The organism is Falsiroseomonas sp. E2-1-a20, from assembly GCF_051433195.1.
Taxonomy (GTDB): Bacteria; Pseudomonadota; Alphaproteobacteria; order Acetobacterales; family Acetobacteraceae; genus Falsiroseomonas.
Genome location: NZ_JBHMFT010000009.1, coordinates 109,331 through 165,989, shown reverse-complemented (window position 1 = coordinate 165,989; position 56,659 = coordinate 109,331). Strand labels below are relative to the sequence as shown.

General features: G+C 71.2%; 51 protein-coding genes and 1 tRNA gene (2 of these 52 cut by a window edge). 29 read left to right on the top strand and 23 right to left on the bottom strand.

Annotation, left to right across the window (positions count from 1 at the left end; genetic code table 11):
- The 7 genes from glgA to ACFHPP_RS13480 form a co-directional block, all read right to left on the bottom strand.
- Positions 1 to 812, bottom strand: the 5' portion of a protein-coding gene (gene glgA, locus ACFHPP_RS13510) for a glycogen synthase GlgA (protein WP_437163773.1). Its footprint begins 643 nt before the window's first position; 812 of the gene's 1,455 nt are visible here — the first part of the coding sequence; its start codon is at positions 810 to 812; the stop codon falls past the left edge of the window.
- Between the two features lie 241 nt (positions 813 to 1,053).
- The gene (gene glgC, locus ACFHPP_RS13505) at positions 1,054 to 2,325 is read right to left on the bottom strand and encodes a glucose-1-phosphate adenylyltransferase (RefSeq protein ID WP_437163772.1); all 1,272 of its coding nucleotides are present in this window, start codon (positions 2,323 to 2,325) and stop codon (positions 1,054 to 1,056) included.
- Complete coding sequence (gene glgB / locus ACFHPP_RS13500; RefSeq protein WP_437163771.1) at positions 2,309 to 4,546, bottom strand: 1,4-alpha-glucan branching protein GlgB; 2,238 nt, start codon at positions 4,544 to 4,546, stop codon at positions 2,309 to 2,311. Before glgB ends, glgC begins: the two co-directional genes overlap by 17 nt.
- Before the next feature lie 33 nt (positions 4,547 to 4,579).
- Positions 4,580 to 7,060 carry a glycogen/starch/alpha-glucan phosphorylase gene (locus ACFHPP_RS13495; protein ID WP_437163770.1) on the bottom strand — a complete coding sequence of 827 codons (2,481 nt, stop codon included), beginning with the start codon at positions 7,058 to 7,060 and terminating at the stop codon, positions 4,580 to 4,582.
- 150 nt (positions 7,061 to 7,210) lie between these two features.
- Positions 7,211 to 8,146, bottom strand: coding sequence for a glucokinase (locus ACFHPP_RS13490; protein ID WP_437163769.1), 936 nt, complete (start codon positions 8,144 to 8,146; stop codon positions 7,211 to 7,213).
- Entirely contained in the window at positions 8,143 to 8,895 is a 753-nt protein-coding gene (locus ACFHPP_RS13485; RefSeq protein WP_437163768.1) for an SDR family NAD(P)-dependent oxidoreductase, read from the bottom strand. Before ACFHPP_RS13485 ends, ACFHPP_RS13490 begins: the two co-directional genes overlap by 4 nt.
- 12 nt (positions 8,896 to 8,907) lie before the next feature.
- Positions 8,908 to 9,651, bottom strand: coding sequence for an SDR family oxidoreductase (locus tag ACFHPP_RS13480; RefSeq protein ID WP_437163767.1), 744 nt, complete (start codon positions 9,649 to 9,651; stop codon positions 8,908 to 8,910).
- Positions 9,652 to 9,798: 147 nt separating this feature from the next.
- Between ACFHPP_RS13480 and ACFHPP_RS13475 the strand changes: the two genes are divergently transcribed.
- From ACFHPP_RS13475 to ACFHPP_RS13455, 5 genes are read left to right on the top strand one after another with little or no spacing between them, the layout of a single operon-like run.
- A complete protein-coding gene (locus tag ACFHPP_RS13475; protein ID WP_437163766.1) occupies positions 9,799 to 13,077 on the top strand; it encodes a DUF2126 domain-containing protein in 3,279 nt (1,092 codons plus the stop codon).
- Positions 13,078 to 13,124: 47 nt separating this feature from the next.
- Complete coding sequence (locus tag ACFHPP_RS13470) at positions 13,125 to 15,557, top strand: circularly permuted type 2 ATP-grasp protein (protein WP_437163765.1); 2,433 nt, start codon at positions 13,125 to 13,127, stop codon at positions 15,555 to 15,557.
- Positions 15,554 to 16,435, top strand: coding sequence for a transglutaminase family protein (locus tag ACFHPP_RS13465; protein ID WP_437163764.1), 882 nt, complete (start codon positions 15,554 to 15,556; stop codon positions 16,433 to 16,435). The genes ACFHPP_RS13470 and ACFHPP_RS13465 overlap by 4 nt, the downstream gene beginning before the upstream one ends.
- Before the next feature lie 55 nt (positions 16,436 to 16,490).
- Positions 16,491 to 16,955: a DoxX family protein gene (locus tag ACFHPP_RS13460; RefSeq protein ID WP_437163763.1), complete on the top strand. Its 465-nt coding sequence runs from the start codon at positions 16,491 to 16,493 to the stop codon at positions 16,953 to 16,955.
- Positions 16,956 to 16,960: 5 nt separating this feature from the next.
- The gene (locus tag ACFHPP_RS13455; RefSeq protein WP_437163762.1) at positions 16,961 to 18,103 is read left to right on the top strand and encodes an OpgC family protein; all 1,143 of its coding nucleotides are present in this window, start codon (positions 16,961 to 16,963) and stop codon (positions 18,101 to 18,103) included.
- On the opposite strand, the gene ACFHPP_RS13450 is transcribed toward ACFHPP_RS13455, so the two are convergent.
- From ACFHPP_RS13450 to ACFHPP_RS13440, 3 genes are read right to left on the bottom strand one after another with little or no spacing between them, the layout of a single operon-like run.
- Complete coding sequence (locus ACFHPP_RS13450) at positions 18,073 to 19,842, bottom strand: adenine deaminase (RefSeq protein ID WP_437163761.1); 1,770 nt, start codon at positions 19,840 to 19,842, stop codon at positions 18,073 to 18,075. The two genes, ACFHPP_RS13455 and ACFHPP_RS13450, sit on opposite strands and share 31 nt — an antisense overlap.
- Before the next feature lie 21 nt (positions 19,843 to 19,863).
- Positions 19,864 to 20,865 carry a Bug family tripartite tricarboxylate transporter substrate binding protein gene (locus ACFHPP_RS13445; RefSeq protein WP_437163760.1) on the bottom strand — a complete coding sequence of 334 codons (1,002 nt, stop codon included), beginning with the start codon at positions 20,863 to 20,865 and terminating at the stop codon, positions 19,864 to 19,866.
- Positions 20,862 to 21,794: a LysR family transcriptional regulator gene (locus tag ACFHPP_RS13440; RefSeq protein WP_437163759.1), complete on the bottom strand. Its 933-nt coding sequence runs from the start codon at positions 21,792 to 21,794 to the stop codon at positions 20,862 to 20,864. The genes ACFHPP_RS13445 and ACFHPP_RS13440 overlap by 4 nt, the downstream gene beginning before the upstream one ends.
- 111 nt (positions 21,795 to 21,905) lie before the next feature.
- On the opposite strand from ACFHPP_RS13440, the gene ACFHPP_RS13435 reads away from it, so the two are divergent.
- Positions 21,906 to 22,859, top strand: coding sequence for a TAXI family TRAP transporter solute-binding subunit (locus ACFHPP_RS13435; protein WP_437163758.1), 954 nt, complete (start codon positions 21,906 to 21,908; stop codon positions 22,857 to 22,859).
- Here the strand turns inward: ACFHPP_RS13435 and ACFHPP_RS13430 are convergent, their stop codons facing one another.
- Complete coding sequence (locus tag ACFHPP_RS13430) at positions 22,860 to 23,630, bottom strand: DUF3891 family protein (RefSeq protein ID WP_437163757.1); 771 nt, start codon at positions 23,628 to 23,630, stop codon at positions 22,860 to 22,862.
- A 137-nt stretch (positions 23,631 to 23,767) separates the two neighbouring features.
- Here ACFHPP_RS13430 and ACFHPP_RS13425 point away from each other — a divergent pair, with 137 nt between their 5' ends.
- From ACFHPP_RS13425 to ACFHPP_RS13410, 4 genes are all read left to right on the top strand, one after another.
- Positions 23,768 to 24,916 carry a Re/Si-specific NAD(P)(+) transhydrogenase subunit alpha gene (locus ACFHPP_RS13425; protein WP_437163756.1) on the top strand — a complete coding sequence of 383 codons (1,149 nt, stop codon included), beginning with the start codon at positions 23,768 to 23,770 and terminating at the stop codon, positions 24,914 to 24,916.
- A 12-nt stretch (positions 24,917 to 24,928) separates the two neighbouring features.
- Positions 24,929 to 25,324: an NAD(P) transhydrogenase subunit alpha gene (locus ACFHPP_RS13420; RefSeq protein WP_430667542.1), complete on the top strand. Its 396-nt coding sequence runs from the start codon at positions 24,929 to 24,931 to the stop codon at positions 25,322 to 25,324.
- 3 nt (positions 25,325 to 25,327) lie between these two features.
- Positions 25,328 to 26,737: an NAD(P)(+) transhydrogenase (Re/Si-specific) subunit beta gene (locus tag ACFHPP_RS13415; RefSeq protein ID WP_437163755.1), complete on the top strand. Its 1,410-nt coding sequence runs from the start codon at positions 25,328 to 25,330 to the stop codon at positions 26,735 to 26,737.
- 86 nt (positions 26,738 to 26,823) lie between these two features.
- The gene (locus ACFHPP_RS13410; RefSeq protein WP_437163754.1) at positions 26,824 to 27,411 is read left to right on the top strand and encodes a hypothetical protein; all 588 of its coding nucleotides are present in this window, start codon (positions 26,824 to 26,826) and stop codon (positions 27,409 to 27,411) included.
- A gap of 8 nt (positions 27,412 to 27,419) precedes the next feature.
- Here ACFHPP_RS13410 and ACFHPP_RS13405 read toward each other — a convergent pair whose 3' ends face one another.
- Positions 27,420 to 28,709 (bottom strand): aspartate aminotransferase family protein, encoded by a 1,290-nt coding sequence (locus ACFHPP_RS13405; RefSeq protein ID WP_437163753.1) that lies wholly within the window; start codon positions 28,707 to 28,709, stop codon positions 27,420 to 27,422.
- 144 nt (positions 28,710 to 28,853) lie between these two features.
- Positions 28,854 to 29,057: a 30S ribosomal protein S21 gene (rpsU, locus tag ACFHPP_RS13400; RefSeq protein WP_007006360.1), complete on the bottom strand. Its 204-nt coding sequence runs from the start codon at positions 29,055 to 29,057 to the stop codon at positions 28,854 to 28,856.
- A 194-nt stretch (positions 29,058 to 29,251) separates the two neighbouring features.
- On the opposite strand from rpsU, the gene def reads away from it, so the two are divergent.
- The 8 genes from def (at position 29,252) to ACFHPP_RS13360 (ending at position 34,874) form a co-directional block, all read left to right on the top strand.
- A complete protein-coding gene (gene def / locus ACFHPP_RS13395; protein ID WP_437163752.1) occupies positions 29,252 to 29,803 on the top strand; it encodes a peptide deformylase in 552 nt (183 codons plus the stop codon).
- Positions 29,800 to 30,378, top strand: a complete 579-nt coding sequence (locus ACFHPP_RS13390) for a COQ9 family protein (protein WP_437163751.1) — start codon at positions 29,800 to 29,802, stop codon at positions 30,376 to 30,378. The genes def and ACFHPP_RS13390 overlap by 4 nt, the downstream gene beginning before the upstream one ends.
- A gap of 292 nt (positions 30,379 to 30,670) precedes the next feature.
- Positions 30,671 to 31,207, top strand: a complete 537-nt coding sequence (locus ACFHPP_RS13385) for a hypothetical protein (RefSeq protein WP_437163750.1) — start codon at positions 30,671 to 30,673, stop codon at positions 31,205 to 31,207.
- A gap of 10 nt (positions 31,208 to 31,217) precedes the next feature.
- Positions 31,218 to 31,922 carry an ATP12 family chaperone protein gene (locus ACFHPP_RS13380; protein WP_437163749.1) on the top strand — a complete coding sequence of 235 codons (705 nt, stop codon included), beginning with the start codon at positions 31,218 to 31,220 and terminating at the stop codon, positions 31,920 to 31,922.
- Positions 31,919 to 32,194, top strand: coding sequence for an acylphosphatase (locus ACFHPP_RS13375; RefSeq protein ID WP_437163748.1), 276 nt, complete (start codon positions 31,919 to 31,921; stop codon positions 32,192 to 32,194). Before ACFHPP_RS13380 ends, ACFHPP_RS13375 begins: the two co-directional genes overlap by 4 nt.
- A gap of 264 nt (positions 32,195 to 32,458) precedes the next feature.
- Entirely contained in the window at positions 32,459 to 33,910 is a 1,452-nt protein-coding gene (locus tag ACFHPP_RS13370; RefSeq protein ID WP_437163747.1) for a DEAD/DEAH box helicase, read from the top strand.
- A 17-nt stretch (positions 33,911 to 33,927) separates the two neighbouring features.
- Entirely contained in the window at positions 33,928 to 34,110 is a 183-nt protein-coding gene (locus ACFHPP_RS13365) for a hypothetical protein (RefSeq protein WP_437163746.1), read from the top strand.
- Positions 34,107 to 34,874 (top strand): hypothetical protein, encoded by a 768-nt coding sequence (locus ACFHPP_RS13360; RefSeq protein ID WP_437163745.1) that lies wholly within the window; start codon positions 34,107 to 34,109, stop codon positions 34,872 to 34,874. The genes ACFHPP_RS13365 and ACFHPP_RS13360 overlap by 4 nt, the downstream gene beginning before the upstream one ends.
- A gap of 58 nt (positions 34,875 to 34,932) precedes the next feature.
- Here ACFHPP_RS13360 and lipB read toward each other — a convergent pair whose 3' ends face one another.
- Entirely contained in the window at positions 34,933 to 35,604 is a 672-nt protein-coding gene (gene lipB / locus ACFHPP_RS13355) for a lipoyl(octanoyl) transferase LipB (RefSeq protein ID WP_437163744.1), read from the bottom strand.
- Positions 35,605 to 35,631: 27 nt separating this feature from the next.
- Here lipB and ACFHPP_RS13350 point away from each other — a divergent pair.
- The 10 genes from ACFHPP_RS13350 (at position 35,632) to ACFHPP_RS13305 (ending at position 44,165) form a co-directional block, all read left to right on the top strand.
- A tRNA-Leu gene (locus tag ACFHPP_RS13350) sits at positions 35,632 to 35,717 on the top strand.
- 93 nt (positions 35,718 to 35,810) lie between these two features.
- The gene (locus tag ACFHPP_RS13345) at positions 35,811 to 38,090 is read left to right on the top strand and encodes an NADP-dependent malic enzyme (protein ID WP_437163743.1); all 2,280 of its coding nucleotides are present in this window, start codon (positions 35,811 to 35,813) and stop codon (positions 38,088 to 38,090) included.
- A 57-nt stretch (positions 38,091 to 38,147) separates the two neighbouring features.
- Positions 38,148 to 38,744: a hypothetical protein gene (locus tag ACFHPP_RS13340; RefSeq protein ID WP_437163742.1), complete on the top strand. Its 597-nt coding sequence runs from the start codon at positions 38,148 to 38,150 to the stop codon at positions 38,742 to 38,744.
- Between the two features lie 8 nt (positions 38,745 to 38,752).
- On the top strand, positions 38,753 to 39,445 hold the full coding sequence (locus ACFHPP_RS13335) for an endonuclease/exonuclease/phosphatase family protein (protein WP_437163741.1): 693 nt from the start codon (positions 38,753 to 38,755) through the stop codon (positions 39,443 to 39,445).
- A 32-nt stretch (positions 39,446 to 39,477) separates the two neighbouring features.
- On the top strand, positions 39,478 to 40,182 hold the full coding sequence (locus ACFHPP_RS13330) for a VWA domain-containing protein (protein WP_437163740.1): 705 nt from the start codon (positions 39,478 to 39,480) through the stop codon (positions 40,180 to 40,182).
- A 3-nt stretch (positions 40,183 to 40,185) separates the two neighbouring features.
- The gene (locus ACFHPP_RS13325; RefSeq protein ID WP_437163739.1) at positions 40,186 to 40,884 is read left to right on the top strand and encodes a hypothetical protein; all 699 of its coding nucleotides are present in this window, start codon (positions 40,186 to 40,188) and stop codon (positions 40,882 to 40,884) included.
- Positions 40,885 to 40,948: 64 nt separating this feature from the next.
- Complete coding sequence (locus ACFHPP_RS13320; RefSeq protein ID WP_437163738.1) at positions 40,949 to 41,821, top strand: UTP--glucose-1-phosphate uridylyltransferase; 873 nt, start codon at positions 40,949 to 40,951, stop codon at positions 41,819 to 41,821.
- Positions 41,822 to 41,914: 93 nt separating this feature from the next.
- Entirely contained in the window at positions 41,915 to 43,327 is a 1,413-nt protein-coding gene (gene pgmG, locus ACFHPP_RS13315; protein WP_437163737.1) for a phosphoglucomutase/phosphomannomutase PgmG, read from the top strand.
- Positions 43,308 to 43,694, top strand: a complete 387-nt coding sequence (locus ACFHPP_RS13310; RefSeq protein WP_437163736.1) for a gamma-glutamylcyclotransferase family protein — start codon at positions 43,308 to 43,310, stop codon at positions 43,692 to 43,694. Before pgmG ends, ACFHPP_RS13310 begins: the two co-directional genes overlap by 20 nt.
- A gap of 111 nt (positions 43,695 to 43,805) precedes the next feature.
- On the top strand, positions 43,806 to 44,165 hold the full coding sequence (locus ACFHPP_RS13305) for a response regulator (RefSeq protein ID WP_437163735.1): 360 nt from the start codon (positions 43,806 to 43,808) through the stop codon (positions 44,163 to 44,165).
- On the opposite strand, the gene ACFHPP_RS13300 is transcribed toward ACFHPP_RS13305, so the two are convergent.
- The 4 genes from ACFHPP_RS13300 to ugpE form a co-directional block, all read right to left on the bottom strand.
- A complete protein-coding gene (locus ACFHPP_RS13300) occupies positions 44,166 to 46,187 on the bottom strand; it encodes an ATP-binding protein (protein ID WP_437163734.1) in 2,022 nt (673 codons plus the stop codon).
- Positions 46,188 to 46,401: 214 nt separating this feature from the next.
- Entirely contained in the window at positions 46,402 to 48,588 is a 2,187-nt protein-coding gene (locus tag ACFHPP_RS13295; RefSeq protein WP_437163733.1) for a glycosyltransferase, read from the bottom strand.
- Positions 48,589 to 48,595: 7 nt separating this feature from the next.
- The gene (ugpC, locus tag ACFHPP_RS13290; protein WP_437163732.1) at positions 48,596 to 49,666 is read right to left on the bottom strand and encodes a sn-glycerol-3-phosphate ABC transporter ATP-binding protein UgpC; all 1,071 of its coding nucleotides are present in this window, start codon (positions 49,664 to 49,666) and stop codon (positions 48,596 to 48,598) included.
- Positions 49,666 to 50,550: a sn-glycerol-3-phosphate ABC transporter permease UgpE gene (gene ugpE, locus ACFHPP_RS13285; protein ID WP_437163731.1), complete on the bottom strand. Its 885-nt coding sequence runs from the start codon at positions 50,548 to 50,550 to the stop codon at positions 49,666 to 49,668. The genes ugpC and ugpE overlap by 1 nt, the downstream gene beginning before the upstream one ends.
- 89 nt (positions 50,551 to 50,639) lie before the next feature.
- Here ugpE and ACFHPP_RS13280 point away from each other — a divergent pair, with 89 nt between their 5' ends.
- Positions 50,640 to 51,065, top strand: a complete 426-nt coding sequence (locus ACFHPP_RS13280) for an endonuclease domain-containing protein (protein WP_437163730.1) — start codon at positions 50,640 to 50,642, stop codon at positions 51,063 to 51,065.
- Here ACFHPP_RS13280 and ugpA read toward each other — a convergent pair.
- The 5 genes from ugpA to ACFHPP_RS13255 all read right to left on the bottom strand — a co-directional run.
- Positions 51,059 to 51,940, bottom strand: a complete 882-nt coding sequence (ugpA, locus tag ACFHPP_RS13275; protein WP_437163729.1) for a sn-glycerol-3-phosphate ABC transporter permease UgpA — start codon at positions 51,938 to 51,940, stop codon at positions 51,059 to 51,061. The genes ACFHPP_RS13280 and ugpA overlap by 7 nt on opposite strands.
- 58 nt (positions 51,941 to 51,998) lie before the next feature.
- The gene (ugpB, locus tag ACFHPP_RS13270; protein WP_437163728.1) at positions 51,999 to 53,339 is read right to left on the bottom strand and encodes a sn-glycerol-3-phosphate ABC transporter substrate-binding protein UgpB; all 1,341 of its coding nucleotides are present in this window, start codon (positions 53,337 to 53,339) and stop codon (positions 51,999 to 52,001) included.
- A gap of 97 nt (positions 53,340 to 53,436) precedes the next feature.
- Positions 53,437 to 54,645 carry an FAD-dependent oxidoreductase gene (locus ACFHPP_RS13265; protein ID WP_437163727.1) on the bottom strand — a complete coding sequence of 403 codons (1,209 nt, stop codon included), beginning with the start codon at positions 54,643 to 54,645 and terminating at the stop codon, positions 53,437 to 53,439.
- A 20-nt stretch (positions 54,646 to 54,665) separates the two neighbouring features.
- On the bottom strand, positions 54,666 to 56,045 hold the full coding sequence (locus ACFHPP_RS13260; RefSeq protein WP_437163726.1) for an HlyD family type I secretion periplasmic adaptor subunit: 1,380 nt from the start codon (positions 56,043 to 56,045) through the stop codon (positions 54,666 to 54,668).
- Positions 56,042 to 56,659: the end of an ATP-binding cassette domain-containing protein gene (locus tag ACFHPP_RS13255; protein WP_437163725.1), read on the bottom strand. It continues 993 nt past the right edge of the window; only the last 618 of its 1,611 coding nucleotides appear in the window; its start codon lies beyond the right edge, outside the window — the gene reads right to left on this strand; it ends in the stop codon at positions 56,042 to 56,044. The genes ACFHPP_RS13260 and ACFHPP_RS13255 overlap by 4 nt, the downstream gene beginning before the upstream one ends.

Below are 56,659 nucleotides of genomic sequence, written 5' to 3'. Positions count from 1 at the left end.
CCAGCGCTGAAGGCGGCCGGCAGCAGCGCGTCGCTCGCCGGGTCCCAGCTTGCGGTGTCGATGCCGTTCAGGATGCCGGATACGGCGCCGGCGCGGCCGCGCAGCAGGCCATCGAGGCCCATGCCCATCTCCGGCGTGCGGATTTCCGCGGCATAGGTGGGCGAGACGGTGGTCAGGCGATCCGCATACCAGAGCCCGGCCTTGAGGAAGCCGAGCGTGCCGAAATACTCCAGCCCCTCCACCGATAGCGCCTGCGGCGGCAGGCCGAGGCGCGGGAACAGGGAGAGCGGGAACTGCCCCTGGAAGGCCAGGTTGTGGACCGTGAAGATGCTGGGGATGCGCCGGGCGCCCGGGGCGAAGCGGAGGTAGGCGGGGGCGAGTCCGGCCTGCCAGTCATGCGCATGCATCAGGTCGAAGCCGAGGTTGCGCAGCCCGCCGGTCGCGACCAGTGCCGCCATGGCGCCCAGCGCCGCGAAGCGCAGGCCGTTGTCCGGCCATTCGGTGCCGGCGGGGGAGAGGTACGGGTTGCCCGGACGGTCGAACAGATGCGGCGCGTCGATCGCGATCAGGTCGAGGCCCGCGACCTCCCCGCGTTGCAGCCGGGCCGGGCCGCCGAACAGGTCGTCGATCCGCCGCAGCGCGCGGCCGCCGCCGAGCGCCGCCAGGACGGCGGGATAGCCCGGCAGCAGCGTGGTGACCTTGCAGCCCTGCGCCACCAGCGCCGCCGGCAGCGCGCCGACCACGTCGGCGAGGCCGCCTGTCTTGACCAGGGGCACGCATTCGGAGGCGACGGAGAGGATGCGGAGGGTCATGCGTCCTGCGCCGGAACCGAGTTCATAGGCCGGACCTGAAGCCCTCTCCCCCGATTTGGGGGAGAGGGTTGGGTGAGGGGGCTTCGTGAGCGGGCCTCCTGAGCGGAAGGTCCGCTGGCCACCGCGAAGGCGACCGTTGCATCAGGGCGGCGACGGCAATCTGCGGACGCGCCCCCCTGACCCAACCTTCGACGCAGCGCGTCGAACCCCCCAGGGGGGAGAGGGCTTTTCGCGGCGGCCGTCATTCCCCGAGCTTGTCGAGCATCGCCTGGGTCACCAGGCAGATGCCCTTTTCGGTGCGTCGGAAGCGGCGTGCGTCCTCCTCCGGGTCCTCGCCGATCACCAGCCCGTCCGGGATGCGGACGCCGCGGTCGATGACGACGTTGGTCAGGCGGGCGCCGCGGCCGACATCGACATAGGGCAGGATCACCGCCCCCTCGATCCGCGCGAAGGAATGCAGGTGGACGCCGGTGCAGAGCAGCGACCGGCGGGCGCTGGCGCCGGAGACGATGCAGCCGCCGGAGACGAGGGAGGAAATCGCCTCGCCGCGCCGCCCGTCCTCGTCGTGCACGAACTTCGCCGGCGGCACGATCTCGGCATAGGTCCAGATCGGCCAGTCGCGGTCGAACAGGTCGAGCTCCGGCACCACGTCGGTGAGGTCGATGTTCGCTTCCCAATAGGCGTCGATGGTGCCGGCGTCGCGCCAATAGGGCTTGGCCTCGGCGCCGGAGCGGACGCAGCTGCGCTCGAAGCGATGCGCAACGGCTTTCCCGTGCTTGACCAGGTAGGGGATGATGTCGTGGCCGAAGTCGCGCTGGCTGCCCGGCTCGGCGGCGTCGCGGCGGAGCTGGTCGAACAGGAACTTCGTCTCGAAGACGTAGATGCCCATGGAGGCCAGCGCCAGGTCCTCCCGCCCCGGGATGCCGGGCGGGTCGGCGGGCTTTTCCAGGAACTGCACGATCTGGCTTTCGGTGTTCACATGCATGACGCCGAAGGCGCGGGCTTCCATCCGCGGCACGGCGATGCAGCCCACCGTCACGTCGGCGCCACTGTCCACATGCTGTTGCAGCATGTGCTCGTAGTCCTGCTTGTACACATGGTCGCCGGCCAGGATGACCATGTGGCGCGGCGCCATGTCCTCGATGATGTCGATGTTCTGGTACACGGCATCCGCGGTGCCGAGGTACCAGTTGGCGCCATCGCCGCGCTGGCTGGCGGGCAGGATGTCGAAGGTCTCGTTGCGCTCCGGCCGCAGGAAGTTCCAGCCGCGTTGCAGGTGGCGGATCAGGCTGTGCGCCTTGTACTGGGTGGCCACGCCGATGCGGCGGATGCCGGAATTGATGGCGTTGGACAGGGCGAAATCGATGATGCGGGACTTGCCGCCGAAAAAAACCGCCGGCTTGGCGCGGCGGTCCGTCAGTTCCATCAGCCGGCTGCCCCGCCCGCCCGCCAGCACGAAGGCCATGGCGGTGCGGGCCAAGGGCGCGGAGGCCTGGCTACGGCTCTGTGGCATCGGCTAGGCCCCCCGTTTCGTTCGCGATCTCGTCCGCAATCAGATAGATGGTGGCGAGGGGCGGCAAGACCACCACGGCGGAAGCCGGCAGGCCATGCGCGGGCTGGTCCTCCGCCGCCACCCGCCCCAGATTGCCCATGCCGGAGCCGCCGAAACCAGTGGCATCGGTGTTCAACACCTCGCGCCATATGCCGGCATGGGGCAGGCCGAAGCGGAGCGTGGTGCGCGGCACCGGGGTCATGTTGCAGAGCACGGCGACGGGCGTGCCGCCGGCAGGGTCCAGGCGCAGCCAGCTGAACACCGACATCTCGGCATTGTCGGCATCGATCCAGCGGAAGCCGGCCGGGTCGGCGTCGCCGGCATGGAGCGCGGGCAGGGTGCTGTGAAGATGGTTGAGCTCCCGCACCAGGCCCTGCACGCCCTGGTGCGGCGGGAATTGCAGCAGCCACCAATCCAGCTCCCGCGCCTCCGACCATTCGCGCCACTGGCCGAATTCGCCGCCCATGAACAGCAGCTTCTTGCCGGGATGGCCCCACATCATCGCGTAGTAGGCGCGGAGCGTCGCGAATCGCTGCCAGTCATCGCCCGGCATGCGGCCCAGCAGCGAGCCCTTGCCGTGCACCACCTCGTCATGGCTCAGCGGCAGCACGAAGCGTTCGGAGAAGGCGTACGTCAGGCCGAAGGTGACCAGGTTGTGGTGCCAGCGGCGGTGCAGCGGGTCCATCGCCACGTAGCGCAGCGTGTCGTTCATCCAGCCCATGTTCCACTTGAACCGGAAGCCGAGCCCGCCCTCGGCGATGGGGTGGGTGATGCCGGGGAAGCTGGTCGATTCCTCGGCGAAGACGGCGGCGCCGGGGGCTTCCTCGGCCAGCAGGGCGTTGAACTGGCGCAGGAAGCCGATGGCCTCGGCATGTTCGGTGCCGCCCTCGGCGTTGGGCGCCCAGTCGCCCGGGCCGCGGCCATGGTCGAGATAGACCATGGAGGACACGGCATCGACGCGCAGCCCGTCCGCATGGAAGTCCCGCACCCAGTACAACGCGTTGGAGGCGAGGTAGCCCGCCACCTCCCGCCGGCCGAAATCATAGGTGGCGGTGCCCCAGCCGCGGTGGAAGCCGCGCTTCGGGTCGGGATGCTCGTACAGGGTTCCGCCATCGAACCGCGCCAGCCCGTGCGCGTCCTGGGGAAAATGCGCCGGCACCCAGTCCAGGATCACGCCGATGCCCTGGGCATGGCAGGCCGCGACGAAGCGCTTCAGCCCCTCCCCATCGCCGAGCCGGGCGGTGGGTGCGTGCAGGCCGATGGGCTGGTAGCCCCAGCTTTCATCGAGAGGGTGTTCCATCACCGGCATCAGCTCGATGTGGGTGAAGCCGAGCCAGGCGACGTAGGGGACCAGGGCGACGACAAGGTCGTCCCAGTCATAGAAGCGGCCATCGGGATGCCGGCGCCAGGAGGAGGCGTGGACTTCGTAGATCGAGATCGGCGCGCGCGCCGAGTTCCGCGCGGTACGGCTGGCGACGAAGCCCTGGTCGGTCCAGGCGAAGGGCGGCGCCGCCTGGACCAGGGAGGCATTTTCCGGGCGCAGTTGCGCGGCGCGGCCGAAGGGGTCGGCCTTCAGCGGCTGCACTTGCCCATCGGCGCCCACGACCTCGAACTTGTAGGCGGCGCCGGCCTCGAGGCCGGGGAGGAAGATTTCCCACAGACCGCTGTCGTGCCGCTTCCGCATGGGATGGCGGCGGCCGTCCCAGGTGTTGAAATCGCCAACGACGGACACGCGGCGGGCGTTGGGCGCCCAGACCGCGAAGCGGGTGCCCGGCGTTCCTTCATGCGTGACGAGGTGCGCGCCGAGGCGTTCATGCAGCCGGCGATGCGTGCCCTCCACCAGCAGGTGGTCGTCGAGCGGGCCGAGGGTGGGGCCGAAGCGGTAGGGATCCTCGACCGGCCAGGTTCCGCCGGCGTTCTCGGCACGCAGGCTGTAGGCGAAGGGCAGGGCGCGGCCGGGCAGCAGGCCCTCGAACAGCCCGCAGGGATCGCGGCGTTCCAGTGCCAGGGCGCCACCGCCATCCGCCGGCAGGACGAACAGCCGCGCGGCGCCGGGAACCAGCGCCCGCACCACCAGGCCCGGTTCCACCTGGTGCGGGCCGAGCCAGGCGAAGGGGTCGCCGTGGCGGGCGTTCCGCAGGGCTTCGACCTCGCCCTGCGGCATGCGCCAGCCGTCGGACATCAGCGCTTGACCGTCTTCAACGCTTGACCGTCTTCAACGCTTGACCGGCACGTTCCAGATTTCCTGGGCGTATTCGGCGATGGTGCGGTCGGAGGAGAACCAGCCGACATTCGCCGTGTTCAGCACGGCGGAGCGCCACCAGCCCTTCGGGTCGCGCCAGCGTTCGTCCACCTGGCGCTGCGCGTCGTAGTAGCTGTCGAAATCCGCGGTCACCAGGAAGTAGTCGGTGGCGCGCAAATCCGCGACGAGCGAGCGGTAGCGGGTGGGATCGTCCGGGGAGAACACGCCGGCCTCGACCTGCTCCAGCGCTTCCTTCAGGCGGCGCGACTTCTCGATGGAGGCGGCGCCCTGGATTCCCTGCGCGCGGTGCTGTGCCACCTGTTCGGTGGTCAGGCCGAAGATGAAGATGTTGTCGTCGCCGACATGCTCCTTGATCTCGACATTGGCGCCGTCCAGCGTGCCGATGGTCAGCGCGCCGTTCAGCGCCAGCTTCATGTTGCCGGTGCCGGACGCCTCCATGCCCGCGGTGGAAATCTGCTCCGACAGGTCGGCGGCGGGAACGATGATCTCGGCCAGGGACACGTTGTAGTTCGGCAGGAAGGCGATCTTCAGCAGGTTGCGCACGGTGGGGTCGCTGTTGACCACGCGGGCCACGTCATGCGCCAGCTTGATGATGAGCTTGGCGCGGTGGTAGCTGCTGGCCGCCTTGCCGGCGAAGATTTTTACGCGCGGGACCCAGCTTCTGGTCGGCTGGCTGCGGATCTCGTCGTACAGCGCGACGGCTTCCAGCACGTTCAGAAGCTGGCGCTTGTATTCGTGGATTCGCTTGATCTGCACGTCGAAGATCGCATCGGGGTCGATGCGGAGCTGGTGCTGGTCGCGCACCAGGGCGGCCAGCGCCTGCTTGTTGGCGCGCTTCACCGCGGCGAATTTCTGCTGGAAGGCGGCGTCGCCCGCCAGCGGCCGCAGCTTCTCCAGCGCCATCGCATCGTCGAGCACCTGCGGGCCGCAGGCCTCGACCAGCAGGGAGGTCAGTGCCGGGTTGCACTGCTGCAGCCAGCGGCGGAAGGTGATGCCGTTGGTCTTGTTGGTCAGCTTGCCCGGGAACAGCGTGTGGAAATCGCTGAACACCGTCGTCTTCAACAGGTCCGAATGCAGCGCGGAGACGCCGTTGACCTTGTGCGAGCCGACGACGGCGAGATGGCCCATGCGGACGCGGCGGCCGTGGCCTTCCTCGATGACGGAGACGGAGGACAGCATGCGGCCGTCATCCGGGTGCTTGATGCGGACCTCGTCCAGGTGGAAGGCGTTGATCAGGTAGATCAGCTGCATGTGGCGCGGCAGCAGCCGCTCCATCAGTGGCACCGGCCAGGATTCCAGCGCCTCCGGCAGCAGGGTGTGGTTGGTGTAGCTGATGGTGCGGCGCGTGATGTCCCACGCCTCGTCCCACGGGATGTCGTGCAGATCGACGCAGATGCGCAGCAGCTCCGCCACCACGATCGCCGGGTGCGTGTCGTTGAGCTGGATCGCGACGCGGTCAGGCAGGGAGCGCAGGTCGCCGTAGACGCGGATGTGCCGGCGCACCAGGTCCTGCAGCGCGGCGGAGGAGAAGAAGTATTCCTGCCGCAGCCGCAGTTCCTGGCCGGCCGGGCTTTCATCGGAGGGGTAGAGCAGCTTCGAGATGCTCTCCGCCCGCACCTTTTCCGACAGCGCGCCGATGTGGTCGCCGGAGTTGAAGGCATCGAGGCGCAGCGGGTCCGTCGCGCGGGCCGACCACAGCCGCAGCGTGTTCACATGCACGCCGCGCCAGCCGACGATCGGCGTGTCATAGGCCACTGCCTGCACCGTCTCGCCGGGCTTCCAGACATGCTTCACCTGGGCCTCGGAGAGGTTCACCGCCTCCACCGTGCCGCCGAAGCCGATGGTGTGGGAGATTTCCGGGCGGGCAAATTCCCAGGGGTTGCCGAAGTTCAGCCAATCCTCGGGGAATTCATGCTGCCAGCCGTCGCGGATGATCTGGCGGAACAGGCCATGGTCGTAGCGGATGCCGTAGCCGAAGGCGGGGATGGACAGCGAGGCCATGCTTTCCATGAAGCAGGCCGCAAGCCGGCCGAGGCCGCCATTGCCGAGCGCGGCGTCGGGCTCCGCGATCCGCAGCTTCTCGACATCGACGCCGAGCGGCTCCAGCGCCTCCCGGATCGCGCCGACCAGGCCGAGGTTGCAGACATTGTCGCGCAGCAGCCGGCCGATCAGGAACTCCAGGCTGAGGTAGTACACCTGCTTGGCGCCGGACTGGTAGGTGGCGCGGGTCAGGTCGATCCAGCGGTCGACGATGCGCTCGCGCACGGCCAGGGCGGTCGCGATGAACCAGTCGCGGTCGCGCGCGCCGAGGCGGCTTTTGCCGAGGTCGTAGGTCAGCTTGTGCAGGATGCTCTCGCGCAGCGACGCGGCATCGCCGGCGCGGGCCGTGGGGGCGAGGATGGCGGCGGCGCCGGGCGGTGTCGGGCTATCCATGCGTGTCGGTTCCTTCGGCAAGCGGCAGCGCGACGGTTCGGCAAACCATCGGCAGCCCGCGACTGTGCTTTGCAGCAATTTGCATTCAGCGCCACATGAAAAACAAGCGGCGGCCCGGCGACGCCTCTCGGATCCGTGAGGTGTGGCTCGTTAGGCCGCCGAAATGGCCGCGAGACCGGCGAAGGCCGGGGCCGGATGCACCACCAGGGCGAGCGGCACGTCGGCCATCCAATGCTGCATCGGGGCCTTGGCCTCGAAGCGGGACCGGAAGCGGGCGGTATCCAGCAGGTGCAGCAGGCGCGGCGGCACGCCGCCCGCGATGAAGACCCCGCCGCGGGCGCCCCAGGCCAGGGCCATGTCACCGGCGTAGGCGGCCAGGAAATCCAGGAACAGGGCAACCGCCTCCGCCGCCACCGGGCAGGTGCCGGCGGCATCGACGATGCCGCCGGCATCACGCTCCGGCACCGCGACGCCCTGCAAGCCCGCGCAGATCGCGTGCAGGTTCACCAGGCCGCGGCCGGAAAGCGCTTCCTCCGCCCCGGCGCGGCCGCAGCGGGCGCGCAGCGCGCCGACCACCGCATCCTCCCGCGCCGTCTCCGGCGCCAGGCCGATATGGCCGCCCTCGGTCGGCACCGCGATCGGCCCGGCCGGGCCCGGCACCAACCCGGCGGCGCCGAGGCCGGTGCCGGGGCCGACCACGATCATCGGCGCATCGGCCACCGCACGGCCGCCCCCGATGCGCACCAGGTCGGCCTCGGTGAGGTGCGGCAGCGCGTGGGCCAGGGCCAGGAAGTCGTTCACCAGCCGCACCCGCGCCATGCCGAAGCGGGATGCGATGGCGCCGCTGCGCAGCGCCCATGGCGCGTTGGTCAGGTGGACGGGTTCCTCCAGCACCGGCCCGGCGACGGCCAGCACGGCGCGGTCCACCGGCGTCCGCGGCCGCAGCAAGACGAGGGCGGCGGCGATGGCATCTTCCGGCGTCGGATACGCGGCGACCGGCAGGATGGCCGGGTCCCCGACCTGGCCATCCTCCAGCAGCGCAAAGCGGGCGTTGGTGCCGCCGATATCCGCCAGAAGCGCGCTCAATAGGTGGCGCGCCCGCCGGAGATGTCGAACACCGCGCCGGTGGAGAAGGAACAGTCGGGGCTGGCGAGCCAGCAGATCAGGGCGGCGATCTCCTCCACCTCGACGAAGCGGCCCATCGGGATCTTGGACAGCATGAAGGCGATGTGGGCCTCCGTCATCTGGTTGAAGATGTCGGTCTTGGCGGCGGCGGGCGTGACGCAGTTCACCAGGACGCCCTTGGTCGCGAGTTCCTTCGCCAGCGACTTGGTCAGGCCGATCAGCCCGGCCTTGCTGGCGCTGTAATGCGCGGCGTTGGGGTTGCCTTCCTTGCCGGCGACGGAGGCGACGTTCACCACCCGGCCCCAGCCATTGGCGACCAGATGCGGCACCAGCGCCTGGGAGACCAGGAAGGGCGCCGTCAGGTTCACCTCCACCACCCGGCGCCATTGCGCGGGGGGGATCTCCGCCACCGGCATGTTGCCGCCGGTGATGCCGGCGTTGTTGACCAGGATGTCGATCCTGCCATGCGCCTTCAGCGTCTTGGCTGCGGCCTCCGCCACCGCCAGATCGTCCGCGAGGTCCAGCACCTGGGCGGTGACGGTGCCATCGGCGGCCAGCGCCGCGCGGCTTTCCTCGGCCTTGGCAGGGTCGGCGTCCCAGATCGAGACGCTGGCGCCGGAGGCCACCATGCGCCGCGCCACCGCGAGCCCGATGCCGCGCGCGCCGCCGGTGACGACGGCGACGCGGCCTTGCAGATCCAGTTTATTCATCGAGGGACTCCTTCAACCACGTCCGACGAAGGGCATCTTGCTGGCCATGATGGTCATGGTCAGCACGTTGGTCTCCAGCGGCCAGGCGGCCATCTGGGCGACGGCGCGGCCGACATGGTCCACCTTCATCAGCGGCTCCGCCTTGATCGACCAATCCGCCTGCGGCACGCCGCGGGCCATGCGCTCCGCCATCGGGGTTGCGGCGTTGCCGATATCGATCTGGCCCACGGCGATGTCGAACCGCCGCCCGTCCAGGTTCATGGATTTCGTCAGGCCGGTCACGGCGTGCTTGGTCGCCGTGTAGGGCGCGCTTCCGGGCCTCGGAGCATGCGCGCTGATCGAGCCGTTGTTGATGATGCGCCCGCCCATCGGCTGCTGCTTCGCCATCATGCGGAAGGCCGCATGCGCGCACAGGAACACGCCGTTGAGGTTGACCGCCACCACCTTGAACCACTGCTCCGCCGTCAGCTCCTCGAACGGCGTGCCGGGCACGTTGTTCCCGGCGTTGTTGAACAACAGGTCCAGGCGGCCGAATTTCTGCTCGATGGTTGCGAAGGCGGCGTCGATCTGCGCGGGTTCGGTCACGTCCGCCGGCACCACCAGCGTCTCGCCCTGGCACAGGCCGGCGGTCTCCTCCAGCGCATCCTGCCGGCGGCCGAGCAGGGCCACGGTCCAGCCCTCCTCGGCCAGGGCGAGGGAGGCGGCGCGGCCGACGCCGGAACCCGCGCCGGTCACCAATGCATAGTTTTGTGCCATCCACGTTCCCCCAAAAGCCGATCCCGAGGCAGCAGGGTGCCGCGCCAGCCCATCCCCTGTCCACCCGGGTGCCGGTGCGGCCTTGCGGCGGCTACCGTTCCGATGGGATAGCGGAGAGCGAAAATCCCGGCCGGACACCCCCTCCCCATGAGCATCCACGCTGCGCTCACCCATCGCACCAGCTACAGCTACGACCGGCTGGTGGGCATGTCGCCGCAGTTGATCCGGCTGCGCCCGGCGCCGCATTGCCGCACGCCGATCCTGTCCTACTCCCTCGACATCTCGCCGAAGCCGCATTTCCTGAACTGGGTGCAGGACCCGCAGGGGAATTTCATTGCCCGCGTCGTGTTCCCGGACCGGGTGCGGGAATTCTCCGTCACCGTCGACCTGCTGGCCGACATGGCCACGATCAACCCCTTCGACTTCTTCGTGGAGCCCGAGGCCGAGGCGTTTCCCTTCGAATACGACCCGGTGCTGGCGCAGGAACTGGCGCCGTTCCGGCGGATCCCAGCCCCCGGGCCGCTGCTGGAGGCCTATCTGAAGGGCGTGCCGCGGCAGGCGCCGAACACCGTCAACTACCTGGTCGATCTGAACCAGAAGCTGTCCACCGAGATCGGCTACATCGTCCGGCTGGAGCCCGGCGTCTGGACGCCTGAGGAGGTGCTGTCCAACCGGAAGGGCTCCTGCCGCGACTCCGGCTGGCTGCTGGTGCAGATCCTGCGGCATCTGGGCTTCGCCGCCCGCTTCGTCTCCGGCTACCTCATCCAGCTTGTCCCCGACATCAAGTCGGTGACCGGCCCGCAGGGCACCACGACGGACTTCACCGACCTGCACGCCTGGTGCGAGGTGTATGTGCCCGGCGCCGGCTGGATCGGCCTCGACCCGACCAGCGGCCTGCTGGCGGGGGAGGGCCATATCCCGCTGGCCGCGACTCCGGAGCCGGCCTCCGCCGCGGCGATCACCGGCGGCGTGGACGAGGCGGAGACCGAATTCGGGTTCCACATGGAAGTCCGCCGCGTGGCGCAGTCGCCGCGCGTCACCAAACCCTACACGGAAGACGACTGGGCGCGGATCATGGCGCTCGGCACCAAGGTCGATGCGGCCCTGGTCGCCGGCGACGTGCGCCTGACGGTGGGCGGCGAGCCGACCTTCGTGGCGGAGGGCGACCGCGACGCGGCGGAGTGGAACACGGATGCGCTCGGCCCGACCAAGCGCAAGTTGGCGGGGCGGCTGCTGCGGCGGTTGCAGGGGCTGTGGGCGCCGGGCTCGGCGCTCGGCTACGCGCAGGGCAAGTGGTATCCGGGCGAGCCGCTGCCGCGCTGGGGGCTGCATTGCCACTGGCGGGCGGATGGCGAGCCGGTCTGGACCGACCCGGCGCTGCTGGCCAGCGACGACGACACGGATGATGCGACCGCCCAGGACGCGGCGGAATTCGCCGTGATGCTGGCCGGCCGCCTCGGCCTTGATCCCGCTTTGCGGATGCCGGCGCGGGAGGATGTCCACTACTACCTGTGGAAGGAGAAGCTGCTGCCCGCCAACGTCGTGGCGGAGGACAGCAAGCTGAAGGATCCGCTGGAACGCGCGCGCCTGGCGCGGCTGTTCGCCGGTGGGCTGGCGGCGGAGGTCGGCTCCGTCCTGCCGCTGCGCCGGGCCGGGGAGGGCGCGGATCGCGCCTGGGAATCCGGCAAATGGTCGTTCCGCGACGGCGAGTTGCTGCTGATCCCCGGCGACAGCCCGATGGGTTTTCGCCTACCCTTGGACAGCCTGCCCTGGGCCTCCGAGGACGCCATTGAGGCACAGCCGGAGCCCGATCCATTTGCGCGGCGCGAGCCGCTGCGGCCGCGACGCGATGGGACCGGGGAGCGCGCGCGCATCATCGAGCAGCCTGTCCCGGAACCGGGGAAGGAGGAACCCGGCGTGGTGCGGACGGCGCTGTGCGTCGAAAGCCGCGGCGGGCTGATCCACATCTTCCTGCCGCCGTTGGCCCTGGCGCAGGACTGGATCGACCTGGTGGCGGCGATCGAGGACGTGGCGCGCGACGCCGGCCGCCGCGTGTTCCTGGAAGGCTACCAGCCGCCGGGCGATCCGCGCCTGCTGAACTTCTCCGTCACGCCCGATCCGGGGGTGATCGAGGTGAACGTGCATCCCTCGGCCAGCTGGCCCGACCTCAGCGCGCGGACGGAGGTGCTGTACGAGGAAGCGCGCCAGATCGGGCTGGCGGCGGAGAAGTTCATGCTGGACGGCCGCCATGTCGGCACCGGCGGCGGCAACCACATGGTGATGGGCGCGGCGGAGCCGGCGGACAGCCCGTTCCTGCGGCGGCCGGACCTGCTGAAGTCGCTGGTCGGCTTCTGGCACAACCATCCCTCGCTCTCGTATCTGTTCAGCGGCCTGTTCATCGGCCCGACCAGCCAGCATCCACGCGTGGACGAGGCACGCGGCGATGCGGTGCATGAGCTGGAGACGGCGCTGGCGCAGGTGCCGCGCATGGGCGAGGCCTCGCCGCCCTGGCTGACCGACCGGATCTTCCGGAACCTGCTGGTGGACATGACCGGCAACACGCACCGCACGGAGTTCTGCATCGACAAGATGTATGACCCGAACAATGCCGGTGGCCGGCGCGGGCTGGTGGAGTTCCGTGGCTTCGAGATGCAGCCGCATTGGCGGATGTCGCTGGCGCAGCAACTGCTTTTGCGGTCGCTGGTCGCCGGCTTCTGGCAGCGCCCGTATGAACGGCGCCTGATCAAGTGGGGCACGCGGCTGCATGACGAATTCATGCTGCACCACCACGCGCGGCAGGATTTCGCCGAGGTGATCGAGGAAGTGCAGGCGCTCGGCTTCCCCGTCGATGCCGCCTGGTTCGAACCGCATTTCGAATTCCGCTTTCCCAAGGTCGGCCACATCGCGCTGCGCGGCATGGAGCTGGAACTGCGCAACGCGCTGGAGCCCTGGCATGTGCTGGGCGAGGAAGCCTCCGCCGGCGGCACCACGCGCTATGTCGACAGCAGCGTGGAGCGCCTGCAGGCGCGGGTGACGGGCTGGGTCGATGAGCGCTTCGTGCTCGCCTGCAACGGCGCCGCGGTGCCGCTGGCGCCGACGGGGACGGAGGGCGAGTACGTCGCTGGCATCCGCTTCAAGGCGTGGGACCCGCCGAGCGCGCTGCACCCGACGGTGCGCGCCCAGGCGCCGCTGACCTTCGACGTGTGGGACAGCTGGACGGGGCGCAGCCTCGGCGGCTGCCAGCACCACGTGGCGCATCCGGGCGGGCGCAACTACCAGACCTTCCCGGTCAATGCGAACGAGGCGGAGGCGCGGCGGCGTGCCCTGTTCATGCCGATGGGGCACACGCCCGGTGCGATGGAGGCACCGCGCGTCGTTGCCTCTCGCGCCACGCCGCGCACGCTCGATTTGAGGCGTGCCCGCTGACCGACGCGCCGGCCCCAGCGGAGAACGCCCCGCACCAACTGGACGAGATGGTGGACGGCAACGGCCAGGTCCGTCCGCAATGGCGCGGCCTGCTCGGCGCCTTCTCCTCGCTGGGCTACCCGGCGGTGGCGGAACGCGCGCGGCGGCTGGATCGCGCCTTCGAGGAGGAGGGCGTCGCCACCGTCCTTGCCACGGAGACCAGCCGCACCAGCCGGCCCTGGCGCTGCGACCCGGTGCCGCTGATCCTGCCGGCCGGTGAGTTCGCGCGGCTCGAAGCCGGGCTGGCGCAGCGGGCGCGGCTGCTGGCGGCGATGCTGGACGACCTGTACGGCCCGCAGCTTCTGCTGTCGGAGGGCGTGCTGCCCGCAGCCCTGGTCTTCGGCAACCCGCATTTCCTGCGGCCCTGCCGGGTGCCGGCGCCCAATCCCTTTCCGCGGCTGACCTTCTATGGCGCCGACCTGCTGCGCGGGCCGGACGGCGCCTGGCGGGTGCTGGCGGATCGCTGTGGCGGCGCGAATGGCGTGGGCTTCGCGGCGGAAAACCGCGCCCTGCTGGCGCGCGTGCTGCCGGAGGCGTTCCGCGCCGTGCATGTCCGCAGCCTGCGCCCCTTCTTCGACACCTGGCTGGATGCCTTGCAGGCGCTGGCGCCGGAGGGTGTGGACAACCCGCGCCTCGCCTTGCTGTCTCCGGGCGCGAAGCAGGAGACCTGGCTGGAGCACCTGTTCCTGTCGCGCGAGTTGGGGTTGGAGCTGGTCGAATCCGGCGACCTCACGGTGCGCGACGGGCATGTGTTCCTGAAGACCCTGCGCGGCCTGCGGCGCGTCGATGTCATCCTGCGGCGCATCAAGGGGGAGGTTTCGGACCCGCTGGAATTCTCCACCGGCTCCGGCGTGCCCGGGCTGATGCAGGCGATGCGGTCAGGCGCGGTACGGCTGGTGAATGCGCCCGGTTCGATGCTGGCGGAAGCACCCGGCGCCGCGCCCTACCTGCCGGCGGCCGCGCGCTTCCTGCTGGAGGAGGATCTGGCGCTGGAGTGGCTGGAGACGCTGTGGATGGGCGACGCGGACGCCCGCGCCCGTGTGCAGGCGGCGCCCGAGGCCTGGCGCCTGCGCTCGGCCTTCGATCCCGGGCAGGCGACGCCGCTCGGCGCGCTGGAGGTCTTCTCCGAGAAGGGCAACGCCGCCGCCTGGATGTATGCGGCGACGCGCCCGATGGCGCCCTCCGCCACGCCGCGCCTCGCCGGGGCGGCGCTGGAGCCGGCGCCGGTCACCCTGCGGATGTTCCTGGCACGCGATGCGGCGGGTGCGTGGCGCGCCATGCCGGGCGGCCTCGCCCATGTGCTGGACGGCAGCGGCGCCATCGCCGGCCCGCCGGCGCGGCGCGGCGCGGCCAAGGATGTCTGGGTGATCGCGGAGGATGCGCAGGACATCGTGGGCCCCGCCGCGCCACGCGCCGCGCCGCTGGCGATCCGCCGGTCCTCCGGCGAACTGCCGAGCCGCGTCGCGGACGATCTGTACTGGCTCGGCCGTACCATCGAGCGTCTGGACGCGGCCGCGCGGCTGCTGCGCGCCCTGCTCGCCCGGCTGCTGCGTGGTGCGGCGATGCCGCGCGAGATCGCCGAGATCCGCGCCCTGGCGCGCTGCCTCCAGGCGGCGGGGCTGATCTCGGCGGAGGCGGCGGCCAGCCCGGCCGATGGCAAGGCGCTGCCGCGCGCGCTGCGGGAAGCGGCGGCGCCGGGCGGTGCGCTGCTCGGCCTGCTGGAAGCGGTGGAACGGCCGCAGGTGGCGGTGCGGGACCGGCTGACGCATGACATGTGGGCGGCCTTCGCGCATCTGATCCAGGAGGGCCGCGCCCGGCTGCTGTCGGGGGCCGGCGGCGACGATGCGCTGGCCGCCGCCGCCACCGCCATCATCCGCTTCTGCAACGCGGTGTCCGGCATCGCGGCGGAGAACATGGTGCGCGGCGGCGCCTGGATGTTCCTCGACCTCGGCCGGCGGATCGAGCGGGCGACGGCGACGGCGCGCAACCTGGCGCATGCGCTGGACCAGCCGGCACCGCGCATCGAGGCCGGGCTGCGCCTGGCGCTGGAGATCTGCGACAGCGCGCTGACCTATCGCGCGCGCTACCTGGCCGCCGTGCAGGCGGCGCCGGTGCTGGACCTGGTGCTGGCGGACCCCGGTAATCCGCGCGCGCTGGCGTTCCAGTTGGCGGCGGTATCCGACCGGCTGGCGGAGATCGCGGGCGCCGGCGATACGCTGGCGGCAACCGCGGCGGGCCTCGCCGCGCGGCCGCAGGCGCTGGTCGATGCGGTGCTGGTCTCCACCGACCGCGATGCCGCGGTGGCGGCGCTGCCGGCTGCGCTGCATGCGCTGGAAGCCGAGACCGCGGCGTTGTCCGATGCCGTGGCACGGCGCTATGTCAGCCATGTCCGCACCCGCGTGCTGGGGCAGGACGAGCCGGAAGTGGGCGCCGAGGCATGACGCGCTACACGCTGTGCCACCGCACCGCCTACGCCTATGGCCGCGCCGTGGACCTGGCGACGCACCTGATGCACCTGACGCCGCGCGTGGTGCCGGGGCAGGTGGTGCGCTCCGCCGTCATCACCGTGACGCCGCCGGGTGGCCAGCGCAGCGACGGCACCGACCATTTCGGCAACGGCGTCACCTGGCTGTCGCTCGAGACCACGCACGACGCCTTCGAGGTGGTGCTGGACGCCGTCGTCGATGTCGACTTCGCGCCGCCGCCGCCGGCCGCCGGGACGCCGCCCTGGGAAGCGGTGCGCGCCGCGGCACGTGCGGCGGAGGGGTGGGATGCCGCCGAATTCGCCATGCCGAGCGCCCTGGCACCGGCCGAGCGCGGGGCAGGGGTCTATGCCGCGAAATCCTTCACGCCCGGCCGGCCGATCCTGGAAGGGGTGCGGGAGTTGTGCGCGCGCATCCGGCGGGACTTCGCCTTCAAGGCCGGCGTCACCACCATCTCCACCCCGGTCAGCCAGGTGCTGGCCCAGCGCGCCGGGGTCTGCCAGGACTTTGCGCATCTGATGATCGCGGGGCTGCGCGCGCTCGGCCTGCCGGCGCGCTACGTCTCCGGCTATGTGCGCACCCGGCCGCCGCCGGGGCAGAAGCGGCGGCAGGGGGCGGACCAGAGCCATGCCTGGGTCGGCTGCTGGCTCGGGCCTGCGCATGGCTGGGTGGACCTCGACCCGACCAACGACCTGGTGGTCTCCGACGAGCACCTGCTGCTGGGCTGGGGGCGTGACTTCGCCGATGTCAGCCCGGTGACGGGCATCCTGCTGGGCGGTGGGCGGCAGAAGCTGTCGGTCAGCGTCGACCTTCTGGCGGAGGACGAAGCGGCGTAACCGGTGGCGGAACCCCGGCGAAGCACGGTGCATCGATCCACCGGAGCTTCACGCCATGATGACCCTCTCGCCGGGCACAGACCGCATCCTGAAGCTCCTGGCCTGGCCGGCGGCGATCTGGATTGCCTATGAGCTGACCTGGTACCAGCAGTTCAAGCTGACCGGGAACGAGGGCTCGGTCTACCTCTTCACCATCCTGTCCGACTGGCTCGGCACGCCGGGTGGCGAGAAGCCGTTCCGGCTGTTCGTCGCCATCCTGGAGATCTTCTGCGCGGTGCTGGTGCTGATCCCGCGCACGCGGATGTGGGGTGCGGCGCTGTCGCTCGGCACCATGTCCGGCGCGATCTTCTTCCACGTCGTGAGCCCCTTGGGCATCGACCCCTACGGCGATGGCGGCGGCCTGTTCAAGGAGGCGGTGTTCACCTGGTTCATGGCGCTGTTCGTGCTGTTCGCCCACCGGGCGGAGGCCCTGGCCGTGATCGCGGCGCTGCGGGCCCGCTTCCTGCCGCAGGCGGCCTGACGCCGATGGCGGCGGAGCAGGCCGTGCCGGTGGCGCTCAAGCGCCCGCCGCGCGATGTGCGGATGGATGTGCTGCGCGGCTGGATGCAGGTCTCCATCTTCATCAGCCATGCCTACACCGTGCTGTTCTTCTGGGGCATCCACGCGGCCTGGGGCATCTCGGACAGTTCGGAGCAGTTCGTGCTGCTGTCCGGCCTGGCGCTGGGCTCCGTCTTCACGCTGAAGCGGGCGCGGGACGGGTTTGCCTCCGCGGCCGGCGACCTGCTGGGGCGCGTCCGGCGGCTGTACCTGACGCATCTGGTGGTCTTCGTGCTGTTCGCGGCCATGGTCTTCTGGGTGCAGATGCGGGTGCCGCTGCCGGGGCTGGTGCAGGACACCGGCTGGGCCTGGCTGGCGCAGGACCCGCTGCGGGCGGTGCCGGCGACGCTGGCGCTGCTGTACCAGCCGACCTTCATGGACATCCTGCCGCTGTTCGTGTTCTGCATGCTGCTGCTGGCGCCGTTCCTGTGGCTGCTGGACCGCTTCGGCGACCGGGCGCTGCTGGCGCCGATCGGCCTTTATGCCGCGACCCAAATCTTCGGCCTGGCGCCGCCGGGCCTGGGCGGCACCTACATCACCTTCGACCCCTTTGCCTGGCAGCTTCTGTTCCTGCTCGGGGCCTGGGTCGGTCGCCGCGCCCTGCTCGGCGGGCCGCCGCTGCCGCGGCACCCGGCGCTGTTCGCGCTGGCCACGGCGGTGCTGGTCGTGGGGCTCTGGGTGAAGGCGGGGCATCATGGCTGGATCGCCGCGCCGTCGGCGTTGATGGAAACGCTGGCGGACAAGGGCACGCTCGGCCCGCTGCGGCTGGCGCATGCGCTGGTGCTGGCCTGGCTGGTGGCGGTGCTGGTGCCGCGCGATGCGCCCTGGATGCACGGGCTGGTGCCGCGCGTGCTGGCGACCATCGGCCAGCACAGCCTGCATGTGTTCTGCCTCGGCCTGTTCCTGAGCTGGGGCGTGTCGCTCGCCTTCGAGCTGTTCCCGGCGCGGGCCTGGTGGCTGGAGCTGGTGCTGGTCCCGGCCGGCGTGCTGCTGCTGGCGGCCTTCGCCTTCTGGCTCGACTGGCGCCGCGTGCCGGCGCGTCACGCCATCAGCGGTTCCGCCGGGTCGTAGACCTCCCCGGTGGTGCCATCGGTCAGGCCGAGGTCGGTCAAATGCGGTCCGGCATTGCAGGCGAGGGAGATGCCGGTGATGCCGCGGAACACGCGGTAGGGCGGCAGCCAGTCGCACACCGCATCGGCCGCCTGCCGCAGCCGCGCGAAGTTGGCGGCGGTCTCGGCCGGAGGTGTCTGGGCCAGCAGACCCGCGATGGGCAACGGCAGCAGCGCCGTCACCACGCCGCCGGCGGCCACCGCCATGCCGCCGCCCGCACCGATGACGGCGTTGGCGGCCGCCGCCATGTCCTCGGCCGTGCCGCCGAGGACCAGCAGGTTGTGGCTGTCATGCGCGACGGTGGTGGCGATGGCGCCGCGCATCTCGCCCCAGCCATCGGTCAGGCAGGTCTGCGGCAGGGCGGGCGCGCGGCCGTGGCGGTGGATGAGGGTCAGCACCGCATGGCCGGGCGGCGGCGTCGCGATGCCGCCGCGCACCTCGACCTCGATCTCGCCCCAGGACACGAAGCGCGCGCCGAGGATGCGCCGCAGCCGGGCCGCGCCATCCCGCACGCCGCGCACCCGCAGGCGGAAGGCGTCCGGCGATTGCGGCGGCAGCTTCGTCGTATCGGTCGGTGCATCCGTGCGGCGTGGCGGCGGCACCAGCAGCGCGCCCGCTTCGGCCACCAGCTCCCCACCCACCAGCACGCGGTCCACCCGCACCGCGGCAAGGTCCGACAGAACCACGAGATCCGCCCGCCGCCCGGGCGCCACCAGCCCGAGGTCGTCCCGCTTCAGCCGCATCGCGGCGTGCAGCGTTGCCAGCCGGATGGCGGCGATGGGTGACAGGCCTCGGGCGACAACTCGGAAAATGGTGTCGCGCAGGCCGCCCTTGGCCACCAACTCGTCCGGGAAGACGTCGTCGGTCGCCAGCACCAGGTTGGGCGGCAGCAGCGGCAGAGTGGCCAGCGCGGCAATCGCGCCGGGCAGCACCTGGTCGTGGCTGCCGCGCAACTCCACCGTCAGCCCGGCGCGCAGCTTCTGGAGGAAATCCGCTGTGCCGGTGATCTCGTGGTCGGAGGTCACACCGGCCGCGGCATAGGCCTGCAGATCCGCATCCAGCAGGCCGCGCGCATGGCCGTTGACGGTCTTGCCGGCGGCCAGGCCGGCGCCGACGATGCCCTGCATGTGCGGCGTGCCGCGCAGCACGCCGGGCATGTCCATCACCTCCGCGACGCCCACCACCTCCGGCCAGGACAGCATCTCCGCCATCTCGGCCGCGCCGATCTCGGCGCCCGCCAGTTCCAGCCCGGGGGCGGAGGGTACGCAGGAGGGCGCGGCGACCAGCGTGCGCAGCGGCAGGTGGCGGGAGGCCTCGACCGCCCAGCGCACGCCGCGCAGGCCCAGTACATTGGCCAGCTCATGCGGGTCCCAGACGCAGGTGGTGGTGCCGGCGGGGACGACGACGCTGGCATAGTCGGCCGGCGTCATCAGGCTGCTTTCGTAGTGCAGGTGGCTGTCGATGAAGCCGGGCGCGATCCAGCGCCCGGCCACGTCCAGCACCCGGTCCGCATCCGCCCGCGCGCCGGGCGCGTGAACGGAGGCGATCAGGGGGCCGACGATCCCGATATCCGCGGCGCGCAAATCTCCCGTCGCCACATCCACCACGGTGCCGCCGGCCAGCAGCAGGTCGAAGCGCACCGCGCCGCGCGCCGCCTGGACGGCGCGGGCGCGGGTGGCGGGGTCGACGGGGTCGTTCATGCGCGGCGGTTCTCCGGGCCGTCAGTCGAGCGTGGCGCCGGAGGCCTCGACCAGGGCCTTCCAGAACTGCTCCTGCTGCTGCAGGTACTGACCATAGGCGGCCGGGCTGTCATCGGCGACGGGGGTGAAGCCCAGCGGCTCCATCCGCGCCTTGAAATCATCCGACCGCACCACCCGCACCAGCGCCTCATGCAGGCGCCCCACGATGGGGGCGGGGGTGCCGGCGGGGGCGTTGACCGCGTACCAGGACTGCATGTCGATGCCCTGGTTCGGCAGCAGCTCGCCCATCCCCGGCACGTCCCGCAGTTCCGGCACGTAGGTGACGCGGTCGGCGGAGCCCACGGCCAGCGCCCGGAATCGGCCTTCGCGGACATGCGGCATCAGGGCGGGGATCACGTCGAACATCATGTCGATGGTGCCGGACAGCAGGTCCGCGATGGCGGGGCCGCCGCCGCGATAGGGCACATGGGTGATGTCGATGCCCGCCGCCGCATTCACCTTGGTCAGCGTCAGGTGGCTGACGGTGCCGGTGCCGGAGGAGCCCATGGTGATGCGACCCGGCGCCTGCTTCGCCGCGGCGACCAGGTCCGCGAAGCTGCGCCAGGGCCGCTGCGCATTGACCACCAGCAGCACCGTACCCGTCGTGACCCGCGTCACCGGCGTGAGGTCCTTCAACGGGTCGAAGGGCATGGAGCGGCGGAACAGGAACTTGTTGGCGGCCAGGATGGTCGCGGTGCCGAGCAGCAGCGTGTAGCCGTCCGGCTGCGCCTTCGCCACCGCATCGCCGCCGATGTTGCCGCCGGCGCCGCCGCGATTGTCGATGGTGATGGGCTGGCCGAGGATCGGCTGCAGCCGTTCCGCCAGCAGGCGGCCGGTGATGTCCACGGCGCCGCCGGGCGGGAAGGGGACCACCAGGCGGATGGGGCGGCTGGGCCAGTTGCCCTGCGCGAGCGCGGGCGCGGCCAGCGGCAGCGCGGCGGCGGCGCCGAGCAGGGTTCGGCGGGTGGGTCCGGGTCGGGTCATGGCAGCGTATCCTTTTTGGGGTTGGGGTCGGGCAGCGCCTGCTTCAGCCAGGCGGAGAGAAGGTCCACGGTGGCCCGCGGCGGGGAGGCCCGCGGTACCACCAGCGCGATCTCCATCGCCAGCCCCGGCAGGAAGGGGCGGAAGCTGAGGCCGGGGTAGAACGCGCGAAGCGGGAACGCGTTGAGGATGCCGATCCCGACGCCGCGCAGCACCATCTCCGCCGCGAAGACCGCGGTGGCGCATTCCATGGCGATGGCCGGCACCAGCCCGGCATCCCGGAACGCCTGGTCCACCCGCGCCCGCAGTGCGAAGCGCCGGGGCAGGGCGACCAGCGGCAGACCGGCCAGGTCCGCCGCGCCCAGCGCCGGGCGCGCCGCCAGGGAATGATCACGTGGCAGCACCACATGCGCCTCGCCGCGATGCAGGATTGCGGCGGAAAGGCTGGCATGCGGGGCGAAGCCGTCGAGCAACCCGCACTGCGCCGTGCCATCCGCCACCGCGTTCAGCACCGCGGAGGAGGCGGCGATCTCGACCTGTACCCGCAGTTCCGGATGCGCCCGCAGCATCGGCGGCAGGACCCGGTGCAGCCAGCACTGGGCCATGGTGGTGGTGGTGATCAGGTGCAGGCTGCGATCGGCCTCCGCCGGGCCGGCCTGGCCGACCAGGCGCTTCAGCTTGCCGATGGCGCGCTGCGCCTCCGCGCTGAGGTCGGCGGCTTCGGCGGTCGGCACCAGCAGCCCGGCTTCGCGCCGGAACATCGCCCGGCCGAGCCGCGCCTCCAGCCCCGCCAGGGCGCGGGACACGGCCGGCTGCGAGATGCCGAGCGCGCGGGACGCCGCGGCGGTGGTGCGGTGCGCGAGGACGGCCGACAGCACCTCGAACTCCCGCAGGCTGGGCAAATCGGGTGTGTCGGGGTCGGCCTCGGACAATCCCGCCTCATCCTATGCGCGTGGGTTATTGATACAAGTTCATGCTATAATGTCTTTGACAGGGCTGGCAAGCCGGGACAGGCTGCTGCGAGACCAGAAGGAACGCCCGCCATGCGCCGCCGCAGCCTGATGCTCGCCACCCCCGCCTTGCTCGCCGTCCCGAGGGCGCGCGCCCAGGCGGCGGCCTTGCCCTTCTACACGGCCGGCCCCGGCAGCGCCTTCCTGCCCTATGGCGAGGCGGTCGCGCGCTTCGCGGCCACGAAGGGCGTGATGCTGGAGGTGCGGCGCTCGGCCGGCAGCCTGGAGAATCTGCGGCGGGTGGAGGATGAGCCGGGCGCCATCGCCACCGCCTTCCTGGGTAGCGTGGTGGATGCCTTGCAGGGCACGCCGGCCGCCGGCGGGCGCAGGCACCGCGCGGTGCGGGCGCTGTTCCCGATGTACGAGACCGGCTTCATGGCCGCCGCCCCGCGCGCCCGTGGCCTGACCCGCTTCGCCGATCTGGCGGGGAAGAAGGTCGGCTGCGGCCCCGCCCGTGGCCCGGCCGAGACCTTCTTCCGCGCCGCCGCCGAAGTCGCCGGCATCTCCGCCGAGATCGTCTCCGGCGACAGCGCGCCGCTGGCGGAGGCGACGCTGCGCGGCGAGATCGACGCGCTGTGGCAGGGCGCGGTGCTGCCGATTCCGGCGCTGGTGATGGTCGCCAACGGCACGGACAGCGTGATTATCGGGCCGGGGGAGGAGGTCTCGCGCGGCGTCGTCGCGCGCCTGCCGCATCTGGCGCCGCTGACGGTCGCCGCCGGCACCTATCGCGGGCAGGACGCGCCAGTGATGTCCTTCGCCGCCTGGAACTTCGTCATCGCCAATGCGGCGCTGCCGGAGGAGGTGGCCTATGCCGTGACCCGCGCCGTGCTGTCCGCCGGCGATCCGCGGCAGGAGATCTCGGCCGCCGCCGCCGGTACGCTGGCGGCGAATGCCGGCACCAACCGGGTGCTGGCCTTCCACCCGGGCGCCATCCGTGCGCTGCGGGAGGCCGGGGCGACGGTGCCGGAGATCGCGCCGCCGGCCTGATCAGCCCGGCACAAGGCGCGCCGCCACGGCCTGTTGCGGCGCCGCGGCCAGGTCGGCGCGCATCCGCGCCTCATCGGTCCAGCGCGTGCCGGCGGCGAAGTGGCGGGCGTGCCAGTGCAGCGTCACCTCCGGCAGGCGGAACGGCCAGGGCGCGATGGCGAGCACGCCGTCCGACTCGGACAGCGCCAGCTTCACGCGGCTGCCATCCGCCATCGGCGCGGTGCCGACCCCGCCGATGGTCTGCACGCCGCCGCAGACCGCGAGGCTCAGCGCATCCGTCACCGCCACCAGCGCGGAGGCCGCCTCGACCTGCGCGGGTTCTGCGCCGAGCCGGGCCGCGAGGTCCTGCTGCACCACCGCCTGTTCGGCCAGGTAGCGCTCCGCCGCCTCGGCGTCGGCGCGGTCGAGCTGGTGGCGGTCGGCGTAGCTGCCATAGATCAGGCTGCCATGCCGGCTGACCAGCAGCGCGACCCAGGGGCCCCACGCAACCAGGGCGCGCTGGACACCCTCCGCCCACATCGGCGCATGGCGGCTGGCGCCGACGGCGCGGAACATGTGCGGCAGGCCGGTGGCGGCATCCAGCGTCGGCGCGGCCTCCCAGCTCATCCAGGCGACATCGTGCTGGGCGCAGGCGGTGGCGACATCCTCGAAGGGCTCGACGGGCGCGAAGCCTGGCGCGCCCCAGGCGCGGGCCATCTGGCCGGAGACCAGGGCGTGCATCGGCTGGCTGATCGCCAGGAAGGAACCATCCGCCGCTTCGCGCAACAACATCTGCCGTGACTCGTCTGCCGTTGGAAGGCGGTAGCATACCGCGCCGGAACGTGGCGTCCTTGCAAGACTTGCGGGGCACCGGCATATGGCTGCGACTTTGACCTAACGAATTGTCCAGGGCCGAGGGGGTGGTATTGATGCGCGTTGCGGTATTGCGCGAACGTCGCGGAGGCGAGACGCGGGTGGCCGCGACGCCCGAGACGGCGAAGAAACTGATCGCTCTCGGCTGCACCGTTTCGGTGGAGACCGGGGCCGGCCTCGCCTCCGGATTCCCGGACAGCCAGTATGCCGAGGCCGGGGCCGAGGTTGCGCCGGATGCCGGCACGGCGCTGGCCAGTGCCGGGCTGGTGCTGAAGGTGCGCGCGCCGCTCGGCACCGGGGAGGGTGAGGTCGACGAACTCGCCATGATCCCGCGCGGCGCCATCCTGATCGGCACGCTGGGTGCCGACCGCGCCATGGCGGACACCTACGCGCAGCTCGGCATCGAGGCGTGCTCGATGGAATTGCTGCCGCGCATCACCCGCGCGCAGTCGATGGACGTGCTGTCCTCCCAGGCCAATCTCGCGGGCTACCGCGCGGTGGTGGAGGCCGCGACGGCGTTCGACCGCGGCTTCCCGATGCTGATGACCGCGGCCGGCACCATCCCGGCGGCGAATGTCTTCGTGATGGGCGCGGGCGTTGCCGGGTTGCAGGCCATCGCGACGGCGCGGCGCCTCGGCGGGCGGGTCTCCGCCACCGATGTCCGGCCGGCGGCGAAGGAGGAGATCAAGTCCCTCGGCGCCAGCTTCGTCGGCCACGAGGACGAGGAGAGCAAGTCGGCGCAGACCGCCGGCGGCTACGCCAAGCAGCTGTCCGCCGAGTTCTACGCCAAGCAGGCCGAGGTGGTCGCAACCCACATCGCCAAGCAGGACATCGTCGTCTGCACCGCGCTGGTGCAGGGCCGCCGCGCGCCGATCCTGGTGAACGAGGCGATGGTCGCTTCCATGAAGCCGGGCAGCATCATCGTGGACCTTGCCGCGGACGCCGGCGGCAACTGCGCCGCGACGGTGCCGGGTGAGATGACGACGACCGCCAACGGCGTGAAGATCCTGGGCTACCGCAACTGGCCCGGGCGGATTTCCGGTGCGTCCTCCGCGCTGTACGCGCGCAACCTGCTGACCTTCCTGACCACCTTCTGGGACAAGGAGGCCAAGAAGCCGGTGCTGAACCCGGAGGACGACATCATCAAGGGCGTCACGCTGACCCGCGCCGGCGCCGTGGTCCACGCATCGCTCCCGGCCGCCTGAGGAGATCCTGGCATGACACCCAATCAGATCGCCAACGAGGCGGCCTCGATCTCGGACCGCGCCGCGCTGCTCGCCGAGCATGCGCGGCAACTGGCGGAGACCGCGGCGCCGGTCGCCGCGGCGGCGGAGCCCTTCCTGCTGCTGCTGACCATCTTCCTGATGGCCTGCTTCGTCGGCTACTACGTGGTGTGGAACGTGACCCCGGCGCTGCACTCGCCGCTGATGGGCGTCACCAACGCCATCTCCTCCGTCATCGTCGTCGGCGCCATCCTGGCGACCGGCCTGGCCGAGAGCGTCGCCGCGCAGATCTTCGGCTTCATCGCCGTGACGCTCGCCTCGGTGAACATCTTCGGCGGCTTCCTGGTGACCCGGCGCATGTTGTCCATGTTCAAGAAGAAGGGCGGCTGAGCCATGGGACAGACCCTCTCGACCCTGGCGTATCTCGTCGCCTCGGTCCTGTTCATCATGGCGCTGCGGGGGCTTTCGAACCCCGAGACCAGCCGCCAGGGCAACCTGTACGGCATGATCGGCATGGGCATCGCGATCATCGCGACCCTGCTGCGGCCGGGCATGGGCGCGGGCGGAATCGTGCTGGTGCTGGCGGGCCTCGCCATCGGCGGCACCATCGGCACGCTGCTGGCGCAGCGCATCCAGATGACCTCGCTGCCGCAGCTTGTCGCGGCCTTCCACAGCCTGGTCGGCATGGCGGCGGTGTTCGTGGCGGCGGCGGCCTTCTACTCGCCGGAAAGCTTCGGCATCGGCACCGTGGGCAACATCAAGGGCGCCTCGCTGGTCGAGATGTCGCTCGGCCTCGCGATCGGCGCCATCACCTTCTCCGGCTCGGTCATCGCCTTCGCCAAGCTGGACGGGCGCATGTCCGGCGCGCCGATCATCTTCAAGGGCCAGCACATGCTGAACGCGGCGCTGGGAGCGCTGCTGCTGGTGCTGGTGATCGCCTTCGTCGTCACCGGCTCCCCGGCGTTGTTCTGGCTGATCGCGCTGCTGTCCTTCGCGCTCGGCTTCCTGCTGATCATCCCGATCGGCGGCGCGGACATGCCCGTGGTGGTGTCCATGCTGAACAGCTATTCCGGCTGGGCGGCGGCGGGCATCGGCTTCACCATCGGCAACCTGCTGCTGATCGTCACCGGCGCGCTGGTCGGCGCCTCGGGCGCCATCCTGTCCTACATCATGTGCAAGGGCATGAACCGCAGCATCATCAACGTGCTGCTGGGCGGCTTCGGCAGTGACTCGGGTGCGGCGGCCGGCCCCGGTGCGGGCAATGCGGACCGCGCGCCCGTGAAGGCCGGCAGCCCGGAGGATGCGGCCTACATCATGAAGAACGCCCAGAAGATCATCATCGTGCCGGGCTACGGCATGGCGGTGGCGCAGGCGCAGCAGGTGGTGCGGGAAATGGCCGACCTGCTGAAGAAGGAAGGCGCCGAGATTTCCTACGCCATCCACCCAGTCGCCGGCCGCATGCCCGGCCACATGAACGTGCTGCTGGCCGAGGCCAACGTGCCCTACGACGAGGTGCATGAGCTGGAGGAGATCAACGCCGAATTCGCCGAAGCCGACGTCGCCTACGTCATCGGCGCCAACGACGTGACGAACCCGGCGGCGAAGACGGACAAGACCAGCGCCATCTACGGCATGCCGATCCTGGACGTGGAGCGCGCCAAGACCGTGTTCTTCGTCAAGCGCGGCATGGCCAGCGGCTATGCCGGCGTGGACAACGAGCTGTTCTTCCGCCCGAACACCATGATGCTGTTCGGCGATGCCAAGAAGGTGACGCAGCAGATCGTCCAGAGCCTGCAGAAGTAGCCGCCCGGCCCGTTTCGCGCCGCGCCGGCACTGGCGCGGCGGCATCCTAGGTTGATAGGATGTTGCGGGATGGGAAGGTAAGTTTAATGATCAACGAGACATTGAGCCTGGTGGATTTCGGCAGGCTGCCTGCCTCCCACCAGAGCGCCTTCTGCGTCCCCTCCGTGCGCGTCGAGACGCTGCCGAAGGACTTCATGCTGTTCAAGCTGACGGCAGGGAAGGCACAGGCGACCCAATGGGGCATCACCCCGTGGTGGTCCCCGGTGAAGCCCTTCAAGGAAGACTATGAGGGCGCGCTCGGCCGCTACCAGCAGGCCAAGCTCAACGGCATCGACATGAGCGCGATGGTGCGGTTCATGTCCGCCGTCTGCGTCGACTGGAACGACCTGGACAATTTCGTGCAGGTCCGCCTGAAGTCGGACTGCAAGGCGTTTTGGGGCCTGTTCGCGCCGCAGAAGAAGTTCGACGCCACGCCCACCACCGCCTCCGGCCGCACCGCCGCGCGGGCGAAGGAAATCCAGGTGAGCGGCGGCGCGCAACTGCCGCCGGACCTCGGCGTGCTGGAGGCCTGGCAGCTCTATGTGCCGAACCTCAAGGAATCGGACATCAGCCGCAGCGGGGTGATCCCGGCGCATGACATGCACGCGCTGGCGCTGCATTTCGGCGTCGCCTGAGGCTTCGGTCAGGGCAACGTCCGGGGCAGCGTCGCCATCGCCTCGGCGAAAGCCCCCAGCGTCTGGTCCACGTCGCGCGGCTCATGCGCGGTGGAGACGTAGTATTTGCTGTCGCCCTTCAGGATGCCGCCCGCGCGCAGCACGCGGTTCACATGCGCCTGCACCGCGCGGTCGGCGCGTAGCGTGGCGCGGTAGTCCCGGATCGGACCATCGGCGAAGACCACGTCGAACAGCGGCGGCTCGCCCACCACCTGCGCCGGCAGGCCGGCCGCGGCGATACGCTCCGACATGCCCTGCATCAGCGCGCGGCCGGTGGCGAAGGCGGTCTCGTAGGTGCCGGGGCGGCGCAGGATCTCCAGGGTCTTGAGGCCCGCGACGGCCGCGATCGGGTTGCCCGACAGGGTGCCGACCTGCATCAGCACGCGGTCCTCGCCCACCAGCGCCTTGTCGAACAGCGACAGGATCTCGGCACGCCCGGCGATGGCCGCCAGCGGGAAGCCGCCGCCGACGATTTTTCCCAATGTGCAGAGGTCGGGTGTGACGCCGTAGTAGGATTGCGCGCCGCCATAGGCGAAGCGGAAGCCGGTGACGACCTCGTCGAAGATCAGCACCAGGCCGTGCTTCGTGCATAGGTCGCGCAGGCCTTGCAGGAAGCCCGGGGCGGGCGGGATCAGCCGTTGCAGCGGCTCGACGATGACGCCGGCGAGGTCCTCGGCATGGGCCTCCACCAGTCGCGTCACCGCATCCAGGTCGTTGAAGGGCGCCACCAGCACGTCATCCGCCACGGATCTCGGGATGCCCGGCGAATCGGGCACGGCCTGCGGGAAGTTCGCCAGATGGCGTGGCGCCAGGCTCATCAGCCCGTGGTCGCTCATGCCATGGTAGCCGCCTTCGAACTTCAGGATCTTGTCGCGGCCGCGAAAGGCGCGGGCGAGGCGCATGGCGTAGAGGTCCGCCTCGGTGCCCGAGCCGACGTAGCGGAGTTGCTCCGCGCAGGGCAGCGCGTCCACGATCGCCTCGGCGAGGGCGATGCCGTGTTCGTTGTTGGCGAAGAAGGTGGTGCCGCGGACGAGCTGCTCCTGCACCGCCGCGATGACTTCGGGGTGGCCGTGGCCCAGGAACATGGGGCCGGAGCCGAGCAGGAAATCCACGTATTCGCGGCCGGCCTGATCCCAGACCCGGCCGCCGCGCCCCTCCCGCAGGATGATCTCGGCGGGGAAGTTGCCGAAGCTGCCGGCGGGCAGCACGCGCCGCGCGCGGGCGATCAGCGCCTGTTCCGCATCCATGCCGTCCATCATGCCGCTCCTCAGACTCGGGCCAGTAGACCGGGTTCCGATGGGTGCGTGAAGACGGCACGAAGCCGCGGGATGCGGAGTTTCCTCCGCGCCGTGGTGATTCGGCTTGTCAGGTCGGCCCGCCGGGGAGGACGGGCGGTGGAAGGCTCAGAAGCCTTCCCGCTCCAGACGCTTGCGCTCCACCTTGCGCGCGCGGCGCACGGCCTCCGCGGCCTCGCGGGCGCGGCGCTCGGACGGCTTCTCGTAATGGCGGCGGAGCTTCATTTCACGGAACACACCCTCACGCTGAAGCTTCTTCTTCAGCGCCTTCAGGGCCTGGTCGATGTTATTGTCGCGGACGACGACCTGCACGCGATGGAACCTCCTGGTTCTGGTGTTAAGGATAGCTGAAACGCGGATGCGCGCCGGCCGGTCCGGGAGATGACCCGAACCGCCAGCGCGATGGGCAGAGCCATAGCACAGGATTCGCGTCGCGCGAAAGACCCTCCCGTAGCGCCTCCGACGCATTACCTTGTAGCGCGCACCAACCGGAACCCGCACCGCCGATGGCCATCCTGAAGATCGCCCGCATGGGCAACCCCGTGCTGATCCGGCCCGCCTTGCCGGTGGCGGACCCCACGGCGCCGGAAATCCGCCGCCTGGTCGCCGACATGGCGGAGACCATGGAGGACGCCTCCGGCCTCGGCCTGGCCGCGCCGCAGGTGCATGTCGGCCTGCGGGTCTTCGTGTGGCGCGGCGGGGCGGGGAACATCCTGGCCATCATCAACCCGGAACTGACCCCGGTGGGGGAGGAGACGGAGGAGGGGTGGGAGGGCTGCCTGTCCATCCCCGGCCTGCGGGGGGAGGTGCCGCGCGCGGCGCGAATCCGCTTCCGCGGCTATGACATCGAGGGCCGTCTGATGGAGGGCGAGGCGGCCGGCACGCCCGCGCGGGTGATGCAGCACGAGGCCGACCACCTGGACGGCGTGCTGTACCCGATGCGAATGCCGGACCTCGCGCGCTTCGGCTTCACCGAGGACCTGCATCGCGCCGCGGTCCAGGCCGCCCAGGCGGCCCAGGCGGCGCAGTACACCCGTACCGAGGAGCCGGCATCGTGATCGAACGCAGCGAGGAACGCGACGAGGCCCTGCGCGCCGCCCTGCCGCATGTGCCGGCGCTCGGCTGGACCCGTGCCGCGCTGTCGGCCGGCCTGGCGGACCTCGGCCGGGATGCGCTGGAGCAGGACTGGCTGTTCCCGCGCGGGCCGGTGGAGGCGATCGAGGCCTGGTGCGACCTGGCCGACCGGGACATGGAGGCGGCGGCGGTGGCGGAGGACCTGGCGGCGCAAAGGATTCCCGCCCGGATCCGCCGCGTCGTGCTGATCCGGCTGGAGCAGGCCGCGCCGCACAAGGACGCGGTGCGCCGGGCGCTGGCGGTGCAGTCACTGCCCTGGAACCTCGCCTCCGCCGCGCGGACCGTGGCGCGGACGGCGGATGCGATGTGGGCCGCGGCCGGCGATACCTCGGCGGATTTTTCCTGGTATACGCGGAGGGCGACGCTGGCCGGGGTGTATGGCGCGACCCTGGCGTTCTGGCTGCAGGACCAGTCGCCGGAGGGCATGGCGACGGAGGCCTTCCTGGACCGGCGGCTGGCCGGGCTGGCAAGGTTCCAGAAGATGCAACGAAAGGCCTGATGCGGCGTTCCGCCCTCATTCCGAAGGAGGAGAGGGCCGTGAAAGGCATCTTGTTGTGGCTGGTCGGGCTGCCGATCCCGATCATCATCATCCTGTATCTGATCGGCGTGCTGTAAGACGTTGCGCCGCTGAATTTCTGCTGCGGGACGCCGGCCGATGCGGTAGGACTGGGTGGTCATGGGATGCCGTTCGGACCGGGGGGTCCGGCCGCGACGCTCGGGTTGTGCAACATTGGTTGCACGGCCCGGTCGGATGCGGCAGGCAGGGCGTCCCCAGGGGAGTTTCCCGAGTCATGCGCCGCGCCAAGACCGCCTTCCGCCTCATCCTCGCCGGTGCCGCCGTCGCCATCGCCGGCCCCGCCATCGCGCAATCCTGCGTGCAGAGCGCCGACCGCACCGCCTTCGAGGTGCGTGCGCTGCAGAGCCAGCTGATGGTGGCCGCGCTGACCTGCGCCCGGGACGACGACTACAATGCCTTCGTCCGAAAGTTCCAGGGCGAGCTTGGCGGCGCCTACCGCTCCATCCAGGGGCATTTCCGCCGCACCGCCGGCGGCGGCCACCAGCGCGCGCTGGATGGCTACATCACCACGCTCGCGAACGAGCAGTCGCAGGACGGCATCCGCCAGGGCTCGCGCTTCTGCCAGAATGTCGGCCCGCTGTTCCAGGCGGCGCTGGCGCAGAGCAATGCCAGCTCGTTGGCCGACGTCTCCATGGAGCGCAACGTGCTGAACCCCTTCGAGGCGCCGGTCTGCGCCGAGCGCGCGACGACGACGGCCTCGAGCCGCACGCGCCCGGCGGCGCGGGCCCGCACCGCGGCGACGCGCCGCTGAGGGCGCCTGCGTGAAGCGGTTCTGGGAACAGGCACGCATCGCCGAGGCGGAAGGACGGTTCGCCGTCCTGCTGGATGGCAAGCCGCTGCGGCTGCCTGGCGGCAACCCGCTCAGCCTGCCGGCGCAGCCGCTGGCCGAGGCGGTCGCTGCCGAATGGCAGGCGGCGGGTGGCGAGAAGGGCGGGGAGATGCGGCCGGAGGAGGTGCCGCTGACCCGCCTGGTCGGCACGGCGGAGGAACGCATCGCGCCGGCCCGCGACGCGACCGTGGCGGCGATTGCCCGCTACGGCGAGAGCGAACTGCTGTGCTACCGCGCCGAGGCGGCGCGGCTGGCGGCCTGGCAGGCGGAAGCCTGGGATCCCTGGCTGGCCTGGGCGGCGCGGCAGCTGGATGCGCCGTTGCGCGTGACCACCGGCGTGATGCCGGTGGCGCAGCCGGCGGAGGCGCTGGCGGCGCTGCATCGGGCCGTCGCGGGGCATTCCACGATGGGGCTGGCGGCGCTCGGCGTGGCGGTGCCGGCGCTGGGCAGCCTGGTGCTGGGGCTTGCCGTGGTGCGTGGCGAGGTCTCGGCCGAGGAGGCGCAGCGACTCGCCTCGCTGGAGGAAGCCTTCCAGGAGGATTTCTGGGGCATCGACCCGGATTCGGCGCGGCGCCGGGAAGCGGCGGCGGCCGATGTGGCACTGGCGGCCAGGCTGGTCGGCCTCGTGCCGGCGTGACGGCGCTGCTGCTGGCCATCACCGGCCGGGTGCAGGCCGTCGGCTACCGGGACTGGCTGGTGCGGGAGGCGCAGCGGCAGGGCGTGCAGGGTTGGGTGCGCAACCGGCCGGATGGCAGCGTCCAGGCGCTGGTGGCCGGCGAGGCCGAGGCGGTGCGGGCGTTGGTTGCGGCCTGCCGGCGCGGACCGCTGTTCGCCCGGGTGACGCAGGTGGCCGAGTCGCCGCATCCGCCGCCGGAGGAGCCCGGCTTCCGGCGCATGGCGGATGACTGAAGCCGCTTATGCTGCACCGCCGAAATGCCTTGTCGGGGTAGCGGTTCTGCCCTATCTGTTCGCCCGTCGGCGGGTGTTTGCCCGCCGCGCCCCGGCCGCGTGAGCGGGCCCGGCGCTGTCCCACGAGGGATGGTGCGCCTGGAGGCCCGGACCGGGGCGCTGCCCCTGCCTGAGAACGGCGCGGCTTAGCGGACAACATCGGACCGGCCCCGGCACGCGGGTTGGCCCACCGCCACCCCTCCGTCCGCTTGTCAGCAGGGCGGCATGACCGGATTCGAATTTTCCATGAGCTTCAGTGAACTCGGCCTTTCCCCGAACATCCTCCGGGCGCTTCAGGAAGAAGGCTACACCACCCCCACGCCGATCCAGCGCGATGCGATCCCGCATGCGCTGACCGGCCGCGACATCCTCGGCATCGCGCAGACCGGCACCGGCAAGACCGCCGCCTTCGGCCTGCCGCTGCTGCACCTGCTGGCCGAATCGAAGGGCCGCCCGCCGCGTGGCGGCTGCCGCGCGCTGATCCTGTCGCCGACGCGCGAGCTGGCCAGCCAGATCGCCGACAGCCTGAAGGCCTATGGCCGCCACCTCGGCCTGTCCGTCTCCGTCATCTTCGGCGGCGTGCCGCATGGCCCGCAGCGCCGCGCGCTGGCGAACGGCATCGACATCCTGGTGGCGACGCCAGGGCGGCTGCAGGACCACATGGATGAGGGCTCCGCGCGCCTCGACATGGTGAATGCGCTGGTGCTCGATGAGGCCGATCAGATGCTGGACAAGGGCTTCTGGCCCGCGATCCGCCGCATCCTGCCGAAGCTGCCGGCCAAGCGGCACACCATGTTCTTCTCGGCGACGATGCCGGCGGAAGTGGCCAAGCTGTCCGCCGAGATCCTGAAGGATCCGATCCGCATCGAGGTGGCGCCCGTCGCCACCACGGCGGAACGCGTGACGCAGAAGCTTGTCGTCATCGAGCAGGGCCGCAAGCGCGGCAAGCTGGCCGAGCTGCTGAAGGGCGAGGGCGTCGGCCGCGCGCTGATCTTCACCCGCACCAAGCACGGCGCCGACCGCGTGGTGAAGAACCTGGAGGCCGACGGCATCGCCGCCAACGCCATCCATGGCAACAAGTCGCAGGGCCAGCGGGAACGCGCGCTCGCCGACTTCAAGTCGAACCGCGCCCCGGTGCTGGTCGCCACCGACATCGCCGCCCGCGGCATCGACGTGGATGGCGTGACGCATGTGATCCAGCACGACATGCCGGACACCCCCGAGGCCTATGTCCACCGCATCGGCCGCACCGCGCGCGCCGGCGCCTCCGGCATCGCGATTGCGATGTGCGCGCCGGATGAGCGGGAGAAGCTGTGGGCGGTGGAGAAGCTGATCCGCATCTCCATCCCCGCGAGCGACGAGCGCCAGGATGTGACGGTGCCGATGCACCGTACCGCCGGGCGTCCGGATGCGGTGAAGCCGGCCGGCGGCAATCGCGGCCGCAACAGCCCGTCTCGTGGGCGCAACGGTGGCGGCGGTGGCCGCGGCGGGCAGGGGGCTCCGCGCGGGAATTCCGCCCCGGCGCCGCGTGGTGCTTCAGCGGCTCCGCCGCGGAGTGGGGACCAGCCGGCGCGTCGTCCGGCCGTTGCCGCCGCGGCGGGGCAGAAGGATCGCAACTGGCGCGAAGGCGATTTCCGCGATGGCGGCAGCGCGCCGGCCTTCATCCGCGGCCGGTAATGGAATAGGTCTCGCGGATGCGCGAGACCGTTCTGATAAAGGGTGAGATGGCGACCATCGTCATCGTCACCACCGAGGCCGGCACGGAAGTGCTGGATGGCGAGGACGAGGTGCTGGAACAGCACGCGGAGGATCGCCATGAGGCGATCCTGCGCCGCTACCTCGACCTCGGCTGGGACATCGAGGAGGACGGCCCGTGACCGCGCCGCTTTCCCTGCAACGGCTGCTGCTGGTCGGGCTTGGCTTGGCCGTGGCCGTGGCGCTGGTCGCGCCACCGCTGGTGGCGTTGCTGCCGTTTCCGGCGGCCGTGGCGCTGGGCGGCATGGCGACGTTTACGGCCGGCGTGGCGCTGGCGATCCGCCTGCGCTCAGGCGCCCTGTTCGCAATCGGCCTGTTCGGCCTGTTCGCCTTCGTCGCGGCGGCGGCGGAGTCGCAGATCTGGCTGCGCTACCAGGTCGCGGCGCCGGTCGCGCTGGAGTCGGTGGCGTCGGCACCGCAGCACCCCGAGGCTTCTCGCCTGACCTTTCCCGAATCGGTGGCGCGGATGGACCTGGTGGGGGAGGCGCGCAGCAGCATCGCGCGCAGTGCCGGGCCGCCGGTGGAGCTTTCCGCCTTCGCCGTGCCGCTGGTGCCGGCCGATTGGCAGCGGGGCCAGCCCGTGGCGGCCTGGCTGGTCTGCGAGCAGGCCAGGGCGGATTTGGTGGTGCCCTGCGGCAGCCAGATGCCGGCGCGCCTGACCCAGGCCGCCCGCGCCACCCCGCGCCCGGAGGCGGCGCAGGCCGCCATCGCCCGGCATGGCCTGACGAGCGTCGCGGACCCGGCCTTCCTGGCGCCGTCATCCGACGGAGCCCTGGATCGGATCGGCGCGGCGCTGATGCTGCTGGCCTGGCCGGCGGTGGCCTGGCTCGCCTGGGCGGTGGGCGTGGTCGTCTACCGCGTCGTGCCCGCGAAGCGGCGGCCCTAGCTGTTGATTTGGCGCATTTTCCGAGCCGTCAGGCGTATCCGCCTGACTTGAAAATGCTCTAGCCGAACACCTCGTGCCAGGCTGCCATCAGCGCCGAATCGGCCTCCTCCATCGTCGCCAGCACGCCCAGCCGGTGCAGGCTGGTGACGCCATGGTCGGGGATGCCGCAGGGCACGATGCCGGCGAAGTGGGACAGGTCCGGGTCCACGTTCAGCGCCACGCCGTGCCAGGACACCCAGCGGGTGACGCGGACGCCGATGGCGCCGATCTTTTCCTCCGTCCCCCGGGCGCGATCCGCCACCCATATGCCGATGCGGCCCTCGCGCCGTTCGCCGCGGATGTTGAAGCGGTCCAGCGCCCGGATCAGCCATTCCTCCAGGCCACGGACATAGTCCCGCACGTCGCGGGCGCGGACCGTGCCGTGGTCCCGCGTCAGGTCCAGCATGACGTAGCCGGTGCGCTGGCCGGGGCCGTGATAGGTCCATTGCCCGCCGCGTCCGGCGGCGACGGCGGGAAAGCGGGTTTCCAGCAGATCCTCCGGCCGGGCGGAGGTGCCGGCGGTGTAGGTGGGCTCATGCTCCACCAGCCAGACCGCTTCCTCCGCCGTGCCGTTGCGGATCGCGGCGACGCGCGCGGCCATCGCCTCCAGCGCCGCCCCGTAGGGCAGGCGGCCCGGCTCGATGGACCAGTTGAGGGACGCGGGAAGGGGCGTTGTCGGGTGCGCTGTCATCGGCTATAGGCGCGTCCTACCCGATATGCGGTCGTGGCGGAATGGTAGACGCGCCAGCTTGAGGTGCTGGTAGGGGCAACCCTGTGGAAGTTCGAATCTTCTCGACCGCACCATCCCCCCGCCGTCCTGTACCTTGGCTGTTGCGCACCCCGCCGATACGTCGGACGAATGGCTGCCCGCGACGAAGCTGAGGATGCTGCCCCGCCATGGACGATGATTTCCGCAAGGCCGCGCTCGACTACCACCGGCTGCCGCGGCCCGGGAAGCTCAGCGTCGAGCCGACCAAGCGCATGGCGACGCAGCGCGACCTGGGCCTGGCCTACTCGCCCGGTGTCGCCGCGGCCTGCGAGGTAATCGCCAAGGACCCGGATGCGGCCTGGGACTACACCGCGCGCGGCAACCTGGTCGCCGTCATCACCAACGGCACCGCGGTGCTCGGCCTCGGGGCCATCGGCGCCCTGGCCTCCAAGCCGGTGATGGAGGGCAAGGCCGTCCTCTTCAAGAAATTCGCCGGCATCGATTCCATCGACCTGGAGATCGAGCAGCGCGACCCGGAAAAGTTCATCGAGGCGGTGGCTTCGCTGGAGCCGAGCTTCGGCGCCATCAACCTCGAGGACATCAAGGCCCCCGAGTGCTTCGAGATCGAGCGGGCGCTGCGGGCGCGCATGAACATCCCGGTGTTCCACGACGACCAGCACGGCACCGCCATCATCGTCGCCGCTGCCGTGCGCAACGGGCTGCTGCTGCAGGGCAAGAGGCTGTCCGAGGTGCGGGTGGTGAACACCGGCGGCGGCGCGGCGGCGATCGCCTGCCTCGACCTGCTGGTGGCGATGGGCCTGGACCGTGCCAAGGTCACCATCTGCGACATCGACGGCGTGGTCTGGAAGGGCCGCCCGAACACCGACCCGTTCAAGGCGGCCTATGCGCAGGAGACGGAGGCGCGGACGCTGGAACAGGTGCTGCCGGGGGCGGATGTGTTCCTCGGCCTGTCGGCGCCGCGCATCCTGAAGGCGGAATGGCTGCCGATGCTGGCGCCGCGGCCGCTGGTGCTGGCGCTGGCCAACCCCGAGCCCGAGATCCTGCCGGAAGCCGTGCGCGCCGTGCGGCCGGATGCGATCGTCGCGACCGGGCGGACGGACTACCCGAACCAGGTCAACAACGTTCTCTGCTTTCCCTTCATCTTCCGCGGCGCGCTGGATGCCGGCGCCACCACGATCAACGAGGAGATGAAGGTCGCCGCCGCCGATGCCATCGCGGCGCTGGCGCGGATGGAGGCGTCCGAGGTGGTGGCCGCGGCCTATGGCGGCGCGGCGCCGACCTTCGGGCCGGACTACATCATCCCCAAGCCCTTCGACCCCCGGCTGATCCTGGAGATCGCGCCAGCCGTGGCGAAGGCCGCGATGGAATCGGGAGTCGCCCGCCGCCCCATCGCCGACATGGCGAAGTACCGGCAGGAGCTGGAGCGCTTCGTCTTCCGCTCCGGCAATCTCATGCGCCCGGTCTTCGAGGCGGCGCGCAAGCGGCCGGCCCGCGTGGTCTATGCCGAGGGCGAGGATGAACGCACGCTGCGCGCGGTGCAGACCGTGCTGGACGAAGGGCTCGCCGAGCCCATCCTGATCGGCCGCCGCGATGTGATCTCCGCCAAGGCCGCCGGCATGGGCCTGCGGATGGATTTTTCCGAATCGGTCCGCGTGCTGGACCCGCAGGCCGATGCGGCGGTGTTCGGCCCGCTGGTGGAGCTGTACCAGCAGCGGGTGGGCCGCCGCGGCGTGCCGCCGGATGCGGCCGCGCGGCGCGTCGGCAACCGGCCCACCGTGGCGGCGGCGCTGCTGCTGGAGACCGGTCAGGTGGATGCCTGCCTCTGCGGCGGCACCGGCGACTGGATGAGCCACTGGCACCACGCCTTCGACGTCATCGGCAAGCGTCCGGAGGTGGCGCGGGTCTATGCGCTGTCCGCGCTGATCGTGCCGAATGGCCACCTGTTCTTCGTCGATACCCACCTGACGGTGGACCCGACGGCGGCGCAGCTGGTGGACATGACGCTGCTGGCGGCGGAGCAGATCCGCGCCTTCGGCATCATCCCGAAAGCGGCTCTGCTGTCGCATTCCAGCTTCGGCGCTTCCGGCGCGCCCTCCGCCCGCAAGATGCGGGAGGCGTTGCGGCTGCTGCGCCAGGCCTCGCCGGATTTCGAGGTGGATGGCGAGATGCACGCGGATGCCGCGCTGGCGCCGGCGATCCGCGCCCGCGCGGTGGCGGACAGCGCGCTGACCGATGCCGCGAACCTGCTGGTGATGCCGACGCTGGACGCCGCCAACATCAGCTTCAACCTGCTGAAGGCGGCGGGGGAGGGGTTGCAGGTCGGGCCCATGCTGCTCGGCATGGCCCGGCCCATCCATGTGCTGGTGCCGAGCGTGACCGCGCGCGGCATCGTCAACATGACGGCGCTGGCCGCGGCACAGGCGAACGGGATGCTGCCGGCGGTGTGATCCGGCGACCGGGGCGTGCCTCGCGCGTTGGCCTCTCCGAACCGGGGAGTGCGGCGCGTGGGGTTGCTGACGAAAGACGATCTGCGTCGGCACTCGCCGGCCGCCTGGGTGAGCCTGGCGGCGCTGCTCGCCTGCGCCGTTTTCTTCTGGTGCATCGACCGGCGTGGTGCTGCCTGGGGCACCCTGGCGGCGCTGGTCGGCTGCCTCGGGCTGATCCTGCCGCCACGGGAACGCATGGCGCGACTGCCCTGGCGGCTGCGGCGGCTGCCGCGCGTGCTGGATGCCGCGCCGGTCCTGGCCACGCTGGTGACCTGCCCCGGCTACGGCCTGGGCTGGTTCTACGGCGCCAACCTTTATGACGAGATGGTGCACCTGGTGAATGGGGTGCTGGCCGGCGCGGTGCTCGCCGGGTTGCTGGAGGATGATGGCCGCGATCGCGGGATGCGCCGCCGCGCCTGGCTGGGCCTCGGCTTCGGCCTGGCGCTGGCGGTGGCGTGGGAGGTGTTCGAATGGGCCACGGGGCTGATCGGTGGACCGTGGGACACGGCGTCGGACATCGTGCTGACGGCCGCCGGCGTCGCCCTGGGTGCCGCCTGGGCCGGGCCGCTGCTGCTGCGACGCGCGCGCCGCGCCAACCCCGCCGTGGCGCATTGAACCGCCCGATGCGGGTCGCGACCTGGAACATCCACGGCACCCGCGGCGCCGCCGGCTGGCCTCGGCCAGGGCGGATCCTGGACGTACTGGCGGAGATCCGGCCGGATCTGATCGCGTTGCAGGAAGCGCAGTCCTGGCTGCGGCCCGGAACCCCGATGCTGGACGAGGCGGCGCTGGCCGACCGGCTGGGCCTGGTTCCGCTGCGCGTCGCGCCGGACCAGCAGGGGTATCGCGGCAACCTGCTGCTGGTGCGGCGCGACGCGATGCTGCGGCGCGGGCCGGTCGGGCTGCGGCTGGGCGGGGCGCAGCCGCGCGGCGCCATCCTGGTGGAACTCGACATGGGCGAGGGGCCGTTCCGGGTGATCGGCACGCATTTCAGCCTGGGCGCGGCGCGGCGGCGGGAACAGGCGCGGCGGCTGCTGGCGGCGGCGCTGGCACTGCCGCTGCTGCCGGTGCTGGTCCTGGGCGACCTGAACGAGATCCGCGTGGAGGGCGCGGCGCTGGCGGTGCTGGCACGAGGCTTCGGCGTGCCACCGGCGGCCCCGACCTTCCCGGCGCTGCGACCGACCCTGTCGCTGGACCGTATTCTCGGCCATCCGGCGGGCCTGGTGTCGGAGCTCGCGGTGCATGACACGCCCCTGGCCCGCCGTGCCTCGGACCACCTGCCCTTGACCGCGCGTATCCGACTGGGCGCGCCCTAGCGACACGGCGCCGCCGGGGCCACATGGCAGCCATGACCAACCTGCCCGACAAACCCGGTTCCGCCGCCGTCGCAGCCTTCCTGAACAAGGTCGCGGCGATGCCCGCGGCAGTGCCCGCGCGCGGCACCGTGGGACGCCTGATCTTCGCCATGGACGCGACCGCCAGCCGGCAGCCGAGCTGGGACCGGGCCTGCCACCTGCAGGCCGAGATGTTCCTGGCGGTGCGCGACATCGGCGGGCTGGCGGTGAGCCTCGCCTACTACCGCGGCTTCCAGGAATTCGCCGCGACGCCCTTCCTGACCAATGCCGAGGACCTGGCGCGCCGCATGGCGGGCGTCACCTGCCTCGGCGGCCAGACGCAGATCGGGCGCACCCTGAAGCATGCGCTGGCGGAGACGCAGCGGCAGCGGGTGAACGCCATGATCCTGGTCGGCGACGCCTTCGAGGAGGATGTGGATTTGGTCTGCCATGTCGCGGGTCAGCTCGGCCTGCGCGGGCTGCCGGTGTTCTGCTTCCAGGAAGGCGACAACCCCATCGCCCGCAACGCGCTGCGCCAGGTGGCCAAGCTGTCCGGCGGCGCCTGGGCGCCGTTCGATTCCTCCAGCGCCACCGCGCTGCGCGACCTGCTGCGCGCCGTTGCGGTCTTTGCGGCCGGTGGCCGACCGGCGCTGGCGCGGCTGCCGGGCACCGTGGCGCGCGGCATCGCCGGCCAGCTTCCCGCGCCGCGGGGCGCCTGACGCATGGTCTGGCTTGCCCTCGGGGCATTGGTTCTGGTGGCGCTGATCGGCCTCGGGAAGCTGTTCGCGGAGGCGAGCCCGGCGCAGGTGAAGCGCGCGCTCACCTGGTTCGCCGGCGGGCTCGGCGCGGTGCTGGTGGTGGCGCTGCTGGCGAGCGGGCGGGCCGGGCAGGCCTTCTGGGCGCTGGCGCTGTTCGGCCCAGCCGCCTGGCGCATCATCCAGGCACGCCGCGCCGCCGGCACCTTTGCCAGAGGAGGTGCGGCCAGCGCCGGCCAGGCCTCGGATGTGGAAACCGCGCATTTGGCGATGGGGCTGGACCATGACAGTGGCCGGATGACCGGGCATGTGAAGGCCGGGCGCTACGCCGGTGCCGACCTCGCCGACCTCGACCTGCCGGATTTGCTGGCGCTGATGGCGGAACTGGCGTCGCTGGACCCGGAGGGTGCGACGCTGCTGGAGGCCTGGCTCGATCGCAGCCATCCGGAGTGGCGCCAGCAGGCGCCGCCGCCCGGTGGCCCGACGCCGGGTGGCCCCATGAGCCGGGCGGAGGCGCTGGCCGTGCTCGGCCTGACGGATGGGGCGAGCCTGGAGGAGATTCGTGCCGCGCATCGCCGGCTGATGCGCAGTGCCCATCCCGACCAGGGCGGTTCGGACTGGCTCGCCTCCCGGCTGAACGAGGCGCGGGACGTGCTGATTCCCTGACGGTGGACGCCCTTCGCCGGGCGTGGCATCCCTGGGATATAACCTTCCAGGGAAAATCCCAGCCGTGCGCAAACCGCTCCGCAAGGCCGTCCTCCCCGTTGCCGGCCTCGGCACGCGCTTCCTGCCTGCCACCAAGCAGATGGCGAAGGAAATGCTGCCCGTCGTCGACAAGCCGCTGATCCAGTACGCGGTGGAGGAAGCCCGCGAGGCGGGGATCGAGCAGTTCTGCTTCGTCACCGGCCGCGGCAAGACCATGCTGGTGGACCAGTTCGACGTCGCCTACGAGCTGGAGCGCACCCTGGTCGAGCGCAACAAGGCCAAGGAACTGGCGATGCTGCACGCCCAGGCGCTGCCGCCGGGCTCCGTCGTATCCACCCGCCAGCAGGTGCCGCTCGGCCTCGGCCACGCGATCTGGTGCGCACGGGCCTTCGTCGGCGACGAGCCCTTCGCCATCCTGCTGCCGGACGACCTGATGCTGTGCGACGTGTCCTGCACGAAGCAGCTGGTCGACGCCTACAACCAGACCGGCGGCAACGTGGTGGCGATCGAGGAAGTGCCGATGGCGCGCGTCAGCAGCTACGGCGTCATCGACCCCGGCACCAGCAGCGGCAACCTGGTCGAGGTGAAGGGCCTGGTGGAGAAGCCGCCGGCCGACAAGGCCCCGTCCAACCTGACCGTCATCGGCCGCTACGTGCTGATGCCGGAGGTGATGGGCTTCCTGGCGAGCCAGGAGAAGGGCGCCGGCAACGAGATCCAGTTGACGGACAGCATGGCCAAGCTGATCGGAACCCAGCCGTTCCACGGCGTTCGGTATGAGGGCCGCCGCTTCGACTGCGGCGACAAGGCCGGCTACCTGGAGGCGCAGGTGGCCTTCGCGCTGTCCCGGCCGGACATGGCGCCCGCCATGCAGGCCATCCTGAAGAAATACACGCAGTAGCGTTCAGGGCGCGATGCGCCCGACCTTGCACAGTCCCCCTCACCCAACCCTCTCCCCCTCGGGGGGAGAGGGCTTTGTCTTGCCGGAGACGACATGACCGCCTTCAACCACCATTTCGACCCGACCTCGTTGCGGGAATACGACATCCGGGGCGTCGTCGGGCAGACCCTCAGCCCCGAGGATGCCTTCGCCATCGGCCGCTGCTTCGGCAGCCTGGTCTCCCGCGCCGGCGGCACCAAGGTCGCGGTGGGCTATGATGGACGGCTGTCCTCGCCGGAGCTGGAGGCGCAGCTGGTGGCCGGGCTCCGGGCCTGCGGGCTGGCGGTGGCGCGGGTCGGCTGCGGGCCGACTCCGATGCTGTACTTCGCCTCCTACGCGCTGGAGGCCGATGGCGCGGTGATGGTGACGGGCAGCCACAACCCGCCGGACTACAACGGCTTCAAGATGATGCTCGGCGGCAAGCCGTTCTTCGGCGCGCAGATCCAGGAGATCGGGCGCATGGCGGCGGAGGGCGACGTGGTGCCCAACCTCGTCGGCACCGACGAGCAGGTGGACCTGTCCGAGCGGTATGTCGCGCGGATGATGCAGGATTGGGACGGCGGCGAGCGGGCGCTGAAGGTGGTGTGGGATCCGGGCAACGGCTCGGGCGCCGAGATCACCAAGCTGCTGATGGCCCAGCTTCCGGGCACCCACTACATCATCAACGGCAGCATCGACGGCACCTTCCCGGCGCACCACCCCGACCCGACCGTCGCCAAGAACCTGGAGGAGATGATCGCCGAGGTCGCCAAGAACGGTGCCGACCTCGGCATCGCCTTCGACGGCGACGCGGACCGCATCGGCGTGGTGGACAATGAGGGCCACATCCTGTTCGGCGACCAGCTTCTGGTGATCCTGGCGCGCGACGTGCTGAAGTCGCACCCCGGCGGAACCATCATCGCCGACGTCAAGGCCAGCCAGGTGCTGTTCGACGAGGTCGCCAAGGCCGGCGGCACGCCGCTGATGTGGAAGACCGGGCACAGCCTGATCAAGTCCAAGATGGCCGAGACGAAAAGCCCGCTGGCCGGGGAGATGTCGGGCCACATCTTCTTCGCCGACAAATGGTACGGCTTCGATGACGCGCCCTACGCCGCCGTGCGGCTTCTCGGCATCGTGGCGCGCATGTCCGGTACGCTGTCGGAAGCGCGCGCGGCGCTGCCGCAGGTCATCAACACCCCGGAACTGCGCTTCGATTGCCCGGACACGCGCAAGTTCGGCGTGGTGGCGGAGGTGAAGCAGCGTCTCGCGGGCGAAGGCGCCAAGGTGCAGGACGTCGATGGCGTGCGCGTGCTGACCGAGGATGGCTGGTGGCTGCTGCGGGCGTCGAACACCCAGGCGGTGCTGGTGGCGCGCGCGGAAGCCTCCAGCGAGGCGGGGCTGGAGCGGCTGAAGGCGGCCATCTCCCGCCAGTTGCAGGCCTCCGGGCTGCCGGTGCCGGATTTCTCGGGTGCCAACGCGGGGCACTGACCCGGCGGGGCTGCCTGTCTTCGTCTATGGCAGCCTGCTGGACCCGCTGGTCCTCGCAAGGCAGTCCGGGCGACGCGGGCTGATGCGGCTGGCGGTCCCTGCGGTGCTGCCGGGTTGGCGCCGCGTCGGGCTGCGTGGCACGGCCTTCCCGACCTTGGTGCGGGCGCGGGGCTGCCGGACGGAGGGCGTGCTGCTGCGCCTGCGTGGCGCCCCGATGCGCCGCCTGATGGCCTATGAGGGCGCCGCCTACCGGCTGCGGTGGATCCGCGTGCGGACCGCGCGGGGGCCGCGCCAGGCACGGGCCTGGATGGCGGCGGCGTCCCTTGCGGGGCGAACGACAAAAATACTTGTGCACGCGCAATCGTGAGCCGATACCGCACGGAGTTGCCGCTGGCGTAAATTGGCGCTGCGTGCATGGTGGAACGCGGCGTAGCATCTCGCGTTCAGTTTACAGTGGCGATGTCGGATGGAGTTGAGGATGTCGGCAGTCATCAGGAAAGTGCTCGTCGTCGAGGACGAGGCGCTTGTCGCCATGCTGGTCGAGGACGCGCTCCTCGATGCCGGCTTCGAGGTGCTGGGCCCTGCCGCGACGGTGGAGGAGGCGCTGAGCCTGCTCGACCGGGAAAGGCCGGATGCGGTGGTGCTCGACCTGAACCTGGCCGGCGAGACCTCGACCCCGGTTGCGGACCTGCTGGCCGCGCGCGGCATCCCCTACGTCATCGCGACGGGCTACGGCGCCTCCGGCCTGCCGCCGGGCCACCAGAAGGCGATGGTGCTGGCCAAGCCCTATGACCCGGGCGAGCTGATTTCCATGCTCGGGCGGCTCTGCGCCGCCTGATCAGGTCGCGGCCGGCCAGCGCGGGGAGGGTGCGTCGGCCAGCTGCCGGGCCGGGTCCACCGCGGAGCGTTCCGTCGCCGGAAGGGCGGCGCGGCGGAATACCAGGGTGAACTCCGCGCCCATGTCGCTGCCATCCGGCGCGTTCGCCGCCAGGATGTGCCCGCCGAGCCCGCGCATGATGGTGCGGGAGATCGACAGCCCGAGGCCGGTGCCGAGACCGGGTGGCTTGGTCGTGTAGAACGGCTCGAACAGCTTCTCGAGCGTGTCCGAGGTCAGGCCCGGCCCGGAATCCAGCACCCGTATCGTCACGGTCTCCGGCGCGTCGCGGGTGCCGGCCTCCGCCTCGATCCGCAGGCGGCGGCGGTCCGCCGGACGCTCCAGCAGCGCGTCGCGGGCGTTGAGCACCAGGTTCAGCAGCACCTGTTCCACCAGGATGATCTGGCCGATCACCGGCGGCAGCACGTCCGGCAGGCGGAGCTGGACCTGGATGCCGGCATCGCGCAGCGCCTGGCCGGCCAGCACCATCATGCCCTGCACCGCGGCGCCGAGATCCACCGGCTCCAGCGCCGCGACATCGACGCGGGAGAAGGCGCGGAGCTGGGTCACGATCGCCTTGGCGCGGTCGGCCTGGGCCATGATGCGGCGCAGGCGGACCAGCGCCTCCTCCACCCCGTCCTCGCCGGCCTCCAGCGCCTCCGCCGCGTTTTCCGCGGCCAGGGACATGATGGCGATGGGCTGGTTCAATTCATGCGCCAGGCCGGCCGCCATCTCGCCCAGCGTCGCGAACTTGGCCGAGGTCGCGGCCTGCAGCGCCAGCTCGCGCTCCGCCGAGATATCCTCCAGCGCGCCCGAGACCTCGATCCCCTCCGGGCGGCGGTGGAGGACGCGCAGGGTCTCGCGCAGCCACATCCAGGCGCCGTCGGCGCGGCGGAAGCGGTATTCGGTGGCGGCGGTCGCCTCGCGCCGCAGCCGTTCCTCCAGCTCCGGCCCGACCGGCTGGCTGCCGGCGTCCATGCCGCGTTGCCGCCAGCCGGGCCGCAGCGCGGCTTCCACGGACCAGCCGGTCAGGCGCTCGATGCCCGCGCCGATCCGGGTCAGGCGCAGGCCGCCATCGGGCTGCAGCAGGCCGCGATAGCCCACCGCCGGCAGCAATTCCTCCGCCGGCTGGGCGCCTGGCAGGGGCAGGCGCCGGCCGAGCGGCACGCCGAGTGCGGCGACGCTCAGCAGGAAAGCGGAGAGGAAGCCGAGCCATCCTGCTTCGGTCGCGGGTCGCAGCAGCAGGTCCGGGTCGTAGGCGGCGACCACCAGCAGGTCCTGCGCCAGCGGCGCGGTGGCCAGGGCCAGGGCCGGCAGCCCGTCGCCGGCGGGGTGCAGCACGGGGGGGCCGGAACGCGGTGGTTGCGGCCAGGCAGCTGGCGCGGCGCGGCCTGGACCACCGCTCTGGGCCAGGGGCGTGCCATCCGGTCGCAGCAGGGCCAACCGCAGACCGGGCAGCAGCGCCGCATCCGACAGGGCGAGGTCCAGCCGCCGCGGGTCGAGCGCCACCACGGCGATGCCCGCGAACCTGCCCTGTGCACCCGCCAGCGGCCGGCTGAGCAGCAGGCTGCGGGGACCGCCGGGCAGGTCGAGCAGCGCCGGCGTCAGCAGCATCTCGCCACGGCAGGCCTGGTGCTGCGTGAAGGCCGGGCGTTCGGCGAGCGAACGACCCCGCAGCGAGGGGTGGCTCGACCAAAGGACGATTCCGGTCGCATCCGTGATCGCCGCGAATTGCAGCCCGTCACGCCCCAGCCGTCCGGCGAGTGCCACCTCCAGGCCCCGGTCCCGGCCACCGGTGGGCGCCTGGACCTCGGACAGGATGGCCATGGCTGCCTCGACCGGCGCGCCGGCCAGGCGCTGCGCGGCCATCGAGGCCCGCATCGCCGTGGCGAGCGCCTCGCGCTCCGCGGCATCGTGCCGTTGGGTGGCGAACCAGGCCGCGCCGGTCCAGGCCAGCGCGGAGACCAGCACGCCGCCGAGCAGCACAGCCCGGCCGCGTCCTTCGGCGGTCTGCGGGTCTGCGGGGGCCGTCCGGTCGCGGGTGATGGAACAGGGCCTTTCGCCGAAGCAGGACTCGGCCGCAGGCTTTGCGCCGCGCAACCCTGCCGATTCGTTGCGAAGAATAGGCGAAGTGCGCCGGCACCGCATCGCCCCAGCATTCAGGAAGTTGCGCCGGGCGTTGCCGGTTTACGCCGGGCGCTCAGGCCTCGGCGCGTTCCAGGGCACCGAGCCGCGCGGCGAGGTCATCCTCCCGGCACAGCATCACGCCCACCAGGCCAGCGCCGACCACGCGCTTGAAGCGGTCGCCCAGCGGAACGCCGTCGCCGCAGTCGAAATCCACGGCAAGGCCGCCGGGGCCGGCCTCGGCCTGCAACACGCAGCGCACGACCTCGCCGGCGTCCAGCGTCAGGCCCCGCCAGGCCTCGGCGCGTGCGCCGCGGGCGCGCAGTCGCAGGGGCAGGGCGCGCGGCGGGCCGCGCAGTTCCAGCACCACGCGCATCGGCGTGCCGGCCGGCACCTCGCAGGGCAGGGCGAGGGTGGCGACGCCGTCGCGCATCCAGACGCCCCACTCCTCCTGCCACCACCAGGCCAGCCCCTCCCGCACCCGTTCCGCCCAGGCCATGGCGGGGGAGGGCACACCATCGCCGCGCCAGCCCATCGGCAGGTGCCGGCCGAGTGGCAGGTGGCCGGGTGCGGGGGGTTCCGCCGTGGGGGCGGTGAGGGCGGCCATCACCTCCCGCGCCGCATCCGGCCAGTCGCGGCGGGCGGCGGCGCGGTCGATGCGGGATTCGAGCGCCGCGCGATGCGCCGGGTCGGACAGCAGGGCGTCGAGCTTCTCGACCAGGTCGGGCTCGTCCTGGGGGGCGAAGAACACCGCGCCGGGCGCGCCCGATTCCAGAAGGCCGGAATGCGCCGGCACCACGGCGAGCTTGCCGGCCGCCAGGCTCTCGCTGACCGGCAGGCCCCAGCCTTCGTGGAAGGAGTTGTAGACGGTGAACAGGCAGCGCGCGTAGAGGCCAGCCAGCGCCAGGTCGGAGACGCCGGATTGCACGGTGACCTTGCGGCGGAGGTCGGGCGAGCCTTCCAGCAGCGCCAGCGCCGCGTCGGCGCGCCAGCCGGGGCGGCCGACGCAGACCAGGCGCGGCACGTTGGCGGAACCACGGCGGCGGATCAGCGCCAGCCAGGCCTGGAACACCATCAGGTGGTTCTTCCGGGATTCCAGCGTGGCGACGAACAGCACGAAGGGCTCGCCGGGGCGCGGCGCCGACAGCGCATCGGCGGCCGCGGCGGCGGCAACCGGTGAGCCACCGGCCTCCGCGGCCAGCCGAACGAGTCCGGCTGGAGCGGGCTTCGCGAGCGGTGCGGCAAATCGTGCATAGTCGGCGATGGTGGCGCGGGAATTGGCCAGGATGCCATCGGCATGCAGGGACAGCGCGGCGAACCAGCGGGCATAGAGCCGCACCGTCAGGTCCAGGCAGTGTTCCGGCATGGCCAGCGGCACGCAGTCATGCACGAAGGCCATATAGCGCATCGGCGTCTTCGCGCGCTGCATGCGCAGGCCTCGAAAATATTCCTGCACGCCCCAGGCATTGCCGAGCGAGGCCAGGGTGCAGCCGGCGAGGAAGGGCGCATCAGGCCGGCTGTCGGGCGCGACCAGCGCGGCGGTGGCCTCCTGCCATGCCGGGTCATCCTCCCGCCCGCCGATCCGGGCGAGCGCCAGCACGCGGCGGAAGGCGGCCTCGTCGACATGCCACCAGCGCCAGGTGGAGCCCTCGAAGCCGACCAGGATCAGGTTCGCGGGGCGGCCCGGCGCGGCGAGGATGGCGCCGAGGATGCCCATCTGCACGCGCTGGATGCCGGTGGGGGTGCGGGCGGCGCGCAGGTAGTCCAGCAGGTCCGTGACATCGAAGGCGATCTGCGTCGGCGCGCCGGTCGGGCGCGGCGGGGCGGGCAGCATGGGGCCGTCCGGCGGGGGCTGCGTGCGGTGGCGCAGCAGGGCCACGACATGGCGCAGCGTCGCGCTTTCGGGCGCGAGCGACAGCGCGCGGGCCAGCGCGACCGAGGCCTCTCCGCCGCGGCCCAGGCTGCGCAGGACGTGGCCGGCCTGGAGCATCGGGTCGGGGTCGTCGGGGGCGAGTTCGGCGGCGTGGCGGTAATGCGGCAGCGCGCCTTCGGGGTCGCCCTGTTCCTTGCGGGTGTGGCCGAGCTGGACGTGGATCTGCCAGTGACGCGGGCGCTCCGCCAGGTATTCGCGGTACGCCGCCTCCGCCTCCGGCCAGCGACGCGCATCGCGCAGGGCATCGGCGCGGGCGCGGATGGCGTTCGGGCTGACGGGTTCGGGCGTCTCGGGCGGCGGCTCGTCTTCCATGCGGAAGATGTAGAGCAATTCCGCGTCAGGCGGAATCGATGCGGTGGCCGCCGGCGCCGTCGAAGACGTGGAAGGCCTGCGCCGGCAGGCGGACCGGCATGGTGGCGCCGATGTTGCTGGCCGGGATCGGCAGGCGCGCGGTCAGGATCTCGCCGCCGGGCAGGGAGCCGTGGATCACCGTCTCCGAGCCCAGCGGCTCCACCAGGTCCACCGCGAGGGTCAGGCCACCGTCGCCGGGCTCGATATGCTCCGGCCGTATGCCGAGGATCAGGGGCGTGCCGGCGGCACCGGGGCGCGGGCCATCGGCGAAGGTGATGGTGGGGCCGGCCTTCAGCACCGCGGCCGTGCCGCCCTGCGCCAGGGTCGCGTCCAGGAAGTTCATGGCGGGCGAGCCGATGAAGCTGGCGACGTAGGTATCCGCGGGCCGCCCCCAGACTTCCATCGGCGATGCGACCTGCGCCGCGCGGCCCTGGTGCATGACGACGAGGCGGTCGCCGAGCGTCATCGCCTCCACCTGGTCATGCGTCACGAACAGGGAGGTGACGCCGAGGCGCTTCTGCAGGCGGCGGATTTCCGCGCGCATCTGCACGCGCAGCTTGGCGTCGAGGTTCGACAGCGGCTCGTCGAACAGGAACAGCTTCGGCTCCCGCACCACGGCGCGGCCCATGGCGACGCGCTGGCGCTGGCCGCCCGAGAGCTGGCGCGGCTTGCGCTCGAGCAGCGGGCCGATCTCCAGCATCTGCGCCGCCTCATCCACCCGGCGGCGGATCTCGGCCGTCTTCATGCCGCGGATCTTCAGGCCGTAGGCCATGTTCTCGAAGACCGACATGTGCGGGTACAGCGCGTAGTTCTGGAACACCATGGCGATGTCGCGGTCGGCGGGTTCCAGCGCGGTGACGTCGCGGCCATCGATGCGCACATGGCCGGAGGTCGCGGTCTCCAGCCCCGCCACGATGCGCAGCAGGGTGGATTTGCCGCAGCCGGAGGCGCCGACGACGACGATCATCTCGCCATCCGCGACCTCGAGGTCGATGCCGTGCAGCACCTGGGTCGCAGCGAACTGCTTCTTGACGGAGTTGAGCGTGAGCGTGGCCATTACTTCTCGGTCTCCGTCAGGCCCTTCACGAACCAGCGCTGCATGAACACGACCACCGCGACCGGCGGCAGCATGGCCAGCACGGCGGTGGCCATGATGATGTTCCACTCGTTCTGCGCGTCGCCGGTGCCGATCATCTTGGTCATGCCGACGACGACGGTTTCCAGATCGCGGTCGGAGACGATCAGCAGCGGCCAGAGGTACTGGTTCCAGCCGAAGATGAACAGGATGACGAACAGCGCCGCGATGTTCGTCACCGACAGCGGCAGCACGACATCCTTGAAGAAGCGGAGCGGCCCGGCGCCATCGATCTTCGCGGCCTCGACGTATTCATCGGGGATGGTCAGGAAGAACTGCCGGAACAGCAGCGTCGCGGTGGCGGAGGCGATCAGCGGCACGACCAGGCCGGTCATGGTGTTGATCAGGCCGAGGTTCACCATGACCTCGAAGGTCGGGATGATGCGGACCTCCACGGGCAGCATCAATGTGATGAAGATCAGCCAGAAGGCGATCATGCGGCCGGGGAAGCTGAAGAACACCACGGCGTAGGCCGAGAGAAGCGAGATCGTGATCTTCCCGACCGCGATCAGCACCGCCATGTTCAGGCTGTTCCACAGCATCACCCAGGCGGGGACGGAGCGCGTGGTGCGCGTGGCGGCGCCGCCGGTCAGCCAGGCGGAGACGTAGTTCGCCACGGCCTCCCCGCCGAACCACAGCGGTACGTCGCCGCGGCCGATGGTGTTCACGTCATGCGTGGAGCCCACGACGGTGAGCCAGATCGGGAAGGCGAAGATCAGCACGCCGAGGCTCAGCGTGACGTAGGCGATCCAGCGGTTGCGCGCGTTGCGGCGGATGGTGGCGCGGGCCAGCGCGTCTTCGTCCAAGCCCTCTCCCCTGGGGGGGAGAGGGTTGGGTGAGGGGGCCCGTGCCGGCTTGCCGAGCGTCAGGTCGTTGCGCAATGGTTCCATCACCGATGACCCAGCCAAACCTGCATGATCTTGCCCGCCGCCTGCGACGAGGCTCCACCGATGCCGAACAGGCGCTCTGGCGCCTGCTGCGCAATCAGGCGATCGCCTTCAAGTTTCGCCGCCAGCATCCGGTGCCGCCTTATGTCGCGGACTTCGCGTGTGTGGCTTCGATGCTTGTGGTCGAGGTGGACGGTGGGCAGCACGGGCCGCTGCGGGACGCCGTCCCGGATTCGGCGATGCAGGCGCAGGGCTGGCTGGTGCTGCGGTTCTGGAACAACGAGGTGTTGGGGAATCCGGAGGGGGTGTTGGCGGACATCCTGCGGGTGGCGGGGGAGCGGCGATTTGGCGCGGACCCCCTCACCCACCGTCGGACGCATGCGTCCGACCCCCCTCAGGGGAGAGGGCTTTTGCGCGGTCGCGAGCATCAGTAGTGCACCTTCCGCTCGATGAAGCGGAACTGCACGGCGGTCAGCAGGATGACGATGGCCATCAGGATCACGCTCTGCGCGGCGGAGGAGCCGAAGTTCAGGTTCTGCACGCCGTCGACATACACCTTGTAGATCAGCGTGGTCGTCGCCTGCGCCGGGCCGCCGCCGGTCAGCGCATGGATGATGCCGAAGGTGTCGAAGAAGGCGTAGACGATGTTGACCACCAGCAGGAAGAAGCTGGTCGGCGCCAGCAATGGGAAGATGATGGTCCAGAAGCGGCGCATCGGGCGCGCGCCGTCGATCGCCGCTGCCTCCAGCACCGCCTTCGGGATGGATTGCAGGCCGGCCATGAAGAAGATGAAGTTGTAGGACACCTGCTTCCAGGCCGCCGCCAGGATCACCAGCGTCATCGCCTGGTTGCCGTTCAGCTTGTAGTCCCACGGGATGCCCATTCCGTTCAGCATGCGCCCGAACAGGCCGATCTGCGGGTGGAACATGAACAGCCACAGCACGGCGGCGATGGCCGGTGCCACGGCGTAGGGCCAGATCAGCAGGGTCTTGAAGCCGTTGGCGCCGCGGATCGCCTTGTCCGCCTGCACCGCCAGGTACAGCGCCGCGCCCAGCGCCAGGATGGCGACGGCGGAGGAGAACACCACCGTGTTCCACCCCGCCGCCAGGTAGTTCGGGTCCGCCAGCACGTCGGAGAAATTCTCGAAGCCGACGAACTGGCTGGACAGGCCGAAGGCGTCCTCCCGCAGGAAGGATCCGTAGATGGCCTGCCCGGCCGGCCAGAAGAAGAAGACGCCGGTGATCAGGAGTTGCGGCAACAGCAGCAGCCAGGGAAGCAGCGTGCCCTTGAAGATGACTTTCTTGCGCAAAGGCCCACAACCCCCTCACCCAACCCTCTCCCCCTGAAGCAGGGGGAGAGGGCTTGTTTCAGCCGCCGCGGTTGGCGCGTTCGAAGTTGCGCAGCACGGCGTTGCCGCGCGTCGTCATGGCGGTGAGGGCCTGTTCCGGGGTCTGCTGGCCCTGGAAGGCCTTCTCCATTTCCTCCTGCATGATCACGCGGATCTCGACGAAGCCGCCGAGGCGGATGCCGCGCGTGTTCTCCGAGGACGCACCGCGCAGCATCTGCTCGATCGGCACATCGGCGCCGACATTCGCGGGCTGCTGGTAGAAGCCGGTGGCGCGGGCGGATTCGAAGCCGCTGCGGGTGATCGGCAGGTAGCCGGTGTCCATGTGCCACTTGCCGGCCACCGCGGGCTGCGCCGTGTAGGCGAAGAAGTCGGCGATGCCGCGCAGCTCGGCCGCGCTGCGCTGCGTGTTCGGGCCGCGGTTCATCACCCAGAGCGCGGCGCCGCCGATGATGGCGTTGGCCGGCTGCGTGCCCTCATAGGTCGGCAGCATGGCAACCCCCCAGTCGAAGCGCGCCTCCCGCTGCACGCGGGCGCGGAAGCCGGAGGAGGTCATCATGATGGCGCATTCGCCACCCGGGAACAGCGGCTCGCCGGCATTGTCGCGGCCGCCCCAGCGGAACAGGCCTTCCTTCTGCCAGTTCACCAGGTTGGTCAGGTGGCGCAGCATCAGCGGGTTGTTGACGCGGAGTTCGGCATTGGCGCCGCCGAAGCCGTTGCCCTGCGTCGCCAGCGGGATGTTGTGGATGGCGCTGAACTGCTCGATGTGCAGCCAGGTCGGCCAGGCGGTGGACATCGGGCAGGCGTGGCCGGAGGCCTTGAGCGCCTGCAGTGCTTGGCCCACGCCTTCCCAGGTGGTCGGGAACTGGTCGGGGTTCAGGTTGGCGCGGCGGAAGGCGTCCTTGTTGTAGTAGACGATCGCCGTGCTGCTGTTGAACGGCATCGCCATCTGGCGGCCATCGGCGGCGGCGTAGTAGCCGCGCACGCCGGGCAGGAAGTCGTCGAAGTTGATGTTGACGCCGGCCTGCGACAGCAGCTCATGCGTCGGGATGATGGCGCGGCCGGCATTGATCATGGTGCCGGTGCCGACTTCGAACATCTGCACCAGGTGCGGCGCCTGGCCCGCGCGGAAGGCGGCGATGGCGGCGACCATCGTCTCCGGGTAGCTGCCGCGGAAGGTCGGCACCACGCGGTACTGGGTCTGGCTGTCGTTGAAGCCCTTGACCAGGTTCTCCAGCAGGCCGCCGAGCGGCTGCGACAGGCCGTGCCAGAACTGGATCTCGGTCGGTTGCTGCGCCTGGGCCGGGGCCCCGGCCAGGCTCGCGAGCGCAACGGCGCCCGCCATGATGCTGCGGCGGAACATGGGTCTCTTCTCCCGTTTGGGTGCCGGCGGGCTCTAGACGGCCTGCGTTGCGGGGTTTTTACAGATTTATGTCAGATCGGTGAAGGGGCTGGCGCGGTCACGTGATCCGCGAGGCGGCGCGCAGCCCGGAGATCATCGAAGACCGCAGCAGATGCTCCCGGCACCGGGCCGGATCACCCGCCGTGGCCTGCAATTCCGCCAGCAATTCGGCCCGCCGGGCCGGGTCCGTCTCCCGCATCCGGGCGCGGTTGCGGTCGGCCTGGGCGATGATTTCCCGGGCGGCGATGGGTTGCCTGCGGCGGGTATAGCGGTCGAGCAGCGCGTCCTCCGCCTCCCCGCGCCAGACCGGCGCCAGGGTCTCGGCCAGTTCCACCGCGTCGTGGATGCCGCCATTCATGCCCATGCCGCCGGAGGGCGAGTTCAGGTGCGCGGCGTCGCCGGCCAGCAGCAGGCGGCCGATGCGGTAGGTCTCCACGATCCGCTGGTGGATGCGGTAGGGGCGCAGGTCCGGCACCTCGTATGGCGTGCCCTTGGGATGGATCGCCTGGAGCTTCCGCTCGATCGCCGCGGGCTCCAGCGCCTGGTCCACCGATTCGCCCGGCGCGGTGTGCAGCGAGGCGCGCCAAAGCCCCGGCACCCGCAGCAGGGAGAAGGTGCCGGAGAAGGCCGGGTGCCGGGTCCAGATGTAGTTGACGTTCGACAGCCCCTCGAACACCTCGTGGAAGGGGAAGGAGGTGGTGGCGAGGATGGTGGTCTCGGGATAGGTGTCGCCTGTGAAATCCAGGCCCATGGCGCGGCGGATGATGCTGCGCGCGCCGTCGCAGCCGATGGCGTAGGGCGCCTCCAAGGGCTCGAAGCCGGTGCCGGACAGCGCCACGTGGTCCGCCCCGTGCACCACCGTGTCCACCTGGCAGCCGAAGCGGATCTGCACCGTATCCGCGTGTTCGGCCGCCAGCTTCGCCAGGATGAGGCGGGACAGCTTCCACTGCTCCGCCTGCAGGCGGTAGGGGTGCGCCGTGTCGCCCTTCAGCACGCCGAGGTCGAACACCGCGCGCGCGCCATCCTCGTGCCGCCGGATCTGCCAGTGCGGCGTGACCAGACCCTGGGCTATCAGCGGGGCGGCGACACCCAGCGCATCGAGCATGTCGAGCGAGGGCGGGTGGAAGGTGGAGGCTCGCAGTTCCTCCGAGATGTCGTCCCCGGCCTCCAGCACCAGGCTCGGCAGGCCCAGCGTCGCGAGCTTCAGCGCCAGCACCAGCCCCACCGGCCCGGCGCCGATGATGGCGATGCGGCGGTCGTCGTTCATCTGCGAGTCCATGCCCGCATCTAATCCCGCAACGCCCGCCGCAGCGAGTCCCGGATCGGCGAGACCAGGTAGGCCAGGGCGCTGCGCGTTTCCCCCAGCACGAACACCTCCGTCGGCATGCCCGGCGTCAGCCGCAGCCCGTCGATCCGGGACAATTCGCCGGGGTTGATCTCGGCGCGGGCCAGGAAGAAGGGCTGGCCCTGCGCGTCCGCCTGCCGGTCGGCGGAGACGTAGGTGAGGTGGCCTGACAGCAGCGGCGTGGTGCGCTGGCGCAGCGCGGTCAGGCGGATGTTCACGCGCTGGCCGGGCTGCACCTGTTCCACATCGTTCGGGGCGATTCGCGCCTCCACCACCAGCCGGTCGCCGATCGGCACCAGGTCGAGCACCGGCTGGCCCTCCGTGATGCTGCTGCCGGGGGTGACGAAGCGGATATCGGTGACGATCCCGGCCTCCGGGGCCACCAGGTCGCGCCGCGTCCGGGCGTTCTCGGCGGCCAGCAGGCGCTGTTCCGCCTCCAGCGCCTGTTGCTGCGCCGCCTGCAATTCGCCGGCGATCTCCTGCGCGCGGGTCCGGCGCAGGGTGGCCAGTTCGGCCTCGGCCTGGGCGATGGATTGGCGGAACTGCGCCTCCTGCGCCGCGTGCAGGCCCATGTCGCCGCGCGCCTGCGCCTCCAGCCGCTCCAGCTCCCGCACCTCCCGCATCCGGGCGAAGCCCTGCTGGGCCAGGGGCCGCAGCCCGGCGAGGTCGGCGCGGACGGAGGCCTGGCGCGCGGCGGCGGCGGCGCGCTGGGCGCCGGCGGCCAGAAGCTGTTCGCGCGGCACGGCGGCGCGGCGTTCATAGACCCGCTGGTTGCTTTCGAAGGCCTGCCAGCGCGCCTGGAACAGGCGCGTCTCCGCCATCAGGATCGCGGCAAGCGCCGGGTCGGTGGCGGCTGCCTGGCGGATGCCGGGGGGGATTTCGAATTGGCGGGAGTCCTGCTGTTCGGCGCGCAGCCGGGCGGTGCGGGCGGCCAGCGTGCGGGCCAGGGCGCGGGCCTGCACGGCGGTGGCCTCGGCATTGGTGGGGTCCAGGCGGAGCAACACCTCCCCGGCCTGGACGCGCTGGCCTTCGCGCACCAGCAAATCCTGCAGGATGCCGGGCTCCGCCAGCATGATGGATTTGCGCCGGCCTTCCGCCACCAGCGATCCGCGGGCGAGCACGGCGCGCTCGATCGGCGTGATCGCGGCCCAGGCCAGCGTGCCGCCGAAGCCCAGCGCCAGCAGCAGCCAGGCGGCGCGCATGGTGCGGCGCAGGTCGGGCGTCGGCGGTTCGGCCTTGTCGAAATGCAGCGCGATGCTGCGTGGCGCCGGGGCGGCATCCGGCCTGCGGGTCGCGATCCGTCCCGTTGCAAATCGGGTCACGCCGAGGGTCCTTGCACGCGCCACAGGCCGCCCGGCGCCAGCAGCAGGAGCTGGTCGACATGGCCGTCCCACAGGGAAACATCGTGGCTGATGACGAGGCAGCAGGCGCCATCGTCCCGCGCCGCCAGCACCGCGTCCCGCACCCCCTCCCGCGCCGCCTTGTCGAGACCCGCCTCCGGTTCGTCGAGGGCCAGCAGGGCCGGGCCGCCATGCAGGGCGCGGGCGAGGCCGACGAGGCGGCGCTGGCCGGCGGACAGGATTTCCACGGGTGTGGCGTAGCCCTGCGGCAGGCGACCGATCAGCTCGTGCGCCCCGGCCAGCCGCGCGGCGTCCACCACCTGGTCCATGTCCTCCGGCCCGCAGCGGGCGATGGCGCGGGCGACGCTGCCCTCGGTCAGTTGCACATCCTGCGGCAGGTAGCCGATGTGCCCCTGGAAGACGGGCTCGCCATCCAGCAGCACCCGCCCGGCATCCGGCATCGCGAGGCCGAGGGCGAGCCGCAGCAGGCTCGATTTGCCGGCACCGTTCGCGCCGACCACCAGGGTCAGCGTGCCAGGGGGCACATGCAGCGAGATGCCGCCAAGCACCGGCGCGGCCCCGCCCGGCGGCGTCCA

Coding starts and splice junctions, on each gene's coding strand:
- ACFHPP_RS13405 (WP_437163753.1), bottom strand. CDS start 28,709: ATGATGGACGGCATGGATGCGGAACAGGCGCTGATCGCCCGCGCGCGG.
- ACFHPP_RS13415 (WP_437163755.1), top strand. CDS start 25,328: ATGGGACAGACCCTCTCGACCCTGGCGTATCTCGTCGCCTCGGTCCTG.
- ACFHPP_RS13420 (WP_430667542.1), top strand. CDS start 24,929: ATGACACCCAATCAGATCGCCAACGAGGCGGCCTCGATCTCGGACCGC.
- ACFHPP_RS13480 (WP_437163767.1), bottom strand. CDS start 9,651: ATGGCACAAAACTATGCATTGGTGACCGGCGCGGGTTCCGGCGTCGGC.
- ACFHPP_RS13385 (WP_437163750.1), top strand. CDS start 30,671: ATGCGCCGCGCCAAGACCGCCTTCCGCCTCATCCTCGCCGGTGCCGCC.
- ACFHPP_RS13425 (WP_437163756.1), top strand. CDS start 23,768: ATGCGCGTTGCGGTATTGCGCGAACGTCGCGGAGGCGAGACGCGGGTG.
- pgmG (WP_437163737.1), top strand. CDS start 41,915: ATGACCGCCTTCAACCACCATTTCGACCCGACCTCGTTGCGGGAATAC.
- lipB (WP_437163744.1), bottom strand. CDS start 35,604: ATGACAGCGCACCCGACAACGCCCCTTCCCGCGTCCCTCAACTGGTCC.
- ACFHPP_RS13430 (WP_437163757.1), bottom strand. CDS start 23,630: ATGTTGTTGCGCGAAGCGGCGGATGGTTCCTTCCTGGCGATCAGCCAG.
- ACFHPP_RS13495 (WP_437163770.1), bottom strand. CDS start 7,060: ATGGATAGCCCGACACCGCCCGGCGCCGCCGCCATCCTCGCCCCCACG.
- ACFHPP_RS13435 (WP_437163758.1), top strand. CDS start 21,906: ATGCGCCGCCGCAGCCTGATGCTCGCCACCCCCGCCTTGCTCGCCGTC.
- glgC (WP_437163772.1), bottom strand. CDS start 2,325: ATGCCACAGAGCCGTAGCCAGGCCTCCGCGCCCTTGGCCCGCACCGCC.
- ACFHPP_RS13450 (WP_437163761.1), bottom strand. CDS start 19,842: ATGAACGACCCCGTCGACCCCGCCACCCGCGCCCGCGCCGTCCAGGCG.
- ACFHPP_RS13445 (WP_437163760.1), bottom strand. CDS start 20,865: ATGACCCGACCCGGACCCACCCGCCGAACCCTGCTCGGCGCCGCCGCC.
- ACFHPP_RS13345 (WP_437163743.1), top strand. CDS start 35,811: ATGGACGATGATTTCCGCAAGGCCGCGCTCGACTACCACCGGCTGCCG.
- ACFHPP_RS13475 (WP_437163766.1), top strand. CDS start 9,799: ATGAGCATCCACGCTGCGCTCACCCATCGCACCAGCTACAGCTACGAC.
- ACFHPP_RS13455 (WP_437163762.1), top strand. CDS start 16,961: ATGGCGGCGGAGCAGGCCGTGCCGGTGGCGCTCAAGCGCCCGCCGCGC.
- ACFHPP_RS13365 (WP_437163746.1), top strand. CDS start 33,928: ATGCGCGAGACCGTTCTGATAAAGGGTGAGATGGCGACCATCGTCATC.
- ACFHPP_RS13460 (WP_437163763.1), top strand. CDS start 16,491: ATGATGACCCTCTCGCCGGGCACAGACCGCATCCTGAAGCTCCTGGCC.
- ACFHPP_RS13465 (WP_437163764.1), top strand. CDS start 15,554: ATGACGCGCTACACGCTGTGCCACCGCACCGCCTACGCCTATGGCCGC.
- ACFHPP_RS13280 (WP_437163730.1), top strand. CDS start 50,640: ATGACCCAGCCAAACCTGCATGATCTTGCCCGCCGCCTGCGACGAGGC.
- ACFHPP_RS13410 (WP_437163754.1), top strand. CDS start 26,824: ATGATCAACGAGACATTGAGCCTGGTGGATTTCGGCAGGCTGCCTGCC.
- ACFHPP_RS13305 (WP_437163735.1), top strand. CDS start 43,806: ATGTCGGCAGTCATCAGGAAAGTGCTCGTCGTCGAGGACGAGGCGCTT.
- ACFHPP_RS13265 (WP_437163727.1), bottom strand. CDS start 54,645: ATGAACGACGACCGCCGCATCGCCATCATCGGCGCCGGGCCGGTGGGG.
- ACFHPP_RS13470 (WP_437163765.1), top strand. CDS start 13,125: ATGGTGGACGGCAACGGCCAGGTCCGTCCGCAATGGCGCGGCCTGCTC.
- ACFHPP_RS13335 (WP_437163741.1), top strand. CDS start 38,753: ATGCGGGTCGCGACCTGGAACATCCACGGCACCCGCGGCGCCGCCGGC.
- ugpB (WP_437163728.1), bottom strand. CDS start 53,339: ATGTTCCGCCGCAGCATCATGGCGGGCGCCGTTGCGCTCGCGAGCCTG.
- ACFHPP_RS13370 (WP_437163747.1), top strand. CDS start 32,459: ATGACCGGATTCGAATTTTCCATGAGCTTCAGTGAACTCGGCCTTTCC.
- ACFHPP_RS13485 (WP_437163768.1), bottom strand. CDS start 8,895: ATGAATAAACTGGATCTGCAAGGCCGCGTCGCCGTCGTCACCGGCGGC.
- ugpC (WP_437163732.1), bottom strand. CDS start 49,666: ATGGCCACGCTCACGCTCAACTCCGTCAAGAAGCAGTTCGCTGCGACC.
- def (WP_437163752.1), top strand. CDS start 29,252: ATGGCCATCCTGAAGATCGCCCGCATGGGCAACCCCGTGCTGATCCGG.
- glgB (WP_437163771.1), bottom strand. CDS start 4,546: ATGTCCGACGGCTGGCGCATGCCGCAGGGCGAGGTCGAAGCCCTGCGG.
- ACFHPP_RS13325 (WP_437163739.1), top strand. CDS start 40,186: ATGGTCTGGCTTGCCCTCGGGGCATTGGTTCTGGTGGCGCTGATCGGC.
- ACFHPP_RS13330 (WP_437163740.1), top strand. CDS start 39,478: ATGACCAACCTGCCCGACAAACCCGGTTCCGCCGCCGTCGCAGCCTTC.